Origin of the sequence: Arthrobacter sp. SAFR-023, from assembly GCF_051965295.1 — a bacterium.
Classification (GTDB): Bacteria; Actinomycetota; Actinomycetes; order Actinomycetales; family Micrococcaceae; genus Arthrobacter.
In genome coordinates, this window is the sequence record NZ_JBQCMF010000013.1 from 113,416 (window position 1) to 169,520 (window position 56,105).

General features: G+C 67.2%; 46 protein-coding genes, 1 tRNA gene, 1 rRNA gene and 2 riboswitches (1 of these 50 running past the window's edge). Of the genes, 22 read left to right on the forward strand and 26 right to left on the reverse strand.

What is annotated here, in order from left to right:
• The 3 genes in view from ACTHQX_RS14995 to ACTHQX_RS15005 are tightly spaced (at most 40 nt apart) and all read right to left on the reverse strand, a layout consistent with a single transcriptional unit that may run on beyond the window.
• Positions 1–758, reverse strand: partial view of a PLP-dependent cysteine synthase family protein gene (locus ACTHQX_RS14995; protein WP_440158273.1) — the 5' portion only. 292 nt of this gene lie to the left of the window's left edge; only the first 758 of its 1,050 coding nucleotides appear in the window; its start codon is at positions 756–758; the stop codon falls past the left edge of the window.
• Positions 755–2,440, reverse strand: a complete 1,686-nt coding sequence (locus ACTHQX_RS15000) for an aromatic amino acid ammonia-lyase (protein ID WP_440158329.1) — start codon at positions 2,438–2,440, stop codon at positions 755–757. The genes ACTHQX_RS14995 and ACTHQX_RS15000 overlap by 4 nt, the downstream gene beginning before the upstream one ends.
• 40 nt (positions 2,441–2,480) lie before the next feature.
• On the reverse strand, positions 2,481–3,776 hold the full coding sequence (locus ACTHQX_RS15005; RefSeq protein WP_236805607.1) for an NtaA/DmoA family FMN-dependent monooxygenase: 1,296 nt from the start codon (positions 3,774–3,776) through the stop codon (positions 2,481–2,483).
• A gap of 164 nt (positions 3,777–3,940) precedes the next feature.
• Positions 3,941–4,055: riboswitch (SAM riboswitch) on the forward strand.
• A 13-nt stretch (positions 4,056–4,068) separates the two neighbouring features.
• On the opposite strand from ACTHQX_RS15005, the gene ACTHQX_RS15010 reads away from it, so the two are divergent.
• The 5 genes from ACTHQX_RS15010 to ACTHQX_RS15030 all read left to right on the forward strand — a co-directional run bounded on the left by ACTHQX_RS15010 (position 4,069) and on the right by ACTHQX_RS15030 (position 9,498).
• Positions 4,069–4,377, forward strand: coding sequence for a DUF1737 domain-containing protein (locus ACTHQX_RS15010; RefSeq protein WP_440158275.1), 309 nt, complete (start codon positions 4,069–4,071; stop codon positions 4,375–4,377).
• Complete coding sequence (locus ACTHQX_RS15015; protein ID WP_236805612.1) at positions 4,374–4,793, forward strand: rhodanese-like domain-containing protein; 420 nt, start codon at positions 4,374–4,376, stop codon at positions 4,791–4,793. Before ACTHQX_RS15010 ends, ACTHQX_RS15015 begins: the two co-directional genes overlap by 4 nt.
• Before the next feature lies 1 nt (position 4,794).
• A complete protein-coding gene (locus ACTHQX_RS15020) occupies positions 4,795–6,003 on the forward strand; it encodes an O-succinylhomoserine sulfhydrylase (protein WP_440158277.1) in 1,209 nt (402 codons plus the stop codon).
• A gap of 327 nt (positions 6,004–6,330) precedes the next feature.
• Complete coding sequence (locus ACTHQX_RS15025; protein ID WP_440158279.1) at positions 6,331–6,732, forward strand: DUF1508 domain-containing protein; 402 nt, start codon at positions 6,331–6,333, stop codon at positions 6,730–6,732.
• A 177-nt stretch (positions 6,733–6,909) separates the two neighbouring features.
• Positions 6,910–9,498 carry an AMP-binding protein gene (locus ACTHQX_RS15030; RefSeq protein WP_440158281.1) on the forward strand — a complete coding sequence of 863 codons (2,589 nt, stop codon included), beginning with the start codon at positions 6,910–6,912 and terminating at the stop codon, positions 9,496–9,498.
• Positions 9,499–9,539: 41 nt separating this feature from the next.
• On the opposite strand, the gene ACTHQX_RS15035 is transcribed toward ACTHQX_RS15030, so the two are convergent.
• Both ACTHQX_RS15035 and ACTHQX_RS15040 read right to left on the reverse strand, forming a co-directional pair.
• A complete protein-coding gene (locus ACTHQX_RS15035; protein ID WP_440158282.1) occupies positions 9,540–10,775 on the reverse strand; it encodes a glutamate--cysteine ligase 2 in 1,236 nt (411 codons plus the stop codon).
• Positions 10,776–10,915: 140 nt separating this feature from the next.
• Positions 10,916–12,439 (reverse strand): UDP-N-acetylglucosamine 1-carboxyvinyltransferase, encoded by a 1,524-nt coding sequence (locus tag ACTHQX_RS15040; protein WP_440158284.1) that lies wholly within the window; start codon positions 12,437–12,439, stop codon positions 10,916–10,918.
• A gap of 237 nt (positions 12,440–12,676) precedes the next feature.
• Here ACTHQX_RS15040 and ACTHQX_RS15045 point away from each other — a divergent pair, with 237 nt between their 5' ends.
• On the forward strand, positions 12,677–13,648 hold the full coding sequence (locus ACTHQX_RS15045; RefSeq protein ID WP_440158286.1) for a hypothetical protein: 972 nt from the start codon (positions 12,677–12,679) through the stop codon (positions 13,646–13,648).
• A 29-nt stretch (positions 13,649–13,677) separates the two neighbouring features.
• Positions 13,678–14,208 (forward strand): N-acetyltransferase family protein, encoded by a 531-nt coding sequence (locus tag ACTHQX_RS15050; RefSeq protein WP_440158288.1) that lies wholly within the window; start codon positions 13,678–13,680, stop codon positions 14,206–14,208.
• Here the strand turns inward: ACTHQX_RS15050 and ACTHQX_RS15055 are convergent.
• From ACTHQX_RS15055 to ACTHQX_RS15065, 3 genes are read right to left on the reverse strand one after another with little or no spacing between them, the layout of a single operon-like run.
• Positions 14,205–15,008: an energy-coupling factor transporter transmembrane component T family protein gene (locus ACTHQX_RS15055; RefSeq protein WP_440158290.1), complete on the reverse strand. Its 804-nt coding sequence runs from the start codon at positions 15,006–15,008 to the stop codon at positions 14,205–14,207. The genes ACTHQX_RS15050 and ACTHQX_RS15055 overlap by 4 nt on opposite strands.
• Positions 15,005–16,642, reverse strand: coding sequence for an ABC transporter ATP-binding protein (locus ACTHQX_RS15060; RefSeq protein WP_440158292.1), 1,638 nt, complete (start codon positions 16,640–16,642; stop codon positions 15,005–15,007). The genes ACTHQX_RS15055 and ACTHQX_RS15060 overlap by 4 nt, the downstream gene beginning before the upstream one ends.
• Positions 16,642–17,262: an ECF transporter S component gene (locus ACTHQX_RS15065; RefSeq protein WP_190605597.1), complete on the reverse strand. Its 621-nt coding sequence runs from the start codon at positions 17,260–17,262 to the stop codon at positions 16,642–16,644. Before ACTHQX_RS15065 ends, ACTHQX_RS15060 begins: the two co-directional genes overlap by 1 nt.
• A 72-nt stretch (positions 17,263–17,334) precedes the next feature.
• Positions 17,335–17,478, reverse strand: a riboswitch (TPP riboswitch).
• A gap of 119 nt (positions 17,479–17,597) precedes the next feature.
• Between ACTHQX_RS15065 and ACTHQX_RS15070 the strand changes: the two genes are divergently transcribed.
• The 3 genes from ACTHQX_RS15070 to ACTHQX_RS15080 all read left to right on the forward strand — a co-directional run bounded on the left by ACTHQX_RS15070 (position 17,598) and on the right by ACTHQX_RS15080 (position 20,840).
• Entirely contained in the window at positions 17,598–18,149 is a 552-nt protein-coding gene (locus tag ACTHQX_RS15070) for a heme-degrading domain-containing protein (protein ID WP_440158294.1), read from the forward strand.
• Between the two features lie 36 nt (positions 18,150–18,185).
• The gene (locus ACTHQX_RS15075) at positions 18,186–18,449 is read left to right on the forward strand and encodes a DUF4235 domain-containing protein (RefSeq protein WP_102973435.1); all 264 of its coding nucleotides are present in this window, start codon (positions 18,186–18,188) and stop codon (positions 18,447–18,449) included.
• A gap of 405 nt (positions 18,450–18,854) precedes the next feature.
• Positions 18,855–20,840: a hypothetical protein gene (locus ACTHQX_RS15080; RefSeq protein WP_440158296.1), complete on the forward strand. Its 1,986-nt coding sequence runs from the start codon at positions 18,855–18,857 to the stop codon at positions 20,838–20,840.
• A gap of 73 nt (positions 20,841–20,913) precedes the next feature.
• Here the strand turns inward: ACTHQX_RS15080 and mnhG are convergent, their stop codons facing one another.
• From mnhG to ACTHQX_RS15110, 6 genes are read right to left on the reverse strand one after another with little or no spacing between them, the layout of a single operon-like run.
• Positions 20,914–21,309: a monovalent cation/H(+) antiporter subunit G gene (mnhG, locus tag ACTHQX_RS15085; RefSeq protein ID WP_440158298.1), complete on the reverse strand. Its 396-nt coding sequence runs from the start codon at positions 21,307–21,309 to the stop codon at positions 20,914–20,916.
• The gene (locus ACTHQX_RS15090; protein WP_440158300.1) at positions 21,299–21,577 is read right to left on the reverse strand and encodes a monovalent cation/H+ antiporter complex subunit F; all 279 of its coding nucleotides are present in this window, start codon (positions 21,575–21,577) and stop codon (positions 21,299–21,301) included. Before ACTHQX_RS15090 ends, mnhG begins: the two co-directional genes overlap by 11 nt.
• A complete protein-coding gene (locus tag ACTHQX_RS15095) occupies positions 21,574–22,119 on the reverse strand; it encodes a Na+/H+ antiporter subunit E (protein ID WP_236805630.1) in 546 nt (181 codons plus the stop codon). Before ACTHQX_RS15095 ends, ACTHQX_RS15090 begins: the two co-directional genes overlap by 4 nt.
• Positions 22,116–23,705, reverse strand: coding sequence for a Na+/H+ antiporter subunit D (locus ACTHQX_RS15100; RefSeq protein ID WP_236805631.1), 1,590 nt, complete (start codon positions 23,703–23,705; stop codon positions 22,116–22,118). The genes ACTHQX_RS15095 and ACTHQX_RS15100 overlap by 4 nt, the downstream gene beginning before the upstream one ends.
• The gene (locus ACTHQX_RS15105; protein ID WP_440158303.1) at positions 23,702–24,277 is read right to left on the reverse strand and encodes a Na(+)/H(+) antiporter subunit C; all 576 of its coding nucleotides are present in this window, start codon (positions 24,275–24,277) and stop codon (positions 23,702–23,704) included. Before ACTHQX_RS15105 ends, ACTHQX_RS15100 begins: the two co-directional genes overlap by 4 nt.
• Entirely contained in the window at positions 24,274–27,372 is a 3,099-nt protein-coding gene (locus ACTHQX_RS15110) for a Na+/H+ antiporter subunit A (RefSeq protein ID WP_440158305.1), read from the reverse strand. Before ACTHQX_RS15110 ends, ACTHQX_RS15105 begins: the two co-directional genes overlap by 4 nt.
• A 190-nt stretch (positions 27,373–27,562) precedes the next feature.
• On the opposite strand from ACTHQX_RS15110, the gene ACTHQX_RS15115 reads away from it, so the two are divergent.
• The 3 genes from ACTHQX_RS15115 to ACTHQX_RS15125 all read left to right on the forward strand — a co-directional run bounded on the left by ACTHQX_RS15115 (position 27,563) and on the right by ACTHQX_RS15125 (position 30,733).
• Positions 27,563–28,966 carry an MFS transporter gene (locus ACTHQX_RS15115; RefSeq protein WP_440158307.1) on the forward strand — a complete coding sequence of 468 codons (1,404 nt, stop codon included), beginning with the start codon at positions 27,563–27,565 and terminating at the stop codon, positions 28,964–28,966.
• Positions 28,967–29,060: 94 nt separating this feature from the next.
• Complete coding sequence (locus ACTHQX_RS15120; RefSeq protein ID WP_190605578.1) at positions 29,061–29,543, forward strand: cation:proton antiporter regulatory subunit; 483 nt, start codon at positions 29,061–29,063, stop codon at positions 29,541–29,543.
• A gap of 5 nt (positions 29,544–29,548) precedes the next feature.
• Positions 29,549–30,733, forward strand: a complete 1,185-nt coding sequence (locus ACTHQX_RS15125) for a cation:proton antiporter (RefSeq protein ID WP_440158309.1) — start codon at positions 29,549–29,551, stop codon at positions 30,731–30,733.
• Between the two features lie 92 nt (positions 30,734–30,825).
• Here the strand turns inward: ACTHQX_RS15125 and ACTHQX_RS15130 are convergent, their stop codons facing one another.
• The 3 genes from ACTHQX_RS15130 to ACTHQX_RS15140 form a co-directional block, all read right to left on the reverse strand.
• On the reverse strand, positions 30,826–31,767 hold the full coding sequence (locus ACTHQX_RS15130) for a hypothetical protein (protein WP_440158311.1): 942 nt from the start codon (positions 31,765–31,767) through the stop codon (positions 30,826–30,828).
• 157 nt (positions 31,768–31,924) lie between these two features.
• Positions 31,925–32,500 carry a dCTP deaminase gene (dcd, locus tag ACTHQX_RS15135; RefSeq protein ID WP_111902374.1) on the reverse strand — a complete coding sequence of 192 codons (576 nt, stop codon included), beginning with the start codon at positions 32,498–32,500 and terminating at the stop codon, positions 31,925–31,927.
• A 193-nt stretch (positions 32,501–32,693) separates the two neighbouring features.
• Entirely contained in the window at positions 32,694–33,140 is a 447-nt protein-coding gene (locus ACTHQX_RS15140; protein ID WP_236805642.1) for an SRPBCC family protein, read from the reverse strand.
• 244 nt (positions 33,141–33,384) lie between these two features.
• Between ACTHQX_RS15140 and ACTHQX_RS15145 the strand changes: the two genes are divergently transcribed.
• Positions 33,385–33,458 (forward strand) — tRNA-Gly (locus ACTHQX_RS15145).
• 28 nt (positions 33,459–33,486) lie between these two features.
• Here ACTHQX_RS15145 and ACTHQX_RS15150 read toward each other — a convergent pair.
• Positions 33,487–34,815 (reverse strand): MFS transporter, encoded by a 1,329-nt coding sequence (locus tag ACTHQX_RS15150; RefSeq protein ID WP_440158313.1) that lies wholly within the window; start codon positions 34,813–34,815, stop codon positions 33,487–33,489.
• A gap of 131 nt (positions 34,816–34,946) precedes the next feature.
• Here ACTHQX_RS15150 and ACTHQX_RS15155 point away from each other — a divergent pair, with 131 nt between their 5' ends.
• Entirely contained in the window at positions 34,947–35,801 is an 855-nt protein-coding gene (locus ACTHQX_RS15155) for a LysR substrate-binding domain-containing protein (protein ID WP_102973420.1), read from the forward strand.
• Positions 35,802–35,959: 158 nt separating this feature from the next.
• Positions 35,960–36,214 (forward strand): hypothetical protein, encoded by a 255-nt coding sequence (locus ACTHQX_RS15160; RefSeq protein WP_236805650.1) that lies wholly within the window; start codon positions 35,960–35,962, stop codon positions 36,212–36,214.
• Positions 36,215–36,310: 96 nt separating this feature from the next.
• Here the strand turns inward: ACTHQX_RS15160 and ACTHQX_RS15165 are convergent, their stop codons facing one another.
• Together ACTHQX_RS15165 and ACTHQX_RS15170 are read right to left on the reverse strand one after the other, a co-directional pair.
• Positions 36,311–39,859, reverse strand: coding sequence for a bifunctional proline dehydrogenase/L-glutamate gamma-semialdehyde dehydrogenase (locus ACTHQX_RS15165; protein ID WP_440158314.1), 3,549 nt, complete (start codon positions 39,857–39,859; stop codon positions 36,311–36,313).
• Between the two features lie 442 nt (positions 39,860–40,301).
• Positions 40,302–41,762 (reverse strand): amino acid permease, encoded by a 1,461-nt coding sequence (locus tag ACTHQX_RS15170; protein ID WP_440158315.1) that lies wholly within the window; start codon positions 41,760–41,762, stop codon positions 40,302–40,304.
• A 157-nt stretch (positions 41,763–41,919) separates the two neighbouring features.
• On the opposite strand from ACTHQX_RS15170, the gene ACTHQX_RS15175 reads away from it, so the two are divergent.
• From ACTHQX_RS15175 to ACTHQX_RS15190, 4 genes are all read left to right on the forward strand, one after another.
• Positions 41,920–42,939 carry a LysR substrate-binding domain-containing protein gene (locus ACTHQX_RS15175; protein WP_236805661.1) on the forward strand — a complete coding sequence of 340 codons (1,020 nt, stop codon included), beginning with the start codon at positions 41,920–41,922 and terminating at the stop codon, positions 42,937–42,939.
• A gap of 56 nt (positions 42,940–42,995) precedes the next feature.
• Positions 42,996–43,424: an aspartate 1-decarboxylase gene (panD, locus tag ACTHQX_RS15180; protein WP_440158316.1), complete on the forward strand. Its 429-nt coding sequence runs from the start codon at positions 42,996–42,998 to the stop codon at positions 43,422–43,424.
• 155 nt (positions 43,425–43,579) lie between these two features.
• On the forward strand, positions 43,580–44,506 hold the full coding sequence (locus ACTHQX_RS15185) for an AEC family transporter (protein ID WP_440158317.1): 927 nt from the start codon (positions 43,580–43,582) through the stop codon (positions 44,504–44,506).
• 53 nt (positions 44,507–44,559) lie between these two features.
• Positions 44,560–45,681, forward strand: a complete 1,122-nt coding sequence (locus ACTHQX_RS15190; protein WP_440158318.1) for an FAD-dependent oxidoreductase — start codon at positions 44,560–44,562, stop codon at positions 45,679–45,681.
• A gap of 49 nt (positions 45,682–45,730) precedes the next feature.
• On the opposite strand, the gene ACTHQX_RS15195 is transcribed toward ACTHQX_RS15190, so the two are convergent.
• Positions 45,731–46,720 carry an LLM class flavin-dependent oxidoreductase gene (locus tag ACTHQX_RS15195; RefSeq protein ID WP_440158319.1) on the reverse strand — a complete coding sequence of 330 codons (990 nt, stop codon included), beginning with the start codon at positions 46,718–46,720 and terminating at the stop codon, positions 45,731–45,733.
• Between the two features lie 153 nt (positions 46,721–46,873).
• Between ACTHQX_RS15195 and ACTHQX_RS15200 the strand changes: the two genes are divergently transcribed.
• On the forward strand, positions 46,874–48,601 hold the full coding sequence (locus ACTHQX_RS15200) for a helicase HerA-like domain-containing protein (RefSeq protein WP_440158320.1): 1,728 nt from the start codon (positions 46,874–46,876) through the stop codon (positions 48,599–48,601).
• Between the two features lie 129 nt (positions 48,602–48,730).
• The gene (locus ACTHQX_RS15205; protein ID WP_440158321.1) at positions 48,731–49,723 is read left to right on the forward strand and encodes a hypothetical protein; all 993 of its coding nucleotides are present in this window, start codon (positions 48,731–48,733) and stop codon (positions 49,721–49,723) included.
• Positions 49,724–49,794: 71 nt separating this feature from the next.
• Here the strand turns inward: ACTHQX_RS15205 and ACTHQX_RS15210 are convergent, their stop codons facing one another.
• From ACTHQX_RS15210 to rrf, 5 genes are all read right to left on the reverse strand, one after another.
• Complete coding sequence (locus ACTHQX_RS15210; RefSeq protein ID WP_440174611.1) at positions 49,795–50,637, reverse strand: endonuclease domain-containing protein; 843 nt, start codon at positions 50,635–50,637, stop codon at positions 49,795–49,797.
• Positions 50,638–50,859: 222 nt separating this feature from the next.
• Positions 50,860–52,872, reverse strand: a complete 2,013-nt coding sequence (locus tag ACTHQX_RS15215) for an NHL domain-containing thioredoxin family protein (RefSeq protein WP_440158323.1) — start codon at positions 52,870–52,872, stop codon at positions 50,860–50,862.
• Positions 52,872–55,049 (reverse strand): cytochrome c oxidase assembly protein, encoded by a 2,178-nt coding sequence (locus ACTHQX_RS15220; RefSeq protein ID WP_236805674.1) that lies wholly within the window; start codon positions 55,047–55,049, stop codon positions 52,872–52,874. Before ACTHQX_RS15220 ends, ACTHQX_RS15215 begins: the two co-directional genes overlap by 1 nt.
• Positions 55,050–55,164: 115 nt before the next feature.
• On the reverse strand, positions 55,165–55,449 hold the full coding sequence (locus ACTHQX_RS15225) for an HU family DNA-binding protein (protein WP_003803320.1): 285 nt from the start codon (positions 55,447–55,449) through the stop codon (positions 55,165–55,167).
• 434 nt (positions 55,450–55,883) lie between these two features.
• Positions 55,884–56,000 (reverse strand): 5S ribosomal RNA (gene rrf, locus ACTHQX_RS15230).
• Positions 56,001–56,105: the final 105 nt, after the last annotated feature.

Below are 56,105 nucleotides of genomic sequence, written 5' to 3' on the forward strand. Positions count from 1 at the left end.
GGCTTGGGCCAGGAGTTGCCCACACCGTCCACCAGGATCGGGCCCGGATGCCCGCCGCTGTAGACCGAACCGTAGGGGTCCGCGCCGATCACCTCCACGTGCCCGCCGGACTTCTCCTTCAGGTACCGTCCGTTCCCGGTGATGGTGCCGCCGGTGCCCACGCCCGCGACGAAGTGCGTAACCCGGCCGGCCGTCTGCTCCCAGATTTCCGGCGCCGTCCCCTCGTAGTGCGCCCGCGGGTTGGCCGGGTTGTCGAACTGCAGCGGACGCCACGCGCCGGGAATTTCGGCCGTGATCCGGGCCGCGACCGCCCGCGCATTGTCCGGCGAGTCCGAGGGCGCGCTCCAGTCCGTAAACACCACCCGCGCCCCGTACCTGTTGAGGGCGTCCAGCTTTTCGGAGGAGATGGAATCACCGGTGACCACCACCACCGGATGTCCGGTCAGCGCCCCGATCAGGGCGAGCCCGATTCCCGTGTTTCCGGAGGTGCTCTCCACGATGGTGCCGCCGGGTTGCAGCTCGCCGCTCCGCTCGGCCGCCCGGACCATGCTCAGCGCTGTCCGGTCCTTGATGGAACCGCCGGGGTTCTCCGATTCCAGCTTGACGAACACGGTGCTCCCCAGCCCGCGGCTCAGCACGTTCAGCGGCACCAGCGGGGTGTTCCCCACCCGGGCCAGCACAACGTCGGCGTCTGCGCCCGAATCCACGATCGGCGCCACATGCCTCGGCTGGCGGCCGCTTCCCGTCACGGTGGTCATGATTCTCCTCCCGCGGCATCCGGGCGGCCATCCGGAACACCGGCACCGGGGCCCACGTCATCCGGAGCGTCCGGATCCGGTGTCCCAAGTTCCGGCAGTCCGGCCAGCAAATCCCCCAGCGCCGTACGCGCACTGTCAACCAGTACCGCCGCCGGCAGTTGACCGGCCAGCAGTTCCGACAGCCGCGCCACGACGGCGCCGGTTCCTGCCCCGAGCTCCCGGATTTCCGCCTCCCGCAGGTCGGTGCCCTGCGCCTCCGCCAACAGGTAGGAGGCCGTCAACGCCTCGATGGTGAGGAGTTTGGCGGCAGCCTCCACCGAGCGCTGCAGCTGCTGGAGTGCCAGCGGGGCCAGCGTGGAGTGGTCTTCCACGTCCGCGGACAGGGTAGGGGCTCCGAGCGTGGCAGGTGCCGCGAGGAATTTCAGCTCCGCCAGCAGGCCAGCGGCCGAGTACCAGAGCAGTCCCGGCAGGTCCTCGGACGCGAGTGGCGTGCCGGCCCGGGCCGCCTCGAGGTTGAGCTGCCGGATCAGGCGCTGCGGCGGATAGAGCTTGGCGATCCGCCGCTCGCCGCTGATTCCAACGTGCGCCAACCCCAGCCGCAGCGCCTCGAAGGCCAGGGCGAGCTGCATTGGCTGGAAGTTTCCGCCGGACACCATGCGGCCCGAGGCCACGTCCGCGAGCGGGTTGTCGCCCCGGCCGTTGAGTTCCACCTCGAGCGCCTCGGCTAGCGCGGCCACCTGGGCCCGGAACGCACCGTGCGTCTGCGGCGCCGCGCGGAAGGACAGGGCGTCCTGGACCGACACCTGCCGCCGCGGGTCCTCCAGCCAGCCGCCGCGCACCAGGCGCCGGACATTGGCCGCCGAGACGCGCTGGCCGTCAACCGCCTTGGCCGACTGCACGGCCGGCGAAAAGGGGCTGAGATTCCCGCCGCCGTCGTACCTTGCGGTGGCCTCAAGCGAGAGCGCCAGCGCGGTGTCCGCCAAATCGGCGAGCCACCGGATGCGGCGGAGTTCCAGCACGCCGGCACCGATCGAATACGAGTTGGCGCTGACCAGTGCCAGGGCCTCGCCCGGCGCAAGGACCAGCGGGTCCAGCCCGGCAGCGGCGAGCGCCGCCGCGCCGTCCAGCAGGCCGCCGTCGGGAGCAAGCGCCTGCCCCTCGCCGATGGCGACGGCGGCAACCGCCGCCAGCTGGGTGAGGTCGGACGAGCCGACGGACCCGTCGCGCGGAACGGCCGGCACCACGCCCCTGTTGAGCAGTTCGGCATAAAAGCGGGCAGTTTCCGGGCGCACCCCCGAGCCACCCCGCGTGAATCCGATGAGCCTGGCCAGGATCAGGGCCCGGACATGATCCCGGTCCAGCAGCGCGCCGACGCCGCTGTGATGGTAGCGCACCACCTGCAGCTGGAAGTCGAGAATGGATGCCTGCTCCACGGCAGTGTCGCGGCCGGAGCCGAGCAGCGTGTTCAGGCCGTAGACCCGGTGACCGGAATCGATGGCCGCCTGCACCACCTCGCGGGACAGGCCCACGAGATCGAGGGCGTCGGCGCTGAGGACCACCTCCACTGCGGAATCGGCCGCCGCGGCAGCCACGTCGTCGGCACGGAGGTGGGCCGTTCCGATAAGGAATGTGCCGCGCCGGACGCCGGACACCAGTCCGCCACGTCCCCCGCGCCCATCCATAGAACCCGGCCCCGCCACTGCACCAGCCCTGGCCATGGCGTTAGAAGTCCAGCAGGTTCCGGCGGAAGCCGCCATCGCCATAGCTTGTCCGCAACAGACCCCGACGGCGAAGCACCGGCGCCAGCCTGTCCAGCACGCCGTGAACGGTGGCCGGGTCCACGAAGCCGGAGAAGAGGAACCCGTCGCCGCCGACTGCAGCCCCGGTTTCCTCGAGGTGGTCGGCGATTTCCTCGGCGGTGCCGATGATGCTGTCGCCGGCGCCGCCGCTCCGTGCCTGCAGGATCTGCCGCAGCGTGGAACCCGGGGGCGCGGCCTTGGAGAAGTGCTCCAGGGTGCCCTGGTTGCTGTTGGTGCTGAGCTCGGGGAGGGGCGCGTCGAGGTCGAACTGCTTGAAGTCGATAACGGACAGGTAGGAGATCGAGTTGAGCTGGCTGTCGATGTCCCGCTGCGTGAGCTCCCGGCGCGCCGCCCGCAGCTCCTCCGCTTCAGCCTTGGAGCCGGTCACGGTGGGTTTGAGGACGAACAGCACCTTGACGTCGTCAGGATTACGGCCGGCCGCGGCTGCCTCGGCGCGGATGGAGTCCCGGTACGCCTTCATGCCGTCGGCGCCGCGGGCCAGGGCGATCGCAACATCGGCGTTCGCACCGGCGAAGGCCTTGCCCCGCGGTGATGCCCCGGCCTGAACGAGCACCGGCTCCTCCGGCAGCGGGGCCGTGTTTAGCGGTCCCCGGACCTTGAAAAACTCCCCCTCGTGGTGGATCGGCCGGACCTTGGTGTGGTCCGCAAAGATTCCCGCCCGGGTGTCCTCCCGGATGGCGTCCGGTTCCCAGCTGCGCCAGAGCTTGCGCACGACGTCCACGAACTCCTCGGCCTTCTCGTAGCGGAGGTCATGCTCGATCTGCTGGTCCAGTCCGTAGTTCTGCGCGGCAAGGTCGCTACCGGAGGTCACCACGTTCCAGCCCAGCTGCCCGTTGGAGAAGTGCTGCAGCGTGGCCAGCAGCCGGGCGGCCGTGAACGGCGGGTAGAAGGAGGCGCTGATGGTGGGCACAATGCCGAGGTGTTCCGTGGCGGAGAGCAGATACGGCACCAGGGCCAGCGGATCGTGCTTCGGCGCGAAGGACGCCTGAGCCAGCGAGACCTCCGCACTCCCGCCGTAAGTGTCCGGAACGGTGAGGGAGTCCTCGATGATGAACAGGTCCAGCCCCGCCCGCTCAAACTCGCGGACTGCATGCTGGTAGGGGGCGGGCTTCCTCCAGTCGTAGCCGATTCCGTAGCCGGGCGTCCCCCAGCCCTGGACCCCGAAGCCATGGCCCACAAACCATCCAAAGTGCAGCATGGGAGTCACTGTATTCGGAGTCGAATCATTCACTGCGGCCTGGTTTCATCCGGCGTTACGGCGGTTCATCTCCCGTCATTATCCTCCCGTTGCGGTTTGATGCGTTACGGAAGATGACGGCGGCGGCGGTGCGCCCCGCCGTCGTCAGTGTTACGTTTTTGGGGAGTAATGAGTACCGGTATTAAGCCCTGACTGGCCGGTCGGCAACCCTCCTTCTCCGGCGGGGTGCCTCAGGTGAATACTCGGCATATCGACCACTTCGAGCTGCAAGCGTGAGAAAAGGAGATCCGTCGTGTCAGACGCCCCCGCCGTTGCAACACTGCCATCCCAGCAGGATAAACCCGAGGAGAAGCTGTCCTACCGCCTGATCACGGGGCCGGACGACCGAGCGTTCTGTGAGCGCATCTCGGCTGCCCTGGCTGAGGGCTACGTGCTGCACGGCAGCCCTGCCGCCACCTTCAACGGCACCGGCGTCATCGTGGCCCAGGCCCTCATCCTGCCAGCCGCCATCGCCAGTGCAGATGCCGCCGTCGCCACCGCCGTTGACCGGCTGGACTCTGACGAGGACCTCGCCGAAGAAGCCTACGAGGGCCACGCATGAGCTACGCCGGAGACCTCACCCCGCAGGACGCCTGGGCCAAGCTCGAAGAGGGCGCCATCCTGGTGGATGTGCGCACCGAGGGTGAATGGGCGCACATCGGCGTCCCGGAAACTGTATCCGCGAACAGCCAGCGCAACGATCCCCTGTTTATCCAATGGACTTTTCCCGGCGGCATTCCCAACTCCGACTTCGTCGAACAGCTGAAGCAGCAGGCGCCGGAGGACAAGAGCGTGGAGCTGCTTTTCCTGTGCCGCTCCGGCCAGCGCTCCATCGGCGCGGCAATCGCTGCCACCCAGGCGGGTTTCACCTCCTACAACGTGCTCGAAGGCTTCGAGGGCGAACCTGACCGCTACGGTGAGCGCACCGTGAACGGCTGGAAGAACCGCGGCCTGCCGACGAACCTGGGAAAGAACTAAATTGACCTTTAATCACGACGCCGCCGGCTGGAGCCCCGACACCCAGGCCGTGCGCGGCGGGCTTGACCGCACCAATTTCCAAGAGACCACCGAACCCGTTTTCCTCAACTCCGGGTTCGTCTACGAGTCCGCCGCAGCCGCGGAGCGCGCCTTCACCGGCGAGGACGAACGCTTCGTCTACTCGCGCTACGGCAACCCGTCCGTGGCCACCTTCCAGGAACGGCTCCGCCTGCTCGAAGGCACCGAGGCGTGCTTTGCGACGGCGTCCGGAATGTCCGCCGTGTTCACCGCCTTGGGCGCCCTGCTCGGGGCCGGGGACCGCGTGGTCGCCAGCCGTTCCCTGTTCGGCTCCTGCTTCGTGATCCTCAACGAAATCCTGCCGCGCTGGGGCGTGGAGACGGTCTTCGTGGACGGTCCGGACCTCGAGCAGTGGCGGGCTGCCCTCTCGGTGCCCACCGCAGCCGTCTTCTTCGAATCCCCGTCCAATCCCATGCAGGAAATCGTGGACATCGCGGCGGTCAGCGAACTCGCCCACGCCGCCGGCGCCAAGGTTGTGGCGGACAACGTCTTCGCCACCCCGCTGCTGCAGCGCTGCGGAGACCTCGGCGCGGACGTGGTGGTCTACTCCGGCACGAAGCACATCGACGGCCAGGGCCGGGTGATGGGCGGAGCCATCCTGGGCACCAAGGAATTCATCGACGGCCCGGTCAAGCAGCTCATGCGCCACACCGGCCCGGCCCTCTCCTCATTCAACGCCTGGGTCCTCACCAAGGGCCTGGAGACCATGGCGCTGCGCGTGAACCACTCGTCCGCCACGGCGCTGCGCCTGGCCGAATGGCTCGAGGCCCAGCCCGCCGTCAACTGGGTGAAGTACCCGCTGCTCAAGTCGCACCCGCAGTACGAACTGGCGGCCAAGCAGATGAAGGCCGGCGGCACCGTCCTCACGCTGGAGCTTGCGACGGCGGCCGGCCAGTCGGGCAAGGAGGCCGCCTTCGCGCTGCTGGACGCCCTGAAGATCATCGACATCTCCAACAACCTGGGCGACGCCAAGTCGCTGATCACCCACCCCGCCACCACGACGCACCGGGCCATGGGACCGGAAGGACGTGCCGCGATCGGGCTCAGCGATGGAGTGGTGCGGCTGTCCGTCGGCCTGGAGGACGCGGATGACCTTGTCGCGGACCTGGAGCAGGCACTCAAGCAGATCTGACCTCCTTAAATCCTGTTCTTCCGGGCCGGCTGTTTCTTACTTCCCATGGCCGGCTGTGAACCTCGGTTGCGCTGCACGTCCCTTCATTTCCGGCGTCCTTGAGAACGCGGGTGCGGCACGGTTTAGTGGGTGGACCAGCAGGGTTTACCCAGGGTTTACACAGATGGTCTTGTTAGGCTCCGTGTGCACTGGGCAGACTCTAATAACACCGATGAACCGATCAATCCCTGTCGGTTCAGCACCCCACCCAAGGACAGACGCAGTGATGCGTTCGGGGCCGCGGCCGCGAAGACGCTGCGTGCAGCCTCCCTGACCGGAAGGACCGCCATGGCCGGAGTATTCGAAGTTTTTGTTGACGCAGAGTCCCAGTTCCGGTTCCGGCTGAAGGCCCCCGATGGATCGGTACTGGCTATCTCCGCACCCTTCGAGGACAAGCGCGCGGCCGCGGCCGGCATCGCCGACGTACGCGAATGCGCCGGGACCGGGCTCATCACGGACCTCTCGACTGCGGCAGCTCCGGCGACCAAGTCTGCCCCGGTGACAGAGTCCGCTCCGGTTCAGCCGGCCGTATCGGCCCCCGCGCCTTCGCCTACCCAGGTTCTCCCGGCACGGCCCGACCACCGCAGGCAGGGATTCGGCAAGAAGCGTACGTCCTCGGAGGCTCCCGGTTCGCCGCTGTGCAGGCCGGCGGCACCTGCCGAGCCGGCCCGGTGGACAGGGGCGGCGTGACCGCCGCAACTGCTCCTCAGTAACTGGCGGACGTAATGAAGTGCCATGCAGACTCTCCCGGATAGAGCCATAAGGCCGCCCTGAACTCGTACGACGCCGTCACGGCTCGAGTATCGCACGACGTAACAGGCAGCTGATCGGTTTACTTAGGTAAGCCTTAACTCATATCCTCTTCCGGTGACCACGCAGCTTGATTTCGCGCGGGTGCCCTTCGCCGCCGATCTGGCGGGTTACGGGGACAGGCCCGCCGTTCTTACCGACAATTCCACTCTCACCTACCGGGACCTGGCCCGCAGGGTTGATGCCCTCGCCCTCCGGCTGGGAACGCAGCGGCGCCTCGTGGCGCTGGCCGCAGCGAACGACGTCGACTCCCTGGTGGCGTATCTCGCCGCCCTGGTCGGCGGCCACCCGCTGATCCTGCTGCCGGAGGACAAGCCGGCGGCACTCGAGTCCCTGGTGGCCGCCTATGACCCCGACGTCGTGCTGCGCTCAGCTGGCGGAGAGACGGTGTTTGAGGAGCGCAGGCCCGGAACCAGGCACGAACTCCATCCGGACCTCGCGCTGCTGCTCAGCACGTCCGGTTCCACGGGTTCGCCGAAGCTGGTGCGCCTGTCCGCCGCCAATCTGCAGGCCAATGCCGAGTCGATTGCCGAGTACCTGAGCATCGGCCCGGCAGACCGCGCCGCGACCACCCTGCCGATGTCCTACTGCTACGGGCTGTCCGTAATCAACAGCCACCTGCTTCGCGGTGCGGGCCTGGTGCTCACAAACCTTTCCGTTGTTGACCCGTGCTTCTGGGAGCTTTTCCGAACCGGCGGGGCAACGTCGTTCGCGGCGGTGCCGTACACCTTCGAGCTGCTGGAGCGGGTGGGCTTTGCCGAGATGACCTTGGCCGGCCTGCGGTATGTCACGCAGGCGGGAGGCCGGCTCGCCCCCGAGCGCGTGCAGGGCTACGCCGAGCTCGGCCGCCGGAAGGGGTGGGAACTGTTCGTCATGTACGGCCAGACGGAAGCGACCGCGCGGATGGCCTACCTTCCGCCCGCGCTGGCCGCCGAGCACCCAGGCGCCATCGGCATCCCGGTTCCCGGCGGCGCCTTCCGCATTGAGCCGGTTCCCGGCCTCGAGCACGGCGAACTCGTCTACACCGGACCCAACGTCATGCTCGGCTACGCGGAGACACCGGAGGATCTCGGCGCCGGCCGCACGGTCCACGAACTCCGCACCGGCGATCTGGCCCGGAGGCACCCCGCCGGCGTCTACGAAGTGGTGGGGCGGCGCAGCCGGTTCGTCAAGATCGTTGGCCTCCGGGTCGATCTCGGCCAGGTGGAGCGCATCCTGGCCGACCTCGGGGTACAGTCCGCGAGCGCCGGCACCGACCAGGGACTTGTGGTCGCCGTCGAGGGCAGCCACGACACCCAGCTGCTGTCCAAGGTCCTCGCCCAGGGCATCGGGCTGCCCCGTACGGCCCTGGAGCTGCACGCCGTCGAGCATCTCCCGCGTCTGGCAACCGGAAAAGTGGACTACCCGGCGGTCCTAGCGCTCTCAACACCAGCGCCCTCTGATTTACCGCCGTCCGGGGCGGGGCCGGACGGCCCAGGAACGGAGGGCTCCGGGCCGAACGGCTCCGGAACAGACAGTGTGCGGCGGATCTTCCGGGACACCCTGGAGCGCACCGACATCGGCGACGGCGACACGTTCGTCTCGCTCGGCGGCGACTCGCTGTCCTATGTCGCCACGTCCGTCCGCCTGGAACAGCTGCTGGGGCACCTCCCGCCGGACTGGCACGTGAGGCCGGTCCGCGACCTGGAACAGCGCCCGGGGACAAAGCCCGCCGGCGCTATGCGGCAGTTCTTTGCTCCGATCGAGACCAGCATCGTGCTGCGGGCCGTGGCCATTGTGCTCATCGTCGGAACCCACGCGGGGCTGGTGAAGTGGCCGGGCATGGCCCATGTGCTTATGGCGGTGGCCGGCTACAACTTCGCCCGGTTCCAGCTCAGCGGGGAACGGCTTCCCCGGTTCAAGCGCCAGCTCACCAGCGTCGCCAGGGTGGCGCTGCCCAGCATGACGTTCATCGGAGCGGCCTGCCTGATCACCGACCGGTATACGCTGGCCAACGTCTTGCTCCTGAACTCCGTGGTCGGCCCCGAAGCTGTGACCACACAGTGGCACTTCTGGTTCATCGAGGTGCTGGTCTACATCCTCCTGGGCATGACGGCCCTGCTCGCCATGCCCTGGGCGGACCGGGCGGAGCGGCGGTTCCCGCTGCTCTTTCCGCTTGCCCTTACTGGCCTCGCGCTGCTCTCGCGCTACGACATCGTGGATCCCGGTATACCCCACCCGTCGCCGACCCTGTGGCTTTTCGTCCTGGGTTGGGCCATTGCCCGGAGCCGGACGGTGGTTCAGCGGTGTGCGGTGTCAGTCCTCGCGATCCTCACGGTCCCCGGGTGCTTCTTCGGGGATACTAACCGTGAGCTGACGCTTGTTGCCGGAATCCTGCTGCTCACCTGGTTGCCCACCCTCTCCGTGCCCAGGGGGCTGCAGCGCCTGACGGTGCTTCTGGCCAGCGCTTCCCTCTACGCGTACCTCGTGCACTGGCTGGTCTACCCGCTGCTGGCCGCGACCAGCCCCGGCCTTGCCGTGGCGGCGTCCCTGGCGGCCGGGATTGCGTACTGGGCGCTGTGCACGCGCGCCATAGGTTTGTTGAGCCGGGGCCACCGGCGGTCGTTCCGGGGAAGGCTCAGGCGGGCCAAGGCCCACAGCTCCTGACGCGTCCCACGAGCGCGGGCTGCGCGGGTCAGTGCGCGGAGTCAGAGCTGCCGGACGCGCAACAGTTCCGGGGCGTCCGCGGCGTCCGGGCCGACGTACTCCTCGGTTCCCTTATGGGTGGCGCGCACGGCGTGCGCGACGACGGCGCCCAGCCCGCCGTCGTCGGGCTCTGCTTTGTCCAGCACCACCTGGCGGATGCCGCGCTGTTCAGCAGCGCCGGTGCCGCGTGCGAAGATTGCCTCGACGCCCTGCCTGGCCAGTTCGATTTCGCCGTTCTCGGTCAGCACCGGCTCCAGGAAATCGACCAGCGAGTTCACTACGTCCCGGGCAGGCACGGGCCGGAAGCTGCCGAAGTCCAGCAGCTCCCCGCGCAGCCCAAAGTTGCTGGCCTGCCATGCGGCCATCCGCAGCAGCACCGTGGGCACGGGTGCCGGCTCCACACCCTCACGCCATTCCCGGCACGCCGATTCCACGAGCGCACGGACCAGGACGGCGATCAGAGCGGCGTCCTCGGCGCGGAGGCAGACGTCCGCCACCCGGACCTCCACGGTGGGATGGTTCCGGGAGAGGCGTGCGTCGAAATAGATCATGCCCTCGTCCAGCACCACTCCGGTATCCAACAGCCGGTTCACCACGCGGCGGTAGGCGGACACGTTGCCGTAGATGGCGGACGGGCCCGACGACGGCCAGCGGTTCCATGCCTGCGTCCGGTAACTCTCAAACCCGGTTGCAACGCCGTTCCAATATGGGGAGTTGGCGCTGAGTGCGATCAGGACGGCCAGCTTGTCCCGGATCCTGTCCAGCACTGCCACGCCTTCGTCGGGGGAGTGGATATAGGTGTGCACATGGAAGCCGCAAGTGAGCTGTTCCTGGGCGGTCAGGCCGAAGCGTTCCAGCATCCGGGCGTAGCGCGGATCCGGGGTGGTGTGGCTGGACAGGGCCAGCGGCGACGTGGCCAGGGCGGCGATCCGGGCGCTGTGGCCCTGGGCGGCTTCGTCGGCCAGTGCCCTGCCGGCGCGGATCTGGCGCAGCAGTTCCGCGTGGTCCAGGCACGGACGTGTCTGCGTCTCGATCTGCTCGAGCTTGAGTTCTGCACTCAGGCCCATTTCGTCATCATCGCACTTGGTTTCGGCCTTTTTCTTCAGCAGCCGTGGTCTGCCCGGGGCATCGTCGGCAGCAAGTTTGCGGCCTGCCAGCAGCGCATCGGCGAGCGCCAGCGGTTCCCCGCTGCCCGGATCAACGATCAGGAGCTCTTCCTCCACACCAAAAGTGCGCATGCCTACATTGTGCGCCAGACCAGCGGAAACGTCCCCGACATGACGAAGCGCGAACTGGCAGGTAACACCCTCAAATTGGCTCGGAAGGGTCGTTATCTGCCAGTTCGCGCGGTGGTTATGTCAGCCGCGGTTAGACGGCGTCAGTCCTGGAAGTACTCGATCTTGGCGCCAATGGTGTTGAGCCGCTCCGCGAGGTCCTCGTAGCCGCGCTCGATGACGTAGATGTTGCGCAGCTCGGAAACTCCGCGGGCCGCCAGCATCGCCAGGAGGAGGCAGGCAGCGGGACGCAGCGCGGGCGGGCAGCCCACCTCCGCGGCACGCCAGCGCGTGGGCCCGTTGACGTAGATGCGGTGCGGGTCCAGGAGCTGGATCCGGGCACCCAGCTTGTTCAGCTCCGTCAAGTAGATCGCGCGGTTCTCGTAGACCCAGTCGTGGATCATGGTCTGGCCTTCGGCGTTGCCCGCGATCACCGCGAAGAACGGCAGGTTGTCGATGTTCAGCCCGGGGAACGGCATCGGGTGGATCTTGTCCTCCGGCGCGCGCAGCTCCGAGGGCTTCGTGGTCACGTCCACCAGCCGGGTGCGCCCGTTGCGGGCCATATACTCGCCGGAGATCTCCAGCTGCTGGCCCATCTGCTCCAGGGTGGCCAGTTCGATCTCCATGAATTCGATGGGCACGCGGCGGATGGTCACCTCTGAGTTGGTGACAATGCCGGCGGTGATGAGGCTCATCGCCTCGATGGGGTCTTCCGAGGGGAAGTACTCGATGTCGACGTCGATGGCGGGTTTGCCGGTGATCTTCAGCGTGGTGGTTCCGACGCCGTCGATCTCCACGCCCAGCCGCTGCAGGTAGAAGCAGAGGTCCTGAACCATATAGTTGGGGCTGGCGTTGCGGATGATCGTGGTGCCGCAACGGTGGGCGGCGGCCATGATGGCATTCTCCGTAACGGTGTCGCCGCGCTCGGTCAGCACGAAGGACCTGTCCAGTTCGTCGGTGGGAGGTGCCTGCACGCTGTAGAAGCCCGAACTGGCCTCCACGGACAGGCCGAACTGCCGCAGTGCCTGCATGTGCGGCTCCACGGTCCGGATGCCCAGGTCGCAGCCACCGGCGTAAGGCAATCGGTATTCATCCGTGACATCAAGCAGCGGGCCCAGCAGCATGATGACACTGCGGGTCCGGCGCGCTGCCTCGGCGTCCATGGACGCCAGGTCGAGAGTGGCGGGCCGGCGGAGGCGGAGGTCGTTGTCGTTGAGCCAGGTGCATTCGACGCCGATGCTGCTCAGGACCTCGACGATGCGGTTGACTTCCTCGATGCGGGCCAGCCGCCGCAGCGTGGTGGTGCCGCGATTGATGAGGCTGGCGCACAGGAGGGCGACCCCGGCGTTCTTGCTGCTGTTGACGTCGACGGAGCCCGACAGCGTCCTGCCGCCCTCTACGCGAAGATGGGTCATCTGCGATTTGCCGAGCTGGACGAAGCTGCGGCCGAAGATGGCCTCCAGGCGCTGGATCATTTTCAGGCTCATGTTCTGCCTGCCCTGTTCCATGCGGGCCACGGCACTTTGGCTGGTGCCGAGTTCCGCGGCCAACTGGCCCTGGGTCCACCCCTTCTGGCCGCGGGCGTCGCGGAGCAGAAGACCAACATGTTCAACAGTCTGTTGTGTCATGAGAAAAAATATATCAGATATGAGTTATTTCGTCGCATCAGACACCCCTTGCCGGGCCGATAGCCCGTGATATACCCGTTATGCGCATAAGGTTTCAATAACGGGCTACGGTAGCGGGATGGTGCCTGTGACGGCCTCCGCAGCCCGGTCAGGGACGGGAACCGGCCTTGACCCGGCCCCGCATCCGGGAGCAAGCTAGCGGTACCTGTTGCGGCCATAAGGGGATGGGAGGCCGCCATGTCCATTTTCAGCTTCGCCGTGCTGGGCAGGAGGCGCCCCCTCGGGCCTCCGGCTTCAGCGCTGCTGTCCTTTGGGGTGGCCACAGCCGTGGGCTTCATCCCGGGACCGAGGCTCGACGACGGCGCGCCGCCGGCACCCGAATCAACCGTCGTCCAGGCGTCGCCCAGGGCTTCCGCTACGTCCAGCGCCGCCGCGCAGGCGCAGCCGCCCGCCCGCCCGCAACCCCCGCGGCCGGCGGCCCGTCCGTCCGCAGAGCCGCCTGAGTCCGGCAGTGCCCCCTTGGGCAACGATGTCTCCTGGCCCCAGTGCGGCGGCGAGCTGCCCGAGGACCCTGCGTTCGCGATTGTCGGAGTCAACAACGGGCGCGCCAACACCACCAACACCTGCCTGCACCAGCAGCTTGACTGGGGGGAGGACGCAACTGGCGGGACCGGCCAGCCCCGCCTTGCGCTCTATGTGAACACCGCCAACCCCGGGCTGCGCGGCTCCTGGTGGCCGGTGGGCAACGAGTACGGCGGCAAGGCCGTGGCCAACCCCTACGGCACTTGCCAGGGCAAGGAGGACGCGGCGTGCGCTTACATGTACGGGTACGCAAAAGCCTTCGACGACGCCTACCTTCGCACCATCTCAAACCCCGAGACGTACCTCTGGTGGCTGGATGTCGAGACGGGCAACAGCTGGTCAGGAGACAGGAATGCCAACCGGGCGGACCTCGAGGGCATGACCGATTTTTTCCACAGCATCGGGGCCAGGGTGGGCATCTACTCCTCGGCGCGGCAGTGGGGACAGATCGTGGGCGAGGTGGGTTCGGCCAGCAGCCTCTACTCCCTGCCGAGCTGGCTGGCCGGGGCCCGCACGGCCGCCGACGCCAGGAGCATGTGTTACGCGCCGCCCCTTACGGCGGGCGGCCAAGTAGTCCTTACCCAGTTCGTGGCGGACGGCTTCGACTACAACCACTCCTGCACTTGACCCCCGCCGCGAACATTAGACTCAGCCCCATGGAGCACACCTGCAGCGTCCGCCAGGCCGCCTTCGAGGACGCCGAGGTCCTGGCCCGGCTCCATTTGGAATGCTGGCGCGAAACCTACACCCACCTGCTGTCACCCGGCTTCATGGCCAGGCAAGGCGTGGAAGAGCGGCTGGCCATGTGGCAGCGCCTTCTGGCCGGCCCGCATGCGGGCCGGCAGTTCGTAGCGGACGACGCCGGGAAGCTGGTGGGGTTTGCCGGTTCGCTTCCGCCCGCGGAGGGGCTGAGGGAGCAGACCGAGCTCTGGGGCATCTATCTCCTCGCCTCGCACCATCACAGGGGGCTCGGCCAGGCCCTGCTCGAGGCTGCGATCGGGAACGAAGCGGCTGCGCTGTGGGTCGCCGAGGACAACCCCCGCGCCCAGGCCTTCTACCAGCGCAACGGCTTCGCCTTCACCGGCGCCAGAGACACGATCGAAGACTGGGAGGGGCTGGCCGAGGTCCGGATGGCCCGGCCTGCGGGGATGGCGCGGCCTGCGGGGCTGGCGCGCCCGGCGGGTTAAGAGCCCTGCAGCCACACCATGTTCCAGGTGCCGGCCCACAGCGCGGCAGCCACGGCACCGGCAGCGATCAGCACTCCGCCGAGCACGACCCAGGCGTCCAGCACGCTGTAGGTGGACGCGCGCGCCCAGGTCCGGCTGGCCCCGCCGAATCCGCGGGCTTCCATGGTCACGGCGAGGCGGGTGGCGCGGCGGATGGCCTGGACCAGGAGGCCGAAGCTCTGGCCCAGGGTGGCCCGCACCCGTTGCCACGGGTTGCCGCGCGATCCGACGCCGCGGGCGCGCCTGGCCATGCCGATGGTCTGCCATTCCTCGGCCATCAGTCCGACCAGCCGCATGGCAGCCAGGGTACCCAGCACAAAGCGGTGCGGCAGCCGTGCCTTTTGCGCCAGGGCGTCCGCGAGGTCGGTGGGATCAGTGCAGCTCATCAGCAGCACGGCGGGCAGGGCAATGGCCAGGCCCCGCAGCAGAAAACCCAGCCCCAGCTGAAGGGAACCTTCACTCATGGACCAGAGTCCGACGTCGAGCAGTATCCTTCCGCTGTCCGGCGACAGGATGGAGGTGCTCCAGCCGCCGACGGCCGCCGCGGCGAGCAGGGGCCAGCCGCGCTGCCACAGCAGCGAGAACGTCAGCCCTGCCAGCGGGAAGGCCAGCAGTTCGCACACGAGAGCCACTGACGCCGACATCCAGTCGATGGACAGCGCCAAGACCAGGGTGATCAGGAAGACTGCCGCGAATTTGGCCAGCGGATTGGCGCGCGTCAGCACCGCCCGGTTTCCGGCAAGTGTCAGTGCGTCCCTCATGTTGCAGCCTGTTCTGATGCTGGCTCGGCGGGTTTGGGTTCAGCGGATCTTGGGTTGGCGGATCTGGGGTTGGCGCGCCGTCCCGCGGAGCCCAGCCGCAGCTCGGTGCCGCCGAGCACCTGGGTGAACTCCTCGTCGTGGGTCACGGACACCACGGCCGTGCCGGCATCGAGCAGTTCCGAAAGGAATGAGGCAAGCTCCGCCCAGGTGTTCGCGTCCTGGCCGAAGGTGGGCTCATCCAGGACCAGCACCTGCGGGTGCGCCGCCAGGACGGTGGCCACGGACAGCCTGCGTTTCTCCCCGCCGGAGAGCGTGTACGGGTTGGCGTCCACGAGATGCGTGAGGCGCAGCCGCTCCAGCAGCTCGCCGACGCGCTCTTCGCCGTGGCCCAGATGGCGGGGGCCGAACTGCAGCTCGTCCAGGACGCGGCCGGTGACGAACTGGTGTTCAGGTTCCTGGAACACCGTGCCGATCCGCGCGATCAGCTGCTCGGCTCTCCACTTGTACGGGGCAATACCCGCTCCGCCGCTCAGTTCAACCGTCGCGGAGACCTTGCCGTCCACCGGCGGCAATAGCCCGGCGAGGGTCAGCGCGAAGGTGGACTTGCCGGCGCCGTTGGGACCTGTGACGGTCAGCGCCTCGCCCGCTCGGACCTGCGCTGTGACGTCACGCAGAACGGGCTCGGGGGGTACGGAGCGGAAGCCGCTGCGGCGTGGACGTTCCCGCGACACGGCAAGCCTCTCGGCCGCCAGCAGCAGCTGGCCGGCGCCATGTCCGGAGGACGGAAGAGCGCCGGCAGCTGAACGGCGCCGCGTCTCAGGAACGTAGCCGGGGACCCAGACGCCGGCGGCAGTGAGCATCCCGCGCGCCTGCTCGAGAACCTCGTCCGGGGTCCCGTCGATCAGCACCGCTCCGTCCGAGGCGGACCCCGGCTGCAGGACCACGATCCGGTCCACCAGGTCTTTCCAGGCAGCTACCCGGTGCTCCACCACCACCAGGGTGGCCCCTGTCTTGTCGAGGCAGCGGCCCACAGCGTCCCGGACTTCCAGGACGCCGTCCGGGTCGAGATTCGCGGTGGGCTCGTCCAGCAGGAGGAGTCCAGGCCGCATCGCCAGGATGCCGGCGAGCGCCAGGCGCTGCTTCTGGCCGCCGGACAGGGCCGACGTCGGGTGGTTCAGGGGAAGGTGCGAAAGTCCGACGTCGTCCAGCGCCTCGTGCACGCGGCGCCAGATCTCCTCGCGGGGCACCGACAGGTTCTCGGCGCCGAAGGCGACGTCGTCGCCGAGGCGCGAGAGCACCACCTGCGTTTCCGGGTCCTGCTGCATGAGCCCGGCGCGGCCGCGCCGGGAACGGGGCGGCGCGCCGTCGATCAGCAGCTCGCCGCTCTCGTCCGCGTCCTCACGGTCGGGAGTCCCGGCGTCGTCCGCGTCACTGTCCCCCAGCACGCCGGCCAGGGCGTGAAGCAGCGTGGACTTGCCGGCTCCGGAAGGGCCCAGCAGCATGACCCGCTCGCCGGGGCGAATGTCAAGGTCGAGGGCATGGACGGCCGGTTTGGTGCGGCCTGCGTGGCGCCAGCCCCAGCCGCGGGCGGTGACCGCGGCTGGGCGGACGCCGGCGTCGTCTGGTCCGGGCATCAGGAGAAGACGGGCTCCGTGGCTGCCTTCCGGGACGCGAAGGAACTCAGCACGCCCGTCTTGGCAAGGCCGCGGGCGGCGATCCAGGACAGGGCGCCGGCGATGACCGCGCCGGAAATGGCGCAGAACACGATGTATGCCAGCTTGTCGCCGGCGGCGTAGGCGATGTTCCAGCCCCAGGGGGCGAAGGAGTCGTTGAGCCCGCAGAACAGTCCTGCGCCTGCCCCTGCAAGCAGCGAGGCGGGCAGGTTGAACTTCTTGTAAGCGAAGGCGGCGAACACAAGCTCCGCCCCCAGGCCCTGCAGAACGCCGGAAATGAGCACCGTGGTGCCGTACTGCGAGCCCATGAGCAGCTCGCCGGTGGCAGCCACACCCTCACAGAACAGGGCCGCGCCGGGCTTGCGGATGATGAGCATCCCCAGGACCGCCGGAATCATCCAGCCGCCGGCGTAGAGGCCGGTCAGCGGAGGGTAGACGGCGTTGACCGGGGTGGAGATGAGGTTGGCGCCCTGGGACCAGGCCCAGAAGATGACGCCGCCGGCAACGGCGATGAGCGCCGCCACAACGATGTCCGCCACGCGCCAGCTGTAGCTGGTCTTCTTGATTGCTGCAGTTGTCATGATGGTCCTCCTGAGGAACAGGAGGGGAAAGCGTTCCCCCGGCTGCGGGTGGCTGGGCCTCGCGCTGCCGGGCACTCTGAGAACTCGACTCCCTTGCGCCGGTACTAGCCGGATCAGGTTCGAGGGTCTGCGGCTGTCCGCACTCTCAGCGCCCTTCCGCGGTTGCTCTGGCAGTTGCCTTTGCATCCCGACGGCGGCGCTCCCCTGTCGTGATAAATCTGCCCTTGTGGGCTGATCCAGTTTACACCTCGTCCGGCCATGAACCCGGGGGTCGCTGTCACAATGCCGGAGTTTACATGCGGCGTCGCGACAGCGGCCCGGAGTAGATTGGGGCCATGACGCAACAGGACTCGGGCACCGCCGCCCTGCCCGCCTTTGACCCCGATTCCTCCGCCGAACAGCCGGCGGGAGCCCTGGAAGCCCTGATTGGGCAGATCGAAGGGGAGATTGCTGAACTCCAGTTCCCGAGGTTCAGTAAGGACGATGCCCTGGCGCTGGGCCTGGAACTGGTCGAACGGGGCAAGGAGGACAACCTGCCCATCGCCATCGACATCACCAAGGGGGAGCAGGTGCTCTTCCATGTGGCGCTCGAGGGCGCCACACCGGACAACGAAGGCTGGGTGCGGGCCAAACAGCGGACTGCCGTGCGCTACGAGGAACCGTCGCTGCTGGTGGGCCTGCGCGGCAGGGCCGGCGGCGGACGGATCGAGGACAACGCTTGGTTTGACCAGTCGACCTACGCTGCGCACGGCGGAGCCTTCCCCGTCTATGTGCGGGGTGTGGGGGCGGTGGCTGTGGTCACCGTGTCCGGGCTGCCGCAGAAGGCGGACCACGACCTCGTGGTGCAGGCGTTGCGGGAGATCCACCGCTCCATGCGGCTAGGCTAAGGAAAGACCAGTGTTCATCACGCGAGGAGTTCCGCAATGAGTTTCTTCATCAAACTGCTTGGCACAGGCATCAGCCTGCTGGCGGGGTTCGCCGGCACCAAGGCCGTCGACACCATCTGGGAAAAAATCACGGGCCGGAAGCCGCCCAAGGGCGATAAGGACGACGTCCCCACCACACTGCGCACGGCCCTCACGTTCGCCCTCGTGTCCGCCTCCGTGAGCGCGGTCATCCAGGTGCTGGCCAACCGAGGCACCCAGCGGGCCATTACCCGCTTCGCCAAGACACAGGACATCGTCTAGGCCTCCCTGCCGGGTCGCAGCTGTCAGGACCCACCACGTCGAGGCCCCCCACACGGGGTGGGTTGCCCGGCAGCCCCATCCGGGCCGCGACCGGGTTACCCCAAGCACGGCAGGCCATACTGCTTCTGTTCTGAACCTGGCAGTGCTGATGACCTCGGCCGGGCTCACAACAGCCGGACCCGGCACCGCAACCTGCGGCGCCGGGTCCTTTCGCATCCAGCCTCGGCGGCCCACCGCATGCCGTCTGGAGGCCATGAGCACGGTCTCTGCAAGAGCAGCGCGGGTCCCCCCACGGCACCGTAAGAAGCCTCGAATGCCAAGGTTTTTCCAACCCGGAACCCGAACGTTTTCCCAACCACCACGATTTTTAGTGGATGCCATCAGCGTCTTTACGAGGAGACAAAAATGGTATCTACACCACATTTCCTGTCAGCCCAGCGCCTGGCCCCCCGACATCGCGGCCCCAGCCCTGCGTCCCGCCGCCGCGGCATTGCTGCCGCAACTGCCGTCCTGCTTGCGGCAACAGGAGCAGGAGCCTCCTTGGCGGCAACCCAGGTAACCCAGACGAACACGAACAAGCTGACCGCCGTCGGACCCGTCAACACCGAGTACGGCTTCCCGTCCTGGTACGAAGACAGCAACAAGACGCGCGTCGAGCTGTGCCTGGACGCGGAGAACCCGCTCTGCGGTTTCCTGCCCGGGGACATCCCGGACGAGACTGCACCCATATCGTTCCCGGGCAACTTCCCGGAAGAGGCGTTCTACATGCTCGCCGGCTCCGAACTGACTCTTCCCGGCGGCGGACGCGCCGTCCTGGTCCTCGGCCTGGAGGCGGCCTTCGCCAACACGGTCACCGAGGGGGACCAGGTGGTGTTCGGCCGCCAGCGCATCGTCGTCAAGGGCGCCCCGGCCAACTCCACCCTGACCTTCCAGCACCCCTACGGCACCATCACCATCGACACCGACGGCTCCGGCGACGGCAAGCTCGTCGAAGACATCTCACCCGCAGCAGGCAACTTCACCACGGCGCTGAAGAGCAACATCGGACCGTTCCTGAAATGGGATCCCGCCACCGCCCCGGCAGCGCCCGAGGGGTACCTCGGAGACCCGGCCCAGGACCACACCGTCACCGGAAGCCCCACCGGCTACAACAAGTTCTCCGTCAATGGCGGCGGCCTGGCCCTGGAAACCGACCAGTTCACCGTGCAGGGCAAGATCTCCACCAACCAGGGCGTCAACACTGACAGCGCCGTCCTGAACGGCAACATGATCGACGTGTTCGCCAGCAGCGGCAACGGCGCCCAACTCCAGATCGACGGGCAAGCCGGCGCCTTCGAAACCACCCCCATGCTCAGCGACCCCGACACCGGACGCTACTACGCCCGCGTCCAGTTCACCGGCACCGCACCGACGTCGGTCAAGGTCACCAACATCGGCGACAAGCCCGCCAGCAGCAGCCAGATCAACGTCACCAAACCCAGCGGCGTCATGGTCACCAAGGCCATCTACGACGGCACCAACCTGATCGTGGGCGCCACCTCCACCGCCGGCTACCCGCTCACCGTCACCGGCCTCGGCACCATGGAAGCATCAGCCACCGGAACCGGCGCCGAGAAATCCTTCCCGGTCAAAGCCCCGCCGGCCACCGTCACCGTGAAGACCCCCGAGGGCGGCACCGCAACCCTGGCCGTGACAATTTCCGGCGGCGCTGCAACGCCCGTCGGGCTGGACCCGGTCGCTCCCGCCCCGGACCCCGGCCCCGTCGTCGACACCGGCACCGGACCCATAGCCGGCGAAACCCAGCCCGCCGCCGCGGTGGCCACCGCCGCTTCCACCGCCATCACCCCCGGCGGAACCGTCCAGCTGGACGGCAGCACCTCCACCGGCGCCGCCAGCTACAAGTGGCTCCAAACCGGCGGCCCCAAAGTCGCCGTCTCCGGCGACACCACCGCCAAGCCAACCATCACCCTGCCGTTCTATGCCAAGAACACCGACACCGCTCCTTTGGCGGCCAGCACCAACGGCCCGGTTGTCATGCAGTTGATCGTCACGGACACGAACGGCATCGGCAGCGCCCCGGCAACAGTCAACCTCACGATCCAGCCGGACACCGTAGCCGTCGCCGGCTCCCGGCACCGGCTCGGCACCGAACTTCGGGTCACGGGAACCTCGACACTGGCCGGCAACACCGCCGTCCTGGCCCCGGCCACCACCGTGGTCATCTACGACACCACACCCGGCCGGGTCGCCACCAAGATCGGCACAGCACAGGTGGACACCCTCGGCGCCTGGTCCTACCGGGCCAAGCCGGGACCGAACCGGCAGATCACCAGCGTCCTGGTCCAGTCCAGCCGCGGCGGCACCGCAACCGGGCTGCTCGCCACCCGGTAGATCAAGCGATCCGCCACTACGGGTCAGGCCCCGTCTGCACAGCAGACGGGGCCTGACCCGTTAAGGACGCGGTTCAGTCTTCGGCCTCTGATGCCCGGGCCGCCTTGGCGGCCTTCTGCACCACGGCCTCCAGCTCGTCTTTGCTGAGCAGCTCCTTGTGGAGGTGCTTGGTACGGTAGCCTGCGCGGCCCACCATATGGGCCGAAACTGGGACGGTGAGCAGCTGAAAAATCCAGGCCACCAGCAGCACCGGCCACACCCACCACGTCCGCAGCTGCAGGCCCACGGCCGCGAGCAGGAGGAACAGCCCGAGCACCTGGGGCTTCGTGGCGGCGTGCATGCGGCTCATCAGGTCGGGGAAGCGCAGCAGGCCGATGGCCGCGGCGAGGGACATCAGCGCGCCCACCACCATGAACACGGCCGAAACCGCGTCGATCACAGCGTCCACGATATTGGGTTCAGGGTTCACTGCGCTGCTCCCGCCTGTCGGCCACGAACCGGGCCACCGTCACCGAGCCGATGAAGCCGATAACGGAGATGGCAACCACGAGCATCAGGTTGTTCAGGTGCCGGTTCACGGCCATGTCGATGCACAGTGCCGCGCCGAGGATGGCCAGCAGCACGTCCGCTGCGAGGACCCGGTCCAGCAGCGACGGGCCGCGGCCGATGCGGATGATCGCACCCGCGGCGGCGAGGGCCAGCGCCACAGCCGTGACGGTGAGGACAAGCCCCATCATGCTCCAGCCTCCTGGTTCAGGGCGGCAAGCTCGTCCTTCGTTCCCATAATCCGAATGAGCCCCGCCTCGGTGTCCCTGACTTCTTTACGCAGTTTGAGGACGTCCTCCCCGTTCCTCACGTTCAGCCCGTGGATGTAGAGCGTGGAGGTGGACCTGTCCACCTCCACCACCAGTGATCCCGGAATCAGGGAGATCACGTGGCCGGTGGCCGTCACCATCAGGTCCGAATGGCTCCGCAACGGAACGGCGACGACGGCGTTGGTCACTTTGGGTCCTTGGGCCACCGCCAGGTAGAACACCTGGCAGCTCGCGGCCACCACGCGCCCGAGGAACGCCACTGCGAACGGAACGGCCCGCAGGACGTTGAAGCGTCCGCTCAGCTCCACCGGCGGCAGGTAGAACAGGCGCGCCACGGCAACGGCCAGGAGGGCGCCGAAGAGCAGGTTGCCCGGGCTGAAGTCCTGCCAGAGTGCTCCCCAGACGATGACCAGCCAGACCAGCAGCGGCAGTTCCTGCCGCAGGGACACCCTCCGCCGGCTCACTTTCCGCCTCCGCTCAGCGCCGCAGCCGGGACGGGCGCGGCGTCACCGAGCACCGCCTGGATGTAGGCGGACCTGTCCAGCATGGCCGCCGCGGACTGGTCCGCCACTTGGAAGAGCGGCCCGGCGAAGACGGTGAGCGCCACGCCCAGCACCACGAGGCCCAGCGTGGACCCCACCATGGTCCGCGGCAGCAGGCGCACCGCCGTCGCGCCGCTCTCGGGGGCTGGCACCGCCAGGAGCACCGGGTCGGGGTGCTCCGCGTCCTCGGCCTTGCGCCAGAACGCGCGGTTCCACACCCTGGCGACGGCCAGGAGGGTCAGGAGGCTCGTCAGCACGCCGCCGATCACCAGGGTGTAGGCCAGCGGGGTGCCCAGTCCGATGCCGGCCTGCATCAGGCCGAGCTTGCCCAGGAAGCCCGAGAACGGCGGGATGCCGGCAAGGTTCATGGCGGGAACGAAGAACAGCAGCGCCAGCAGCGGGGACAGTTTGGCCAGCCCGGCCAGCCGGTCCACCGAGGAGCTGCCGCCGCGGCGCTCAATGAGCCCGGTGACCAGGAAGAGGCTCGTCTGAATGGTGATGTGGTGCGCCACGTAGAACACGGCCGCCGCCAGTCCGGCCACGGAGGACATCGCCAGGCCGAACACCATGTAGCCGATATGGCTGACCAGGGTGAAGGACAGCAGACGCTTGATGTCACTCTGGGCGAGGGCGCCCAGGATGCCGACGATCATCGTCAGCAGCGCCACCACCATCAACGGCGTGTTGAGGCTGTCCCCGGGGAACAGCAGGGTTTCCGTGCGGACCATGGCGTACACGCCCACCTTGGTCAGCAGGCCGGCAAACACCGCCGTGACCGGAGCCGGTGCGGTGGGGTAAGAGTCCGGCAGCCAAAAGGACAGGGGGAACACGGCGGCCTTAATGCCGAAGGCCACCAGCAGCATGACGTGCAGGAGCGTCCTGGTGCCCTGGTCCAGCTCCGAGAGCTTGATGGCCAGGTCCGCCATGTTGATGGTGCCCGTTGCGCCGTAGACCATCGCGATGGCTATCAGGAACAGCACCGACGACACCACCGAGACCACCACGTACGTGACGCCTGCCCGGATGCGCGGGCCCGTGCCGCCGAGGGTCATCAGCACGTAGCTGGCCGTCAGCAGGATCTCGAAGCCAACGTACAGGTTGAACAGGTCCCCGGAGAGGAACGCGTTGGAGACGCCGGCCACGAGGATCAGGTACGTGGGGTGGAAGATCGAGACGGGGGCGTCCTGGTCGCCGTCGGCCATGCCCTGCCCGGTGGCATACACCAGGACGGCGAGGCTCACAGCCGAGGACACCACGAGCATGAGCGAGGAGAACTGGTCCACCACCAGGACAATCCCCCACGGCGGCACCCAGCCGCCGATGTTCACCGCTGCGGTGCCGCCGTTCCAGACGGACGCCAGGAGCAGGCACTCCAGCAGAAGGGTGAGCGAGAGCAGGGCAATACTCACCGCGCGTTGCGCGCGGGAATGCCGGATCAGCACGAACGTCAGCGCCGCCCCCAGGATGGGAAGTACGACGGCGAGCGGGGCAAGGCTTGCCAGGTTCACTTCGTGCCACCTTCCGTGTCCGTGTCCGTGTCCGTGGTGAAGTTTGCGGAGCCGGGTTTCTCCTCCAGCGCCGCGTGCTCCGCCAGAAGTGTCCGCCCGCCTGCCTCGACGGTCGCCGCCGACTCGGCTGCGGCGGAACCCTCCGAGCCGAGCATGGGCAACGGGAACTCGGAGGTTTCCACGGGGATGACGGCGTCGTCCTCCGCGTCGAAGCTGGGGGTTTCGGCCACGCGGCGGTCCTCGATGTCGTCCTGGATGTCGTCCTGCCGGGCAAGCAGCCAGGTCCGGTAGATGATGCCCAGCATGAAGGCCGTGACTGCGAAGGAAATGACGATGGACGTCAGAATCAGTGCCTGCGGCAGGGGGTCGTTGTAGGACGCGGGGTCCGTGTCCTTGCTGAAGAAGGGAGCCAGGCCTGCGTAGCCGCCGGTGGCGAGGATCAGCAGGTTGGTGGCGTTGGCCAGCAGCATCAGCCCCAGCAGCACGCGCGTGAGGCTGCGTTCCAGGATCAGGTAGATGCCGCAGGCGTAGAGGGCGCCCATGACGGTCAGCAGGGTCAGGTTAACGGTCATGGCTTGCCGCCTTGGGTTGATCCGGCCGGAACGCCGGCGGGCACCTGGTTGCTGCCCTCGAAGCCTTCCTGCCCGGTACCCTCCTGCGCGTCCAGCTGCAGGGGACGTTCCTCAAAGTGTTCGTCGATCTCGGCGCCAAGGCTGCGCAGCACATCCAGCACCAGGCCGACCACGACGATGTAGACGCCGGTGTCGAAAATCGTGGAGGTGACGAATTTGATGTCGCCAAAGACTGGAAGCCAGAACTCAATAATGGCGCTCTGGAACACCTGACCGCCCAGCAGCACCGGCGCGGCACCGGACAACGCGGCGGTGGCCAGGCCGATTCCCAGGAGTGTGCCGGCGCTGATGGGGGTGGCTTCGTGCAGTTCAAAGCGGCCGCCCGCCAGGTAGCGCAGTGTGAGGGCCAGTCCGGCCATGAGTCCGCCCGCGAAGCCGCCGCCGGGGAGGTTGTGCCCGGCCAGCAGCAGGTAGAGCGAGAAGATGATCATCGAGTGGAAGACCAGCCGGGTGACCACTTCGAAGATGATGGAGCGGCGCTCCGGTGCCAGCGTGCGCCCGGCAACGAGCCACGGGTCCCGCGCGGCGGCCGCAAACTTGCGGGTCAGCGCCAGGGCGGCGCCGTCCCGCGATGATTTGTCCACGCCGTGGCGCCGGCCGACGGTCCCCTCAGCCACGGCGGACGCCGTGCGCAGCCGGTCCCCGCGGCCCCGGACGAAGATGAGGCTCGCCACGCCGGTCGCGGCGAGCGCCAGCACGGAGATTTCGCCGAAGGTGTCCCATGCTCGGATGTCCACCAGGGTGACGTTGACGATGTTGAGCCCGCCGCCGCCCTCGTAGGCCAGCTTCGGGAACTCGAGGGAGACGGGCGTGGCGATCCGGGCACCCATGGCGTGAATGGCGGCGAAGACCATGGTGGCGCCGAAGGACAGGCCGATGATCACGCGGACCACCCGGTACTTGCCGCCGGTGCGGTCGCGCAGCTCCGCAGGGAGGCTGCGCATGGCCAGCACGAACGCCACCAGGATGATTGTTTCCACGAGCATCTGCGTCAGGGCCAGGTCCGGGGCTCCCTGCAGCGCGAACATCAGGGCGATGCCGTAGCCGGTGACCGAAACCATGAGCACGGCAAGGAACCGCTTGTTGGCCCGAACGGCGGCGAGCGCCCCGATCACGATCCCGGCACCTGCCACCAGCTGCAGTGGCGAGTTGGGGTCGACGAAATACAGCCCTTCGGGAAGCGGCTTGTTCGCGGCGATCAGGGCGGACAGGGGCAGGACGAAGGCGACGCTGAGGATCACGGCCAGGTAGAAGTACAGCGAACCGCGCTGCGTGCGTCCGGTGATCCACACAGCGACGTCGTCCAGGGCACCGATGGTCAGCTGATAGCCGCGGTCGGCGTCGAACCAGGGCGGGATGGCACTCTGGATCCGGTCCACCAGCCCGCGTCCGTAGAACATCGCCGCGCCGGCGGCGAACGTGATGGCGGTCAGCCCCAAGGCTGGGGTCAGACCGTGCCACAGCGCCAGGTGCCCGGCGGCACCTGCCGCGGAGCCGGCGTCGGACGTTCCTTCCGCAAGCTGCGTTCCCCCGGTAAAAAGGGCCGCGTACGGCTGGATCCAGGCGTCCACGGGCGCCGGCCACAGGCCATACACGATGGTGAGGACGCTCAGGGCTGCCGGTGCTGCCAGGAAGGAGGGGCGAATGGCCTTGAACGGGGTGCGCTCGACGCCCGGCTTCACCGCGAAGGCTCCCCACATGAAGCGCGCGCTGTAGGCGAAGGTCAGCACGGAGCCGAGCACCACGCCCGTCAGGACCACTGCGCCCCAGGGGCCGTGACCGGCCGCTGCAGTGAAGTGCACGAACGCCTCGAGCACCGACTCCTTGGCGACGAAGCCGCCCAGCAGCGGGATGCCGGCCATGGATGCGGCGCCGATGCCGGCAACGATGCCGAGGGCACGGGAGGAGCGGAAAACGCCCGAGAGCTTGCGGATGTCGCGTGTGCCCGACTGGTGGTCGATGATGCCCACCACGAGGAAGAGGGTTGCCTTGAAGAGCCCGTGCGCGAGCAGCATGGCCAGGCCGGCGAGGGCGGCGTCGGGCTTTCCGAGCCCCACCACCATGGTGATGAATCCCAGCTGGCTCACGGTGCCGTAGGCCAGGATGAGCTTGATGTCCGTCTGGCGCAGGGCCCGGTAGCCGCCCACCAGCATCGTGGCCAGGCCGAGCCCGAGGACCATCGGCAGCCAGTAGGCAGTGTCGGTGAAGCCCGGGGCTAGGCGGGCCACGATGTACACGCCGGCCTTCACCATGGCGGCGGCGTGCAGGTACGCACTCACGGGAGTTGGTGCTGCCATGGCGCCCGGAAGCCAGAAGTGGAACGGGACCAGCGCGGACTTGGTCACCGCGCCGACCAGGATGAGGACGACGGCGGCGCCCACGGCTCCCGCTGCCGGCCCCGAAACCAGCTGCGGTGCCTGTTCGAGAACGGCGGAGATCCGGTACGTGCCGGCGCTGGCACCGAGCATGATCAGGCCAACGAGCATGGCCAGGCCGCCGGCGGTGGTGACCATGAGGGCCTGCAGCGCGGAGCGGCGGGCCGCCAGCCTTGTCCGTGCATAGCCGATCAGGAGGTAGGACAGGACGGTGGTGAGTTCCCAAAAGATGAACATCATGAGCAGGTCGTCCGCGGTAACCAGGCCGAACATCGCCCCGGCGAACGCCAGCAGCTGCGCGCCGAACCCGCCGAGGTAGCTGTCCTTGTCCTTGAAATACCGCGCGCAGTACACCAGCACCAGGGCGCCCACGCCGAGGACCAGCAGGGACATGACCCACGCCAGGGCGTCCATGCGGAAGGCGAATTCGATGCCGAGGCCCGGGATCCACGGGACAGTTTCTGCGGGCGAGCCGTTTTCTGCTGCGCCGGTTTTCCCGGGAGACCCCGTGCCGTAGACGGCGGCGTGCTGGAACAGGAGCCAAACGAATGAACCGGCCGGGACCGCGGCGAGCGCATAAAACGAGTTGCGGCCGAACTTCCGGAAGACGAACGGCGCCACAGCGGCCACCGCGAAGTGCACGGCAAGGACTGTGATCACTGGTATCTCCGCAAAGTCAGAATTCGGTTATCAAAAGTTGGAGCTGGCGGTCATTCGTTGGGTTCGGTTCCGACAGTTTATCAAGGGGGTACTGACAGTTTTCCCCGCGACGGCCGGGCGCAGGGTAAGTTTCGCGAGTTCGCGGGAGGGTTGCGGGTCCCTGTTCGCCACGGGCGGATAGCATCGGCCTATGAACTCCGCAGCCGCATCCGAGGCAACGCAGCCGCCGTCGGAACTTGAAGCAGGGCCGCAGGCGTCCAGCAAGGGCCGCGTTCTGGCCTGGGCAGCCTGGGACTGGGGGTCCGCGGCGTTCAACGCCGTCATGACGACGTTCGTCTTCACCGTCTACCTGACCTCCCAGGCGTTCGGCGGCGAAGACCAGGCGTCGGCGGTGCTCGGCGGGGCCCTGGCCGTAGCAGGTGCGGCCATCGCCCTGCTCGCGCCCGTCACGGGTCAGCGGTCCGATACCGGGGGCCGCCGCAAGTTCTGGCTGGGACTCAACACGGCCGCCGTCGCGATCCTGACAGCACTGTGCTTCTTCGTCTTTCCCCGGCCCGAGTTCCTCCTGCTGGGAGTGTCCCTGATCGCCCTGGCCAACGTGTTCTTCGAGTTCGCGGGCGTGAACTACAACGCCATGCTGGCGCAGATTTCGACGCCGGGGAACATCGGCAAGGTCAGCGGGTTCGGCTGGGGCATGGGCTACCTGGGCGGCATCGTGGCCCTGCTCATCGTGCTCCAGCTTTTCGTGCAGCCGCGCTTCGAGTGGTTCGGTGCCTCCACGCAGGACAGCCTCAACATCCGGCTGGTGGCCGTATTCTCAGCCTTGTGGTTCGTCATCTTCGCGCTGCCGGTCATGTTCGCCGTTCCGGAGCTGCCCAAGCCGAAGCGGGCCGCAGGCCTCGGTTTCCTTGCCTCGTTCGGGCTCCTGGCCCGCAGGATCAAGGCGATCTACCGGACCAGCCCGCACACCATCTTCTTCCTGCTGGCCAGCGCCATCTTCCGGGACGGGCTGGCGGCGGTCTTCACCTTCGGCGGGATCATCGCGGCCGGGACCTTCGGCTTCGAACTGCCGCAGGTCATCTTCTTCGCCATATTCGGCAACATCGTGGCGGCCGCGGGCGCGATCATCGGCGGTTTCCTGGACGACAGGGTGGGGCCCAAGGCCGTGATCATCTGCTCCCTCGCCGGCCTGCTGGTCGCCGGAACAGTCATCCTGGTGCTGGGCAACGGCAACCACACGCTCTTCGGGGTGCCATGGTCAGGGGCCACGACGTTCTGGGTTTTCGGCCTGTTCCTTTGCCTGTTTGTTGGGCCGGCGCAGTCCTCGTCCCGCGCATATCTGGCCCGGCTGGCCCCGCAGGGCGAATCCGGTGAGCTTTTTGGCCTGTACGCGACCACTGGCCGTGCCGTCAGCTTCCTCGCCCCGGCCCTGTTCACGCTGTGCATCACGGTCGCCACTCCCCTGGTGGCCCAGGGGGACGCGCAGCGCTGGGGCATTTTGGGCATCATGGTGGTGCTGCTCGCCGGGCTGCTGGTCCTCCTGCCGGTCAAGGCCCCGAGCGACGCCGAGATCGCCGTCGTCCCCCAGTCCTAGCCTGTCCTGGGAGAGAGCGCGAACAGACCTTTAAGCATTCGGCAGGGCGCGAAGTTTCAGCCGAAATCGCGAGTTCGCAGACTAGGCTGATGTTATGAACGTGGAAGAGACGGATCTCCCGGGTTTGGGCCGGCGCAAGGACTTCATGACAGCATCCGGCCGGCGCATCGGGGTGGTGGAACTCCGCGAGGGCCAGACCGAACTTTTCGTCTCCACGTGGGATGACCCGGACACCTGCCAGGCCTCCATACCGCTGACCGGCGACGAGGCGGCAACACTGGGGAACCTGCTCGGCGGCCAGCACCTCGCGATGAAGCTGACGGAGGCCCACAGGGAAGTTCCGGGGATCACCACCAGGCAGTTCTCCATCGCCGCGGATTCACCGTTCCAGAACCAGCCCATGGGCAAGGCCTGCATCCGCACCCGGTGCGGTGTTTCGATTGTGGCGATCATGCGTGAAGGTGAGGTGGTTCCCTCACCAGGTCCCGACGTCCTCCTTCACCCCGGTGACCTGCTGGTCGCTGTCGGCACGCAAGAAGGCCTGGACGCTGCGGCCGACATCCTCCGCAACGGCTGACCGTCATGGACCGCGTGGCCCTGACGCTCATCGAACTGGGGGCAGTCGTGTTCTGCCTCGGCCTGCTGGCCAGGCTGGCGGGGCGGATCGGGATGTCCCCCATTCCGCTGTATCTGGTGGGCGGATTGTGCTTCGGTGCGGGCGGCGTGGTGGAACTGAGCGGGATGAAGGAGTTTTCCCACCTGTCCGGCGAGATCGGCGTCATCCTGCTCCTGCTTATGCTCGGTTTGGAATATACGGCCACCGAACTTGTAACCGGCCTTCGCCGATCATGGAAGGCAGGAATCCTCGACTTCGTCCTGAATTTCGTGCCGGGGGCTGCCCTGGCTGCCCTGCTCGGCTGGGGAGTTGTCGGCGCCATGGTTATGGGCGGGGTTACGTACATATCGTCATCGGGCATTGCGGCCAAGGTCATCACGGACCTTGGCCGTATCGGTAACAGGGAAACCCCGGTGGTGCTCTCCATCCTGGTTTTCGAGGACCTGGCCATGGCGGTCTACCTGCCGATCCTCACCGCCACGCTCGCCGGGGTCAGCTTCCTGGGCGGCATGCAGACCGTGGGAGTCTCGCTGGCTGTTGTCACCGTTGTGCTGCTGGTAGCCCTGCGGCACGGACACCACGTCTCCAAGGCCGTGCACAGCGAGAATTCGGAAGTCTTCCTGCTCAACCTGCTCGGCGCCGCACTGCTCGTGTCCGGCGTGGCGGCGGCCCTCCAGGTGTCCGCCGCGGTGGGCGCCTTCATGCTCGGCATCGCCATCTCCGGCGCCACGGCCCACAGCGCTACGCGGATCCTCGAGCCGCTGCGTGACCTCTTCGCCGCCATCTTCTTCGTGGCGTTCGGGCTCAACACCGACCCCTCTTCCATCCCGCCGGTGCTGGCGTGGGCGCTTGTCCTTGCGGTTCTCACCGCCGCCACCAAGATCATCACCGGAGCCTGGGCCGCCAAGCACGCAGGGATCGCACGTCCGGGCCGCTTCCGCGCCGGAGCCGCGCTGATAGCACGCGGCGAGTTCTCCATCGTCATCGCAGGCCTAGCCGTGACCTCCGGGGTGGTGTCGGACGAGCTCGCCGCCCTGGCCACAGCCTACGTCCTGATCATGGCGGTCCTCGGCCCGTTGGCCGCCCGCTACATCGAGCCGGTCGTCAAGAAGTTCTCCCGCCCGGCGCGGCCGGAGCCGGTCCCGGCTTAGGTTTTGTTCGAGCGGGACCGCTTCGAGTTCGTCCGCGGCGTTCGTCGAGACGTGAGATCTCGACGCTTCCGAGGCCGCTAAGCGACGAGATCTCACCTCTCGGCGCGCCACCCGCACCGCACCAACGCGTCCAGCACACGCTGAGCGCACCCGTCGAAGCCCCATGTCCTGACCTGCGACGCCGTGATGGTCACCGAAGTCCAGCCGATCGCCGCGATGGATTCGTCCCGGCGGATGTCTGATTCGCGCTGGCGGGGTTCAAGATGGTGTCTGCCGTCGTAATTCACTGCCACTTTGAATTCGGGAAAGGCCTGATCCGGCCACGCCAATTCCCAGCCAGTTTCATCCGTGACCACGTAACCCAGCTTCGGTTCGGGGAGGCCCAGCCTGCCCAGTGCCAGCCGAAGCCGGGTTTCGGGCGCCGAGTCCGAGCCCACCCTGGCCAGTCCCAGCGCTCTCTTGGCCTTGCGGATTCCCCGCGCACCGCTACGGCCCTCCACCTGCTGCCGCAGATCGGCCAAGGAACACAGGGCGAATTTCCGTGGGCCAAAGCTTCGGGACTGGCTGCAGATGAAGAAATCAGCTGCAACCACCAGATCCTCGAGCTCAAGGATGGCGGCGAGATCCAGCCATGTCCGCGCCGGGCTCGTGACCAGAACGCCGTCGAGCTCCGTGACGTCGGCACCGAGCAAATCTAGCCGGTGGCCGGCCACACCCTTCCGCACGGGCCGGTTTCCGCCGTCGAACCTCGCCAAATGCACCCGAAAGTCAGTCTGGACGCTCCACGGAAGCGGGCATCGCCACAAGCGGCCGGCGGTACCGAGGCAGCAGGCGGATGACGGACACAGCCTGGAAAGCAGCCGGCAGGTGTGCGCAAAGTCCTGTTCGATGCCCCACGGCACGCGCACCCCACGGCTCGCCACCCGAAGGTCGCTGCGCCAGGCGCGCTGCGCGGCAACACCCGCAGAACGTTGCTCGTCGAGGGTGAAGGACCGGCCCGCGAGCTGGCCAGGCAATGGCGACGGCTTTCTCATGGGCCATTGTGTGCACGTCCGGGCCGGGCCCCTGCGGTTATCCCCAGTGTGGAGGAGAGGTGACCAGAGCGCCCCTGCCGTCGAGACGTGAGATCTCGACGCTTTCCAGGCCGCTAAGCGACGAGATCTCACCTCTCGGCGCGCAGAGCCCCGGGCGCTAAATATCCGTGCGGTGGAAGTTCAGGTGGCTCCGGCTCGCGGTGGGCCCGCGCTGGCCCTGGTAGCGGTTGCCGTACTCGCCGGAGCCGTAGGGATACTCGGCAGCGGAGGTCAGCCGGAAGAAGCAGAGCTGGCCGATTTTCATGCCGGGCCAGAGCTTGATGGGTAGCGTGGCCATGTTGGACAGTTCCAGCGTGACGTGTCCGGAAAAGCCGGGGTCGATGAAGCCGGCCGTGGAGTGCGTCAGCAGGCCGAGGCGGCCCAGTGAGGACTTGCCCTCAAGGCGCGCGGCAATGTCGTCCGGCAGCGAGACGGTCTCGTACGTGGAGCCGAGCACAAACTCGCCGGGGTGCAGGATGAACGCCTCACCCTCCTCCACCTCCACCAGCCGGGTCAGGTCGGGCTGATCCTCGGCGGGGTCGATGTGGGCGTATTTGTGGTTGTCGAAGAGCCGGAAGAAGCGGTCGATCCGGACATCCACCGAGGACGGCTGGACCATCGCGGCGTCGAACGGATCGAGGACGATCCGTTCGGAATCAATTTCGGCACGAATGTCGCGGTCAGAGATCAGCACACCCTCAAAAATACCATTGCAGAAATACCGTCGCCGCTCCCCTGCCCGGCCACACTGGCAACGCCCACGGTCAATGCCTGGACCAGTAAGCGCGCCCCGGAGCGATCACCTGGAGTTTTTGTGCAGATATTGGCCGCAAAAGGCCCTTCAACTCGCGATATCTGGACAAAAACTCAAGGGGAAGAGCGGGGTCTCAGTCCGCCGTCGTCCGTCCTTCGATGACGCCCGGCAGCTTCTCGAGCTGCCGCACCGCCGCCCTGAGCCGGCCCCGATATGCTGGGCGGACAAAGCTCCAGAAACTCTTGGAGGGGGCCTCCAGTGCGAACCGCACCCGGGTTCCGGCGCTCTCGGTGCTGAGGTAGAAACCGCCGCGCAGGAGCGACGGGCCGGACACCACCTGGAACTGGATTTCGGCGCCGGGCCGCGCCTGGGTGATCTGGTAATCGCGAGCCACGGGGCGGCCCCTCGGACCATCCATGGTCACCTGGTACCCGGCCCCCACGCTGCCTGCGCTTCCCGAACTGAGCCCTACGCTCCGGACATCGGTCTGCCACCTCGGTAGATTGGCACCGTCCAGGAGGAACGCGTAGACCGTCATGGCGTCGCGCGCAACGAGGACCTCGTGTTCTGCACCTGCCATGGGGATCCTTATCCGACGTCGGGCTCTGCCTTGCGTAGCCCGTTCCCCTGTACTGCAACTACCGAGATTCAGGATAGTCACCTGCGCCGGCCCGCGGCGGCGCACCGCCCGGGCTTTACCGAACAGTTACGGGAGCCTCCCTGGCTGGGTTTGCCGACGCGCCCCGAGCCGGATCCCAGTTGGCCGGCGACGCCGCACAACTGCGCTAAGCTAGGTTCTGCCCCGGGCAGTTTCCGGTGTGACTGCGGCTGTAGCTCAATGGTAGAGCGCTAGCTTCCCAAGCTTGATACGCGGGTTCGATTCCCGTCAGCCGCTCCAAGCCTCCTTGAATGCACCGCCTCTGGCATCACGCGGCCCGGCGCACCACCCGCAGCAGTCCCCGCCGGTTACGCAGGTCCACCTTCAGGGTCAGCTCACCTTTGCGGGCAAGCACGACGGCGACAGTCGCCGCCGCGAGCGCCGGCACCCCTCCCGCCACCAGCAGGCCGGCGTGCGGATCCACATGCTCGGCGATGAACCCGATCATGGGTCCGCCGAGGGCCTGGCCGCCGATCAGCACCATGATGTACAGGCTCATTACGCGGCCGCGGATGCCCATGTTGGAGCTGGTCTGCACCAGCTGGTTGGACGCAGTGAGGAACATCAGGCACCAGAACCCGGACAGCACCAGGGCGGCGCCGAAGAGTGGCAGGGTGGGCACGGTGGCGGAAAGGCACAGCATCAGCCCGTACATGCCGGCGGCCAGGACAACGGACCGCAGCCGCAGCTGCCTCCGCCTGGTGGAGGCGACCGCACCGGTCAGCGCCCCGAGGGCCACGAGGGCATTCAGCATGCCGTAGCCGCCCGCGCCGATTCCGTACACCCGGTCCGCGAAGGCGGCGAGGAGCACCGGCAGGCTCATGGCGAACACTGAAATGAACCCCACCATGAGCCACGGCCAGTAGATAGTGGGCTTGCTCAGCGCGTACCGCAGCCCCTCCCGCAGCATGCCTTTGGACTTGGGCGCCGGCGGGCTGACGAACAGCTCGTCGCGCCGCAGCAGCAGGAGCATGGCCACGGTGGAGCAGCAGGCCGCGGCGTTGGCGGCGAAGGCCCACCCGGCGCCGACGGCGGTCAGCAGCACCCCGGCGATTGCCGGACCGATCAGGCCGCCCAGCTGGAACGTGGTCGAGTTCACGCTGATGGCGTTGCGCAGATACCGGGGCCCCACCAGTTCATGGACGAACACCTGCCGGGCCGGCTGGTCCAGCACTGTGACGAGGCCAAGTACCAGCGCGATGACGTAGACATGCCAGACCTGGATCATCCCGCTGAGCGCCAGGGCGGCGAGCGCCGCGGCGAGGACAGCCGCGGCCGACTGACACAGAATGAGGATTTTGCGCTTGGAGAACCGGTCCACGATCATCCCGCCCCACGGTCCCAGCAGAAGCGATGGCAGGAACTGCAGCGCCACGGTGAACCCGACGGCGGTGACGGAGCCGGAGAGCTGGAGCACCAGCCAGTCCTGGGCGATCCGCTGCATCCAGATGGCTATGACGGCAATGAAGTGGCCCATGGCGAAGAGACGGAAGTTGGGAACCCGGAGTGAGATGAAGGTGTGACGCCACGGAAGGCGTTCACTGACGACGGCGACGGGCTGGGTGACGGTGGCCAGTGGCGGCGGTGGGGGTGTCACAGGAGTTCCTCAGGTCAGCGGGCCGGCGGGGATGCCCTCAACGCTATGGCGCACACCTTCAATTGTGGAAGACTATTGCTCCTATAACTATCATTGCCGAACGTAATGATTGCCCGGCGGAAGGAGGACGCATGTTCGAACCGGCCCAGCTCAGGTCCTTCCTGGCCGTTGCCGAAACGTTGAGCTTCACCAAGGCAGCAGAACGCCTGGGCCTGGCCCAGCCGACGGTCAGCCAGCACGTCCGCAAGCTCGAGGTCGCGGCCAAGCGGACGCTCATCAGCCGGGACACGAGGGACGTCAGGCTGACGGACAACGGCGATGCCATGGCCGGCTTCGCCCGCAGCATCCTCGCGGCCCACGATGCCGCGGCCCGCTACTTTTCCGGCTCCGCCATGCGCGGGCGGCTGCGCTTCGGAACCGCGGACGACCTCGCGATCACCGGCCTGCCGCGCATCCTGCGCGAGTTCCGGCAGATCTACCCGCAAATCAACCTCGAGCTCACCGTCGGCCAGAGCGACCAGCTGTACAAGCGCCTGAATTCCGGCCAGCTGGACCTCGTGTTCGTGAAGTGGGTCGCCGGCGCGAAGGACGGCACTGTGGTCCAGCACGACACCTTTTCCTGGGTAGGACTCGAACAGACCGCACTCGAGCCGGGCCATCCGGTGCCGCTGATCGCCTATCCCGCGCCCAGCCTGAGCCGCAAGCTTGCCATCGACGCGCTCGAATCCGTGGGCCGGACCTGGCGCATCACGTGCACCACCAAGCAGATCAGCGGCGTTCTGGCGGCAGTCCGCGCCGGCATCGGGGTGGCCGTGATGCCGTCCTCACTGGTGCCCGAGGACCTGAAAATCATCACCCGCCGCTTCGAACTGCCGCCGGTGGGCGACGTCGATTTCACGCTGATCAGGAACCCGCTGGCGAACGCCGAAGTCATCGACGCCCTGACCCAGGCCATCATGGGAAGAACCCTCAAGAAGCCTGTTTGAGCCAGCCGGGACCGGGGTACGGAAGCAAAATGATTGATAACGGTTCGCAGCTGGCCTATGCTGTGACTGTTGCGGTCATGCAGCGGCCGATAACACGCACAGGTTTCGATAACGAACATGCTTGGTAATGACGCCCGCGTGTTCGGGATAGGTACGCCGTGACCACAGCCGCAAACCCCCGTTATACCCGCCACTCGATGCCCCTGGACGCCGAATATGTCGGCCAGCCAAACTGCGAAAAATGCGGAACAGACGAGTTCATCTACCTTGAGTCTTTCGTGCCGCCCAAGCACCGCCAGGACGGCAGCGTCCGGAAACTGGGCGAAGTCGCGTACACCTGCACGCGCTGCGAGGACTTTTCCGCACACAGCGTTCCCGCGTCGTGGGCTCCACCCGGCTGGTATCTGGGCTAAGCAGCAAACACAACAGAACGGGCGGGCACCTTATGGGTGCCCGCCCGTTCTGCTGCCTGCCCCGCTGGATCGGCGAGACTCTAGATCAGCAAGACTCTAGATCAGTGCATCGGAGAGGTGGTTCGGCGTGCCGAACCGGTGCGCCGTGATGCTGACAGCCTGCTCGTGCAGGAACGGCAGCAGTTCAATACGGCCGGCTTCCGTCACCTCGTGGGCGTAGATGGCGAGGTCCGGACGGCCGCCGGTCGCCTCGGCCAGGTCAGCTGCGGAGCCGCCGATCAGGCGGATGCGTCCGCCGGACAGCTTGCCCGCCGCGGCGAGACGTCCCGCGGATGCCAGCCACTCGGCGTCGTTCTCCACCGTCACGGCGATGTCCAGCCCGGTGAGCACGGAACGCAGCTGGGCCGGAAGCTCGACGCCGGAGGAGACAGTGAGCGGGGCAGCGGCCAGCACGCCGGCGCCTACTGTCCGGACGAGGGCCCGGAGGGACCCGCCGTCGGACAGCCGGACGGTGACCGGCAGCGCACGGTAGCGGAAAATGTTCCGCTCTGCGCTCAGGCCCGAGACATCCTTGGAGGTGCCGAATTCGTCCGCCCAGGCAAGGGCGTCGGAACCGAGCGCCCGCTGGAGGGCCTCAACGTCAGCAGTGCTGAGTTCGCCCTTCACAGCGTCCACGAGCCGCTGCACCCGGCGGTTGGCGATGCCCGCCGAAGCGCCCTGGGTGCTCTCGGTGCTGGTCCAGTCACCAAGGCCGGCGAGGTAATTGGGGCCGCCCGCCTTGGTGCCGGCGCCAACTGCCGACTTCTTCCAGCCGCCGAACGGCTGGCGCTGCACGATGGCACCGGTGATGCCGCGGTTGATGTAGAGGTTGCCGGCCTGGATGGTGTCCAGCCACAGCCCCAGCTCATCCGTATTAAGGGAATGCAGACCGGCGGTCAAGCCGTACTCGATCTGGTTCTGGATGGCGATGGCCTCTTCCAGGGTGTCCGCGGTCATGACGCCGAGGACGGGACCGAAGAACTCGGTCAGGTGGAAGTAGGATCCGCGCTTGACGCCGTAGCGCACGCCCGGGCTCCAGAGCCGGCCGGTCTCGTCCAGCTTCTTGGGCTCAACGGCCCAGTTCTCGCCCTCGCCGAGGGTGGTCAGCGCGTTGAGCAGCTTACCCTTCGCCGGCTCAATGATCGGGCCCATCTGGCTGGTGGGGTCCTCCGGGTAACCAACCTTCAGGGAGGTGACGGCGTCGATCAGCTGGTTGTGGAACCGCTTGGACTTGGCAACCGAGCCCACCAGGATCACCAGGGAGGCGGCGGAGCACTTCTGTCCGGCGTGGCCGAAGGCCGAGTAGGCAACGTCCTTCGCGGCCAGGTCCAGGTCCGCGCTCGGGGTGACGATGATGGCGTTCTTGCCGCTGGTCTCCGCGAGCAGCGGCAGGTCCTTGCGGAAGGAGCGGAACAGCTCGGCGGTCTCGTAGCCGCCGGTCAGGATCACGCGGTCCACGGCCGGGTGGGAGATCAGCTGCTGGCCGAGCTCGCGTTCGCCCAGCTGGACCATGGTGAGCACGTCGCGGGGCACGCCGGCTTCCCACAGCGCCTCAATCATCACGGCACCGCTGCGGCGGGCCTGCTTGGCAGGCTTGATCACGACGGCGGAGCCGGCGGCGAGTGCCGCGAGCGTGGAACCGGCGGGGATGGCCACCGGGAAGTTCCACGGCGGGGTGACCACGGTCAGCTTCGCCGGAACGAAGGTGGCGCCGTCAACCTGGTCCAGCTTGCGGGCGGACTCGGCGTAGTAGTGGGCGAAGTCCACGGCCTCGCTGACCTCGGGGTCGCCCTGGTCGATGGTCTTGCCGGTCTCGCTGGCCATCACCTCGAGCAGGTCGGCGCGGCGGGCCTCGAGGACATCGCCGGCACGGTGCAGGATCTCGGCACGCTCGGCGCCGGACAGCGCACCCCACGCCTTGCCCTTTTCAACGGCCGTGGCAATCACGGTGTTGAGGGTGTCCGCGTCGGTGATGGTGGCGGCCTCAACGGAGGCGTTGCCCAGGGTCGACGCCGCGACGCGGTCCAGGATGGCCCGGCCCCAGTCACGGTTGGCCGGCAGGGACGGGTCCGTGTCCGGAGTGTTGTGGAAGCCGGTGCGGGGCATCAGCTCTGCCGGCTGGCTGCGGTTCTGCAGGCGGTTGGGCGGCGGCACCTCGTCGTCGAGCTCTTCCAGAGAGGACAGGAAGCGCTGCTTTTCGCGCTCGAAGAGCCCCTCGTTTTCGCTGAGTTCGAAGACGGCCGACATGAAGTTTTCCTGGCTGGCACCCTCTTCGAGGCGGCGGATCAGGTAGGCGATGGCGACGTCGAATTCGGCCGGGTGCACCACAGGCGTGTAGAGCAGCAGGGAGCCGACGTCCTTCTTAACCGCCTCAGCCTGGCCCTGTGCCATGCCGAGCAGCATCTCGAATTCGATGCCCTGCTGTGCGGTATCCGCGATGCCGCGCTGCTTGGCCAGCAGCCAGGCGAAGGCAATGTCGAACAGGTTGTGCCCGGCGACGCCGATGCGGATGTTGCCGATCCGGTCCGGGTGCAGCGCGTAGTTGATGACGCGCTTGTAGTTGATGTCCGAGTCCAGCTTGGTGCCCCACGTGGCCAGCGGCCAGTCGTGCAGCGAGGCTTCCACCTGCTCCATGGGAAGGTTGGCGCCCTTGACCACGCGGACCTTGATGGCCGCGCCGCCGTCAGCGCGGCGCGCGGCAGCCCATTCCTGCAGCCGGATCATGGCGGCGAGGGCGTCCGGGAGGTAGGCCTGGAGCACGATGCCGGCTTCCAGGTTCTTGAACTCGGGCTTGTCCAGGATCCGGGTGAAGACCGCGATGGTCATGTCCAGGTCCTTGTACTCCTCCATGTCCAGGTTGATGAACTTGTTCTTTTGCCCGGCGGCGGAGTAGGAAGCGGCGCGGGCGAACAGTGGCGTGAGCTTCTCGACAACGTGCTCCACGGCCTCGTCGAAGGCCCAGGCCGAGTGCGGGGCCACGGTGGAGGACACTTTGATGGAAACGTAATCCACGTCCGGGCGGGCCAGCAGGGTGTGGGTTCCCTCGAGCCGGCGTGAGGCCTCGTGCTCACCGAGCACGGCCTCGCCGAGCAGGTTCACGTTGAGCTTGATGCCGTCCTTGCGGATCTTGGCGATGGCCGGGCCCAGCTTGGAGTCGGTGGCGTCAACGATGAGGTGGCCCACCATTTCGCGGAGGACCTTGCGGGCCACAGGGATGACAACCTGCGGCAGGACCGGTGCCATGCGGCCGCCCAGCTGGACGGCGCTACGCATGTACCAGGGCAGGAAGGCGGGAACCTTCGGGGCGAGGGCGGCGAGGTTGCGGGCGGCGACGTTCAGGTCCTCGGGACGGACCACGCCGTCGACGAAGCCCACGGTGAAGTCCAGCCCGTTCGGGTCCTTCAGGACGCCGGCGAGCTGCTCTGCGGAAGCGTCCACGGGCATCTTGGCGGCTTCGGTCAGCCAGCGGCGAACGAGGGCAATTGCGTCAGTGGCCAGGGCGGTCGCTTCGGCGACGTCGGACCCTGCCGAGGGGGTGGCGACGGCGCCGGCTGCAGCGGCGCCCTTGCCTGCCTGCACGCGGTGATCCGTGGCGGTGTTGGTCATGGCTTTCCTCGTTCTTTCAGTGCGATGTGATCGTCTTATTCATCAGTATGAGCCTCGCGTCGCTTAAGATAAAGCGATCTTTCCTTAGCAATACGCGTTAGGAATACCGATCGTTCTGGAATCCCGTCAGCCACCCGTGAGTAGAGCCGCCCGGCCCCGCCTTGGAGGTGCGCACGCGTCGTCGAAATCCCCGCAGGACGTGAGGACGCGTCGAGGGAAACACCGCAGGACGTGAGGACGCGTCGGGGGAATTGCTGCAGGACGTGAGGACGCGTTGAGGGAATTGCTGCAGGACGTGAGGACGCGTTGAGGACCTCGAACCCTCCCTCAGCTTTCGCCGCCAAAACCCCAACGCGTCCTCAGCTCTCGCCGCTTAAACCAAAACCCTCCCGCACCTTGGGGCGCGGGAGGGCTCGTCGGTGACGCGACAGAGGTGAACGGGCTACACCTGCGTGTGCATCTCCACTGCTTCGTCGTGCCGCGGGCTGTTCGGGTTCATCAGCGAATGCCGCTTGCCGTAGCCGAAGTAGATCACCAGGCCGATTACGAGCCAGATGCCGAAGCGCAGCCAGGTCTCCCAGTGCAGCTGGAACATGAGGAAGGCGGAAGCCAGGACACCAAAGGCGGGGACCACCGGCATCAGCGGGAGGCGGAAGGTCCGGGGCGCCTCCGGCTTGGTGTAGCGGAAGATGATGACGGAAACGCAGACCACGACGAACGCGGCGAGGATGCCGATGTTGGTGAGGTCGGCGACGGCCTTGATGGGGAACACGCCGGCCAGCAGCGCCGAGGCGATGCCGCCGATCCAGGTCACGCGCTGCGGCGTACCGTGCCGGTCCGTCTTCGAGAACCAGCCGGGGAGAAGGCCGTCGCGGCTCATGGAGAACCACACGCGGGTGACGCCGAGAAGGAACGTGAGCATCACGGTGAGGATGGACAGCACGGCGAAAACGGAGATGATGGTGGCGATGACGGGAAGGCCGACACCCTGGAACGCCGACGCGAAGCCAGCGGCGGGATCGATGTCCTTGTAGTTCTGCATGCCGGTGAGCACGAGGGTAGCGGCAACGTAGAGCAGCATGGCGATGATGAGGGACAGGATGATCGCCTTGGGCATGTGCTTCTTGCCATCGGTCGCCTCTTCGGCCGCAGTGCTCATGGCGTCGTACCCGAACACGGCGAAGAACACGGTGGCCGAGCCCGCCAGGACCGGTCCGAAGCCGCTGGGCATGAACGGGTTGAAGTTTTGGGTGTTGATGTAGAAGACGCCCAGCCCGATGATGAACAGGATCAGGACAACCTTGATGGCAACGGCAATCAGTTCGAAGCGGCCGAAAGTCTTGGTGCCGCGCGAGAGGATCCAGGTGACCAGCAGGCAGACAAGGATGGCGGGAATGTTGATGATGCCGCCCTTGCCCTCATCCATGGTGGACGTCATCCAATCGGGCATGTGGATACCGATGCCGGACAGGAAGGCGTCGAAGTAGCCGGAGATGCCGATGGCCACCACGGCCACGATGGCGATGTACTCCAGCAGCAGGTCCCAGCCGATGAACCAGCCGATGATTTCGCCCAGTGCCACGTAGCCGTAGGTGTACGCCGAGCCTGCACGCGGGATCATGCCCGCAAACTCTGCGTAGGAGAGCGCCGCGGCAGCCGAGGCCAGTCCGGCGATCAGGAAGGAAATGAGCACCGCAGGCCCGACGCCGGGCGTGTCGGCACTGCCGTGCGCCACAAGGCCGGCCAGCGAAAAGATGCCCACGCCGATGATGCCGCCGACGCCGATGGCGGTCAGCTGCCACAGCCCGAGGGACTTGAACAAGCCGCTGTGCTTGTTCTCTACTTCGATGTCGTCAATGGGCTTGCGCCTCAAGATTGACTGCGATGGATCTTTTGTACTCATCGGGACTCCTGCGTAGGTGCGGCCCCACCATTTCGCCCTGTGATGGGGGTAACTCAATCTGTTTAGTATGCAAGCAGTGTTGCATTAGATAAAGTGCATACTTCTAACCAGTATTCATTAGTCCAACTATTCAGTTCTGCAACCCAAGGAACAGCCCATGCTTGATGTTCGCCGGTTGAGGCTGCTCCGCGAGCTGAAGATCCGGGGCACGCTCGCCGAGGTGGCAGCAGCCCTGCAGTACAGTCCTTCCTCAGTGTCCCAACAATTGGCCCTGCTTGAGAAGGAAGTAGGGGTGGAACTGCTCAGGAAAACCGGCCGCCGCGTGCAGCTGACCCCGCAGGCCGAGGTTCTGGTGGCGCATACGGCACACTTGCTGGAAACCCTGGAGCAGGCCGAGGCAGACCTGGCCGCGTCCCTGACCACCGTCTCGGGAACCGTGCGGATCGCCGTCTTTCAGTCCGCGGCACTGGCGCTTATGCCGGACGCACTGACGCGCCTCTCCGCGACCTACCCCGAGGTCCGGATCGAAATGACACAGCGCGAGCCCGAGACGGCGCTGCATGAGACGTGGGCCCGTGACTTCGACCTGGTCATCGCCGAGCAGTACCCCGGCCACGCAGCGCCCCGCTACCCCGAGCTGGACCGTGTCCGCCTCACGAGTGACGCCATCCGCCTCGCGGTGCCGCCGGCCGCCGAGGGCAGGGCGAAAGTCGACTCGCTAGCAGACACGGCCGAGATGCCCTGGGTGATGGAACCTCGTGGTGCGGCTTCACGCCACTGGGCGGAACAGGCCTGCCGGAGTGCAGGCTTCGAGCCCGACGTCCGCTTCGAAACAGCTGACCTCCAGGCCCAGATCCGCCTGATCGAGTCGGGGAACGCCGTCGCCCTGATGCCGGATCTGGTGTGGACCGGCCGGGGCACAACGGCCCAACTGCTGGATCTTCCCGGCAAGCCCCGGCGTACGGTCTTCACCTCCGTGCGGCGCTCCGGCGCGCAGCGGCCCGCCATCCTCGCGGCCCGCGAAATCCTTGCCTCCACCGCCGCTACCATTGCGGCTGCCCAGGAAATCGATACCGGAGCCGACGCCTCCGGGGCCCCGGCGGGAGCAGGAACCGCCGCGGCAGAGGCAACAGCAGAAGGACCAGCAGCCGCCAGAGAAGGCGGCGAAGCGGTTTAGCAGATGTTCCCTGGCTCACAGCCAAGCGTTGACCCCGGCGTTAGACTGTTGACGTTATGAATCGCACAATGTTTAAGTCCAAAATCCACCGGGCCACTGTCACGCACGCGGACCTGCACTACGTGGGTTCAGTCACCGTTGACCTGGACCTGCTCGACGCTGCCGACATTTTGCCCGGCGAGCTCGTGGCCATTGTGGACGTCACCAACGGTGCCCGCCTCGAGACCTACACCATCGCCGGCGAGCGCGGTTCCGGCGTCATCGGGATCAACGGCCCCGCAGCCCATCTGGTGCACGAGAACGACACCGTCATTCTGATCACGTATGCGCAGATGACCACCGACGAAGCGAAGACCTACGAACCAAAGGTTGTCCACGTGGACAAGGACAACCGCATCATCCAGTTGGGCAACGACCCCGCCGAAGGCCTCACCCCGGGGCTGTTGCGGCCGCCGTTCGCACTCAACAACGCCGCGCTGAGCTAGGACCATCGCGCGCGGCCGGCCAGAACGGACCCGGCACAAACGGCGAGATCCGCGCCACAAGGTGTCCCGCGGCTGAATAAATCTGATTAGGCTGGGATGGTGGATGCCACCCCCTGCCCTAGCCTGCCCCTGGCGGCAACCCCGGCGGCAAGTCCGTGCTAGGCGTCCTCGCAGGCTTTTTTGTGGTCTGGTCCATCATTCTGGTGGGCATGTTCGTCGGCAGGCGCAAGATCCTGGGCGAGAATGCCCGCCAGGTCCTGAGCGGACTGACCTTCTTCGTCGCCAGCCCCGCACTGCTCTTCGAGACGCTGAGCAGGGCAAGCCTCCGTGACGTTTTCGCCGCCCCGCTGCTCGTTGCAGCAGTTGGCGCCGCCACCACCGCCGCACTGTTCTTTGTCATCGTCAGGTTCCTGCTCAAGCGGACCGTCCCGGAAGCGCTGATGTCGTCCATGAGCGCTTCACTGGCGAACTCCGCCAATCTGGGCATCCCGATAGCCGTGTATGTCCTCGGTGATGCCAGCCACGTCGCTCCCCTGCTGATCTTCCAGCTGGCGTTTTTCACGCCGATGTTCCTCATGGCCCTTGACGCCACCACCAGCTCACACCGCACCACGCCGCTTCGGTTCATCATGCTGATCCTGAAAAACCCCATGATTGTGGGCTCGGCCCTCGGGCTGCTGGTCGCCGGAACGGGATGGCAGCTCCCGCCGCTGCTTCTGGAGCCGATCCACCTGATTGGCGGCGCCGCAATTCCGGCCATGCTGATGGCCTTCGGCATGAGCCTGAACGGGTCAAAGCCGCTGCAGGCAGCCGCTGGCCGGAGAACCGACGCCCTGCTGGCCAGCGGCTTCAAGCTCTTCGTGCACCCGGCCATCGCCTATCTGTTTGCACGCTTCGCCCTCGGACTGGACGGCCCGGCGCTGTTCGCCGTCGTGGTCACGTCCGCCCTGCCCACCGCGCAGAATGTTTTCGTCGCCGCCAGCCGGTACAAGGCCGGGCTCACGGTCGCGAAGGACACCGTCCTGATCACCACGATCGTGGCCGTGCCTGCGATGATCGGTGTGGCCCTGCTTCTGGCATAACTGCCGCCCCGTCCCCAACCGCTCCGCGGCTGCCGCCCGAACTGGAGGAAACCTTGAACACCACCCTGGACACCGCGATCATCGGAGGCGGAGCCATGGGTTCCGCTGCCGCCTGGGCGCTGGCCGACCGCGGGCGTGACGTGACCCTGCTCGAGCAGTTCACGCCCGGCCACCTCAAAGGTGCCTCGCACGGCGCCACCCGGAACCTGAGCCTCGCCTACGCCGAGCCTGAGTACGTGGCCATGCTGGCCGAGGCGCTGAAGCTGTGGGCCGAGCTCGAGGACGCGAGCGGCGAGCGGCTGCTGGCGCGCACCGGCGTCGTCAACCACGGCCCAGACCCGCGCCTTGGCGAGATCCACGCAGCACTGAACAGCGCCGGCCTCCGCGCGGACTTCGTTCCGCTCGCTGAAGCCGGCGAGCGCTGGAGCGGCATCCGCTTCGACCAGCAGGTTCTGCACATGCCCGACGGCGGCCAGCTCAACCCCGAGGCCGCCCTTCCGGCGTTCCAGCGGCTCGCGGCCGGGAACGGCGCAGCAATCCGGCACGGCGTGAAAGTTGTGCGGCTGGAAATACTCGACGACGGGGTCCGGCTTACCGTAGAAGACGGCGGCCGGACGGAGGTGCTCACCGCCCGGCAGGCGGTGGTCACCGCGGGCGGCTGGACCTCCAAGCTGCTGGCAGGTGCAGTCGCCACGCCGCGCCTGACCGTCACGCAGGAGCAGCCGGCCCACTTCCGCACCACCGACGACGGCGCCATTTGGCCCGGGTTCAACCACTTCCCCGGCGAGGGCGGGGACTACGCCGGCTGGTACTCCCCCGTGTACGGCATGCTGACACCCGGAGAGGGCGTCAAGGCGGGCTGGCACGGCGTGGGACCAGTAGTGGACCCGGACCGGAGATCCTACCTGCCCGAACCGCGCCAGCGCGCAGCCCTGCAGCAGTACGCGAGGGACTGGCTGCCCGGCGTGGACGCCGACGCGATGACCGACATCAGCTGCACGTACACCACCGCCCCGGACCACAACTTCGTGCTGGACCGGATCGGGCCCGTGGTCATCGGGGCGGGCTTCGCCGGCCACGGCTTCAAGTTCACGCCCGTGGTGGGCCGGATCCTGGCCGACCTCGCCACCGGAGAGGGCCCCGCACCGGCCATCTTCGCCGCCTCCCGGGCCTAGGACCGCGCACCCCTTAGGCCTTACCCCAGGGGTGACTATCCGGCAGGCGTCAGACGCGGACCAGTCCGGCTGCCTCCGCAAGGAGCTCCACCGAACGCAGCCGCTCATCGGTTCCGTTGCTCTGGTGCGCCACGATGAGCTCGTCGGCGTCGGCGTGCCGGGCGAAGCCCTCCAAGTAGTCCAGCACGGCGTCCGGGGTGCCCACAGCCGAGTACTTCATCATCTGCGAGACGTGCTGTCCCTGCGGCGAGTCCAGGATCATGTCCGCTTCGTCGTCGGTGAATTGCCGCCCGCCGCCGAAGAACAGCGAGACGCGGGCCCGCATCGTGGCGCGCAGCATCTCCTGGGCGTCCGAGGCAGCATCCGCAGCCACCACATTGACGCCGGCGATGACGTGCGGGGCGGACAGCTGCTCCGACGGTTTGAACTCCCGCCGGTACACGGCGACGGCGTCCTGCAGCGCATTCGGGGCGAAGTGGGATGCGAAGGCGTACGGCAGTCCCAGCTGGGCCGCCAGCCGCGCTCCGAAGAGGGAGGAGCCCAAAATGTAGAGGGGCACGTTGGTTCCCCTGCCCGGCGTAGCCTCCACGCCCTGCACGCGGGTGGGCCCGGTGAGGTAGCCCTGCAGTTCCAGGACGTCCTGCGGGAAGGTATCGGCCGAATGCGGGTCACGGCGCAGTGCCCGCATGGTGTTCTGGTCGCTGCCGGGCGCACGTCCCAGGCCCAAGTCGATCCGGCCGGGGTGCAGGGTCTCCAGGGTGCCGAACTGCTCGGCGATTGTGAGCGGGGAATGGTTGGGCAGCATCACGCCGCCTGCTCCCAGCCTGATGCTCTCGGTGTGAGCGGCCACGTGGGCGATCAGCACGGACGTGGCCGACGACGCGATGGAAGACATGTTGTGGTGCTCGGCGTACCAGACGCGCCGGTACCCGAGCTTTTCGGCCAGCTGCGCCATGGCGACGCTCCCGGCTAAGCTCTCCGCCGCCGTCTGGCCCTTGCCGATGGTTGCCAGGTCGAGGATGGAGAGGGGAACAGTCACGGCAGGACAGCCTTTCATAGGGGTTGCGCGGCTGCCGGCCCAGCGGTGGTCCGGCACATTGGGAACAACGACGGCGGCGCCCGGGTTATTTCTGTCCGGCCCGGTGACGCTGTCCACATATCCCGCCCATCCGCCGGCCGCTATGCTGGCGGGATGGCCAACAAGTCCACTGCAGATAAAGTAGCCACCATCCAAAAGGGCTACGCCCTGGAGGGTGCCACCATCGAACTGGGCGCCGCCATCGTCGACGGCGAACTGCACAAGGACGCTCCGGTCCGGCTGCCGCTGTCCATGATGAACCGGCACGGGCTCGTGGCCGGCGCCACCGGCACGGGCAAGACCGTCACCCTGCACATGATGGCGGAACAGCTCTCGACCGCCGGGGTGCCCGTGTTCCTGGCGGATATCAAGGGCGACCTTTCCGGGCTTGCGACGGCGGCCGCCGGAAGCGACAAGCTGGCCAAGCGGACCGAAAGCATCGGGCAGGCGTGGTCCGGGAAGACGTTTCCGGTGGAGTTCCTGGCCCTCGGCGGGGACGGCGATGGCATCCCGGTCCGCGCCACGATCACGTCGTTCGGGCCCATCCTGCTCTCCCGCGTACTGGAGCTCAATGACACCCAGGAATCCAGCCTCCAGCTCGTGTTCCACTTTGCGGACAAGAACAACCTCGAGCTGGTGGACCTGAAGGACCTGCGCGCCGTCATCCAGTTCCTCATCTCCGACGAGGGCAAGGAACCGCTTAAGGAACTGGGCGGCCTGTCCAAGGCCACTGCCGGCGTCATCCTCCGGGAACTCGTGGGTCTCGAGGCGCAGGGCATGGAGCGGTTCTTCGGGGAGCCGGAGTTCGACACCGCCGAACTGCTCCGGACGGCGCCTGACGGCCGCGGCGTCATCAGCTGCCTGGAGCTGCCCACCCTGCAGACCAAGCCGATGGTTTTTTCCACGTTCCTCATGTGGCTTCTCGCGGATCTGTTCGAGGACCTGCCCGAAGCCGGCGACCTCGACAAACCCAAGCTTGTCTTTTTCCTCGACGAGGCGCACCTGCTCTTCAGTGACGCCTCGAAGGCCTTCCTGGAAGCCATCACCACCACCGTCCGCCTCATCCGTTCCAAGGGAGTCGGCATCTTCTTCGTCACGCAGACCCCGAAGGACGTCCCGGCGGATGTCCTCGGGCAGCTGGCCAACCGGGTCCAGCACGCCCTCAGGGCATTCACGCCGGAGGATGCGAAGGCGCTCAAGGCCACCGTCTCCACGTTCCCCATCAGTGACTATGACCTCGAGGAGACCCTGACGTCCGCGGGCATCGGCGAAGCCGTCATCACGGTCATGAACGAGCGAGGCGCCCCGACGCCGGTTGCCCTCACCCGCCTCCGGGCACCAGAATCCGTCATGGGCCCCAGCGCCGCCGAACTGGTCAGGAGCACCGTGGCGGGGTCGGCGCTGCTTGCGAAGTACGGCACTGCGGTGGACAACGTCTCCGCGTACGAGAAGCTGACCGGCAAGGCCGGGGCCCCCACCGGCGCCGCGGCCGCCGGGCAGCCGCCGGTGCCTTCGCCCGAGGTGTTCGTCCCGGGCAATCCTGATCCAACGGCGATCGACGACGAAGCGCGCCGGATCGAGGAGGAGATCCTGGGCCGTCCCAGCAGCAGGCAGCCCGGCAGCGGGCGGGCCGAAAACGGACGGCCGGACGGCGGGCCGGTCTCGGCGCCCCCGGCCGGACGTCAAGCTCCCCCGTCCGGCGGGATGATGGAGGACATCACCGGCGCCCTCGGCGGGGCCCTTGGCAGCGGCCTGAAAAGCATGGCCCGGTCCATGGGAACGCAGCTCGGCCGGGAACTCCTGCGGGGCGTTTTCGGCACCTCTTCCCGGCGCCGCCGCTAGCGGAAACGCAGCGCCGACAGCGGCGGCTGCGTCCCGCCGTCGGGCTTTCCTGCACGGTGGGCGGGCGTCATGGGGACCACCCCTACTCCAGAGTTGCCTGACGTTGCAGGTAACGTGGGGTGCGTGCAAATGAGTCAAGCGTTGGTGAAGACGGCGGCCGGATGGCTGCTGGGCCTCATGCTTGCCATCGTTGGCGCCATCGTTTCGGTCAATCTGGTCAACTCCTCCGTGGCCAGTCCTCAACAGCCCGTGCGCGAATATCTGGAGGCCCTGCAGCACGGCGAAGGTGAACGGGCGCTGGGACTGCTCCGCGCGTCGGTACCGGACGCCGACGCCGCCATGCTCGACGGCACCGCGCTGCAGACCTCTGCCGCGCGGATCACGAACGTCAAACTCGGAGCCGCGGTGGGCCGTGGCGGCAACCGCGTGATGGTGCCGATGGACTACACCATCGACGGCAGCCAGCTGCACACCGAGTTCCTGCTGGAGAGCACCGCCACAGAATGGCTGTTCTTCCACAAGTGGTCCTTCGTGCCTGCCACGCTGCCCACCGTTGACGTGACAGTGGTGAACTCCAGTGAGGCAACGTTCAACGGCGTGCCCGTGAACATGCCCGGCGGCCACAACAGCTTCGCGGTGTTCTATCCGGGCGAGTACGAGGCGTCCCTCAACGGCCAGTACTTCGCCGCTCCGCCCACGCGGGCCACGGTCTCCGGACGGGAGGCTCCCGCCGCGCCCCTGAACCTGCTCACGCACGCCACCGACGAACTGAACCAGGCGGTCTCCGCACGGGTCAAGGAATTCCTCGACAAGTGCGCGGCCGAAGCCGGCCGGCAGCAGCAGCTCCAGCCGGACTGCCCGTTCTACCACGTCACCAACAACCGCGTGGTGGCCGGGACCATCAAGTGGAGCATCACCGACTACCCGAAGGTCACCATCGAGCCATTTGACGGCAGGTGGGTGGTGGCGCCCCTGGACGGCAAGGCAAAGCTCACTGCGGAGCAGATCGACCTGTTCAACGGCGCCGTCTCGCCCCTGGACGTGGAGCACGATTTCAGCTTCACGACGCGTCTGGACATTACTGGCGACACCATCAAGGTCACGCCGCTCCTCACCTTCTGAGGCCCCGCCTCCAACTGACCCGGCCGGCTGTTTGGCCGGACTGGCCCACCTTCAACGGCCTGTCCCCACTTTCACGGGCCCAGCAACCGCCTGTAAGGCCCAAAGCTGGGCTGGTTCGGCTGGGGCCAGCGCGATGAACCACGGGCCAGAACCTCCCGCACTTGGGCCAGCATGGCTTCCGGGGAGTGAACAACGTCGTCATAGAAGAAGCGAAGGACCGGCAGCCCCCGCACGGCGGCGGCATTGTCCCGCCGCCGGTCCTTCTTGAACTGCCGCGATTCGAGGTGGAAGGCGATTCCGTCGATTTCCACGATGAGGAAGCCTTCCAGCAGGAAATCCACGCTTCCGATCCCATCGATCCAAACCTGCGTTTCGGTGGCGATCCCCGCTTCACGGAACAGAACCCGGGCCAGAGTCTCCAGCAGTGAATCGGCGCCCCGTTCCACTCTTGCCAGAACGTCCCGCGCTTTTCCGCACCGGTTGCCAGTCAGGTATCGGCGTAGGAAAGCGAGGTCAATATCTCCGCGGTTGTAGGCGCACTCCACCATCACCAAGGATTCCAGGGGCGGCAGGCAGAGCAGGGCCTGGAGCAAAACATCCGGGAGCGCGGCGATGGTCCCGTGGCGTCTCCGTTGCGTCAGGGCAAGCCGGTGGTTGACACAACCGTCTCCTGCCCGGCCGTTGCTGTGCCAGTAATGAGGCTGCGTTGCGGGACGGAGTTGCCACAGTTTGTACCGCGGAGCAGCGGACACGCAGGTCAGGAGCCCATGAGAACGTCCAGCCGCCACCAACTCGGGATCGGCGCCGGGAACGGCGAGCAGCACGCGCTCCACCCGCCAAACCGCGCCGCTTCGCACGGCGAGACGAATGCCGGCCTCCGTGCCGCCCCGGGCCACCACGTCCCGCGTCAGCAATACCCCACCGGCTCCTTTGATGATGCGTGAGGGGTCCACACGCCCAACCCTGCCTGCCGCCGGCATCCCCTGGCAGGCAGAATCTCGGCCATGTGGATAACCGGCCCGCTTGCGCCGCTGCCGGGCTGGCCCAGCTTTGAACCCGCCGACAAAAAGGCAGTGGCCCGGTTCCGCGCCGCGGGGCGGGAAACCGGGCCACTTCAGTCAGTTCTGCGACGGATCTTAGTCCATGCCGCGCAGGTCCAGCACCAGGTCGGTGTCACCGTCGGCCTGGAGCACCACGGGGATACCCCAGTCCTGCTGGTAGAGGTGGCACGCGGCGTGGTCCGGGATCTCGCCGTCCTCGGTTTCCGGGCCGTCGCAGGCGGCAGCGCGGGCCGTGATGTGCAGGACGCCCTCCGGAACATCGGAAGCCAGCTCGAGCGTGCGGAGCAGGCCCACGGAGGTCCCGCCGCCGGACACGAGCAGCTCTGGCGGGGTGGAGGAGATCTTCAGCTGGGTGGGGTCGCCCCAGCGGTCATCGAGCTTCTGGCCGGTGGGCGCCGTGAAGCGGACCGTGAGCTCCAGCAGACCGGGCGCCACAGGGCTCTTGGGCCGGTGCGTCTGGACGGCGCCCTCGTCCACCTGCTGCGCTTCCTTAGGGATGGGCACGTACACGAGCTGGTGCTTGTTCGCCTCGACCACCACGAGCAGCGGCTCGGAGCCCGCAACCTGGGTGTGGTCGACGATCACGTCGGACGGCTCGGCCAGCCCCCGCGCCAGCGTGGACACGGTGCCTGCGGCGGGGTCGTAGCGGCGCACCGCACCGTTGTAGGTGTCGGCGATCGCCACGGAGCCGTCCGGCAGCACCGTGACGCCCAGCGGGTGCTGCAGGCGCGCCTCGGAAGCCTGGCCGTCGCGGAAGCCGAAGTCGAAAAGACCCTTGCCCACGGCGGATTCAACGGTGACGGTGGCGTCGTCGTCGATCACCAGCTTGCGCAGGGCTGAGGTCTCAGAGTCGGCCACCCAGATGTTTCCGTCGGCATCCTCGGCCAGACCGGACGGCTGCGCGAACCAGGCCTCGTGGGCGGGCCCGTCCAGCAGGCCTTCCAGTCCGTTGCCGGCGACGATCGAGACGTCACCGGTGAGAGGCTCGTAGCTGAAGATCTGGTGCACACCGGCCATGGCGATCACCACGGCGTTCAGCTTGCTGGACCAGACGACGTCCCACGGCGAGCTGAGGGCCACGTCCAGGGGATGGTCTCCCAGGCGTCCGGTGAAGCCGGCCGCGTCCTCGTCCACGCGGGCGGGCCCGGTCTCCAGGAGCCGCTGCACGCCGCTTCCAGCGAGGGTGGTGACGGTCCCGTCAGCGAGCGACAGTCCCCGCAGGCGGTGGTTGACGGAGTCGGCAATCACGACGTCGTAGCCCGTCTTCGCTGCCACGTCTTCCGGCAGCAGGACAAGACCCTGCGGTTCGTTGAACCGGGCGGTGCCGGCGTCGCCGTCGGCGTGGCCCTTCTCCCCGGAACCGTAAGTGCTCAGCACGGTGTGGAAGTCGGTGCCGAGCTCCAGGACGCGGTGGTGGCCGGTGTCGGTGACCAGCCAGGTCCCGCGGTCAGCGGTGCCGTTGGCACCCGTGCCGGCGGCAGCACCGGCGTCGGCCGCTGAACTGGCGGAGGCTGAACCACGGCCGGCCGGAAGGTAGAGGGCCTTGCCGGGGAACCGCAGGGTTCCCGACGTCGGCTCCGGAGCCACGTAGGGGCCGTTGCCGCGGTGCAGGGTGCCGCGAGCCTCGTGCTCGGCGATCAGCTCGGGAATGAGCACGCCCAGGCCGTCCGCGTGGCCTTCGCCCGACAGGTGCGCCACGATGTAGCCCTCGGGGTCAATGACCACCAATGTGGGCCAGGCGCGGGCCGTGTAGGCCTTCCAGGTTTCCAGCTCGGGGTCGTCCAGGACCGGGTGGTGGATCTCGTAACGCTCCACGGCGGCGGCCAGCGCCACAGGATCGGCCTCGTGCTCGAACTTCGGGGAGTGCACGCCCACGGTGACCAGGACGTCGGAGTACTTTTCCTCCAGCGGCCGGAGTTCGTCCAGCACGTGAAGGCAGTTGATGCAGCAGAAGGTCCAGAAGTCCAGGAGCACAATCTTGCCGCGCAGGGCTTCAAGGTCCAGGGACTTGCCGCCGGTGTTCAGCCAGTTGCGGCCCACCAGTTCGGAGGCGCGGACCCGGAGGTGGGTGCGTACGGTTTCGCTCATCAGCGTCCTTCCAGCTTTGAGTTGCGTTCAGCCAGCTTGGCGTCGCGTTCAGCCAATTTGGCAAACATATCGTTGTAAGCGGTGAGATCGGCGTCGTTATTCCTGTCCGCGGCCCGGTCGGTGCGCCGGGTTTCGCGTTCATCGGATCTGGACCACATGATGGCGACGCCGATCGCCACCAGCAGTGTGGGCACTTCGCCGATGCCCCAGGCCACTGCGCCGCCCATTTGCTGGTCCAGGAGTGCCGAGGGCCCCCAGCTGCGGCCGAGGTTGCCGAAGTAGTCTGCGGCCAGCAGGTTGGTGCCGCCCATGATGGCCACTCCGAAGAAGGCGTGGAAGCCCATGGTGGCCAGCAGGAGCAGGAGCCGCAGCGGGTACGGCGCGCGGCGCGGCAGCGGGTCGGTGCCGATCATGCTGAGCACGAAGATGTAGCCCGTCAGCGCAAAGTGCAGGTTCATCAGCTCGTGGCCCACGTGTTCCCGCATCGCCAGGCTGAACGCGTCCGAATAGTAGAACAGCACGATGGAGCCGGCGAAGTTGGCGGCCGCGAACAGCGGGTGGGTGACCACCTGCGAGAACTTCGAGTGGACGAACAGCAGGAGCCATTCCCGGAGGCCGCGGGACCCGTCCCTCCGTGCCGGCAGGGCCCGGAGCGCAAGCGTCACGGGGGCGCCGAGCACCAGGAAGATCGGGGCAACCATGGTGAGGGCCATGTGGTCCACCATGTGCGCCGAGAACAGTACGCGGCCGTATACCGACGGCGGTCCCGACGTGATGTAGGTCAGCACCAGCAGGCCGATGATCCAGTTTGTGCTGCGGAACCAGGACCATTTGTCCCCGCGTGCGCGGACCTTGGCCACGCCCAGGAAGTAGGACACCAGGCCAAAGATCGCCACGGCAATCCAGAGCCAGTCCAGGCGCCACTCGGTCAGCCAGCGTTCGGGCGTCAGTTCAGGGGGCAGCTCGTAGCCGGAGAGGATGAATGCGGGCGAGGCGTCCGGGGCGTAGGAAGTAGGCTCCGGCGGCGCTGAACGGCCCAGGGCGACGGCGATGCCTGACGTGGCTCCCATGATCAGCAGTTCGATGAGAATCAGCTGCCAGAGCACTCGCCGCGCGGACATGGCCGCTCCTGCACGCGCCAGCTGCGGGATGACCCACTGCCGGTGCATGAAGCCGATTCCGCCCAGTACGAGTGTGGCCGCGGACTTCGCAAGGATCAGCTGGCCGTACGCCGAGCCGAAGAGGTCACCCCAGCTGGTCACCCGGATGCTGGCATTGACGACGCCCGATGCGAAGACCAGCGCAAATGCGAAACCTGCGAGCGAGGAGAACCGGCGGAGGACCGGTTCGGTGATGTCGTGGTCGCCCGGCAGGGACGCCTGGCCGCTGCGCGCCTGGGTGCTGCGGGCCTGGTTGCGCGGGGCGAGCATGCCGGAGAGCAGCGCCAGTAGGATGATGCCGCCCACCCAGACGCTGACCCCCACCAGGTGCAGGCCCAGCGAGTTGATGGCACCCTCGTGGTCGTTGGAGCTGGCGGAGTGGCCGATCAGGGCAGTGGGAACCAGGCCAATCAATGCCAGCAGCAACGTAAACGCCAGGCCGGTCAGCGACCGCACCCCGAAGAGCGCCGTTGTCACGACGGCGGCGATGATCGTCACGGCCAGCCAGGCGCGCCCGGTTTCGATGTCCGTCATGAAGTACACGAGAGCACGGGTGAATTCGGCATCCCCCGAGATGCCCTGCCCTGCCACGTCGGAGTACGTCAGCACCAGCACGGCGATGGCGGACAGCGTCCACGCCACGCCCGCCGCAGCCGCGATGGCAAGGGCACGAGCAAAGGCCGGGTGCTCGGGTGCGTCATTGTCCTTCGACCGCGCACCACCGAGCTTGTGCGGCAGGATACCTGCGGCAAAGATGAGCCCGCCGATTACAGCGGCAAGGGAAACGTTGTGGACGGCCTTGCTGACCGGAAGCCCCCAACGTACCAGCGCGCCGGGGTCGGAGACCTCACGTGCGGCTGCGGCACCGGAGAACAGCAGCGCGGCCACCAGCCCCAGGAAGAGGGCACCGAGTCCGGCCAGCTGCCAGGCCCGCTGAATGCCGAAGGCACTGTCAGCGGCCCGGGTTCCCGAATCGGGCGCGGGTTGCGGAGTAAGGGGTTTTGCTGCTGAAGGCACCTATCCATTGTCCGCTACCGTCGCCACGGCGGCGAATCGGGGGTTCGGGAAACGAGGGTTAAAAGCAAGAGGAGCGGCAACCTCGTGGGTTGCCGCTCCTCTGAGCTGCGAAAGACTACTTCTTGGAGACAGCGGCCTTCAGCTTGGAACCAGCGGTCAGCTTGACGCTGTGGCCGGCTGCAATCTGGATGGTCTCGCCGGTCTGCGGGTTGCGGCCAGTGCGGGCTGCACGGTCGGTGCGCTCAACTGCGAGCCAGCCCGGGATGGTGATCTTCTCGCCGGCGGCGACAGAAGATTCGAAAACCTCGAACAGTGCATCGAGCACGGAGTTGACGGCCGCCTGGCTGGTGCCGGCCTTGCCTGCTACCTCGGAAACAAGTTCACTACGGTTCTTAGCCATGTATGTCCTCCTGGACGCTCTTGATTCTGGAGCCTGCACGCGGCGTGCGTGCAGGCCACTGTTCGAAAACTTACCAGCTTGCACCCATGAGGGGGATAAATTCCGCGTGTTTCCGCGACTTTTTGACCTAAATCACCGGTATTTCAAGGATTTTCAGCCCTATGGGCCCTCCCAACCGGGCCCGCCCACAGGTTCGGACGGCTCCCAGACGGACGCTTCCTCACATCCCGTCGCCTCAACCCCGTGCTTCCTCACCTTGGCCGGGGGACTGAGGACGGGTTAGGGAAAGGGCTGCGGGAGGTGAGGGAGGGTTTGGGGGGTCCGTTGGGTGGGCCTGTCGAAACCAGGACCCTGTCAGGGATCACCTGCTGGGTTAAATGCGGGAGAGCCCCGACCAGGGTGTCTGGTTGGGGCTCTCGACCGTTTTAATGGTTGTCCGGCGGTGACCTACTCTCCCACACCCTCCCGGGTGCAGTACCATCGGCGCTGTGGGTCTTAGCTTCCGGGTTCGGAATGGGACCGGGCGTTTCCCCCACGCTATGACCGCCGTAACCCTGTGTCCCGTCCCCCCGGTGTTCTTGGGGGTGGGAAATCTTGTGGTGTTACAACTGTGGTGTTGTATTCAGTTATTGGTGGGTTCCTGAACCTCAACCCGG

Coding starts and splice junctions, on each gene's coding strand:
- ACTHQX_RS15000 (WP_440158329.1), bottom strand. CDS start 2,440: ATGGATGGGCGCGGGGGACGTGGCGGACTGGTGTCCGGCGTCCGGCGC.
- ACTHQX_RS15005 (WP_236805607.1), bottom strand. CDS start 3,776: ATGCTGCACTTTGGATGGTTTGTGGGCCATGGCTTCGGGGTCCAGGGC.
- ACTHQX_RS15015 (WP_236805612.1), top strand. CDS start 4,374: ATGAGCTACGCCGGAGACCTCACCCCGCAGGACGCCTGGGCCAAGCTC.
- ACTHQX_RS15025 (WP_440158279.1), top strand. CDS start 6,331: ATGGCCGGAGTATTCGAAGTTTTTGTTGACGCAGAGTCCCAGTTCCGG.
- ACTHQX_RS15035 (WP_440158282.1), bottom strand. CDS start 10,775: ATGCGCACTTTTGGTGTGGAGGAAGAGCTCCTGATCGTTGATCCGGGC.
- ACTHQX_RS15040 (WP_440158284.1), bottom strand. CDS start 12,439: ATGACACAACAGACTGTTGAACATGTTGGTCTTCTGCTCCGCGACGCC.
- ACTHQX_RS15045 (WP_440158286.1), top strand. CDS start 12,677: ATGTCCATTTTCAGCTTCGCCGTGCTGGGCAGGAGGCGCCCCCTCGGG.
- ACTHQX_RS15050 (WP_440158288.1), top strand. CDS start 13,678: ATGGAGCACACCTGCAGCGTCCGCCAGGCCGCCTTCGAGGACGCCGAG.
- ACTHQX_RS15055 (WP_440158290.1), bottom strand. CDS start 15,008: ATGAGGGACGCACTGACACTTGCCGGAAACCGGGCGGTGCTGACGCGC.
- ACTHQX_RS15060 (WP_440158292.1), bottom strand. CDS start 16,642: ATGCCCGGACCAGACGACGCCGGCGTCCGCCCAGCCGCGGTCACCGCC.
- ACTHQX_RS15065 (WP_190605597.1), bottom strand. CDS start 17,262: ATGACAACTGCAGCAATCAAGAAGACCAGCTACAGCTGGCGCGTGGCG.
- ACTHQX_RS15070 (WP_440158294.1), top strand. CDS start 17,598: ATGACGCAACAGGACTCGGGCACCGCCGCCCTGCCCGCCTTTGACCCC.
- ACTHQX_RS15075 (WP_102973435.1), top strand. CDS start 18,186: ATGAGTTTCTTCATCAAACTGCTTGGCACAGGCATCAGCCTGCTGGCG.
- ACTHQX_RS15080 (WP_440158296.1), top strand. CDS start 18,855: ATGGTATCTACACCACATTTCCTGTCAGCCCAGCGCCTGGCCCCCCGA.
- ACTHQX_RS15090 (WP_440158300.1), bottom strand. CDS start 21,577: ATGATGGGGCTTGTCCTCACCGTCACGGCTGTGGCGCTGGCCCTCGCC.
- ACTHQX_RS15105 (WP_440158303.1), bottom strand. CDS start 24,277: ATGACCGTTAACCTGACCCTGCTGACCGTCATGGGCGCCCTCTACGCC.
- ACTHQX_RS15115 (WP_440158307.1), top strand. CDS start 27,563: ATGAACTCCGCAGCCGCATCCGAGGCAACGCAGCCGCCGTCGGAACTT.
- ACTHQX_RS15120 (WP_190605578.1), top strand. CDS start 29,061: ATGAACGTGGAAGAGACGGATCTCCCGGGTTTGGGCCGGCGCAAGGAC.
- ACTHQX_RS15125 (WP_440158309.1), top strand. CDS start 29,549: ATGGACCGCGTGGCCCTGACGCTCATCGAACTGGGGGCAGTCGTGTTC.
- ACTHQX_RS15130 (WP_440158311.1), bottom strand. CDS start 31,767: ATGAGAAAGCCGTCGCCATTGCCTGGCCAGCTCGCGGGCCGGTCCTTC.
- ACTHQX_RS15140 (WP_236805642.1), bottom strand. CDS start 33,140: ATGGCAGGTGCAGAACACGAGGTCCTCGTTGCGCGCGACGCCATGACG.
- ACTHQX_RS15155 (WP_102973420.1), top strand. CDS start 34,947: ATGTTCGAACCGGCCCAGCTCAGGTCCTTCCTGGCCGTTGCCGAAACG.
- ACTHQX_RS15165 (WP_440158314.1), bottom strand. CDS start 39,859: ATGACCAACACCGCCACGGATCACCGCGTGCAGGCAGGCAAGGGCGCC.
- ACTHQX_RS15170 (WP_440158315.1), bottom strand. CDS start 41,762: ATGAGTACAAAAGATCCATCGCAGTCAATCTTGAGGCGCAAGCCCATT.
- ACTHQX_RS15175 (WP_236805661.1), top strand. CDS start 41,920: ATGCTTGATGTTCGCCGGTTGAGGCTGCTCCGCGAGCTGAAGATCCGG.
- panD (WP_440158316.1), top strand. CDS start 42,996: ATGAATCGCACAATGTTTAAGTCCAAAATCCACCGGGCCACTGTCACG.
- ACTHQX_RS15200 (WP_440158320.1), top strand. CDS start 46,874: ATGGCCAACAAGTCCACTGCAGATAAAGTAGCCACCATCCAAAAGGGC.
- ACTHQX_RS15205 (WP_440158321.1), top strand. CDS start 48,731: ATGAGTCAAGCGTTGGTGAAGACGGCGGCCGGATGGCTGCTGGGCCTC.
- ACTHQX_RS15215 (WP_440158323.1), bottom strand. CDS start 52,872: ATGAGCGAAACCGTACGCACCCACCTCCGGGTCCGCGCCTCCGAACTG.
- ACTHQX_RS15225 (WP_003803320.1), bottom strand. CDS start 55,449: ATGGCTAAGAACCGTAGTGAACTTGTTTCCGAGGTAGCAGGCAAGGCC.